The sequence below is a fragment of the Pseudomonas sp. P135 genome, from assembly GCF_020312125.1.
Taxonomy (GTDB): domain Bacteria; phylum Pseudomonadota; class Gammaproteobacteria; order Pseudomonadales; family Pseudomonadaceae; genus Aquipseudomonas; species Aquipseudomonas fragariae.
Genome location: NZ_JAGPYR010000008.1, coordinates 113,069 through 169,379 on the forward strand (window position 1 = coordinate 113,069; position 56,311 = coordinate 169,379).

Here is a 56,311-nt window from a genome sequence, read left to right on the forward strand (position 1 = left end):
TTATTTCCGATATTAGCCATGGATGGAAAACGTGCCATGAGAGAGTGAAGGGCTTAGAAAAAGAAATATCCCACAGGCAAAAGGAGTGTTGAGTGAGGAAATGGCCGGAATGTCTGAAGGCCACGTGCTGAAAGGCGCGTAGACCCTTCAAAGATGGCCTTTCGCCCGTCTCAGCGTTGCGTTTGTGACCCTACAGTCCCTGTTGCAGCACAGGGTCATCCGGGTTCTGCTGCTCGAGCTCGGCCAGCAGAATCTGCACGTTTTGCAACTGGCCGTTCTCTTTCCAGTACTGGATCAGCAGCACCCTGGCCTTGCGATTGGCGGGCTGGTTCTGAACGATCTGGGTCAACTGGCGCTGTGCCGCTTCGAGCTCGTTCAACGAGTGCAGGGCCACCGCCAGGTCATAGCGATAGTCATTGTTATCGGGTGCCAGTTCCGTGGCCTTGGCCAGGCTGAGCACGGCGAATTCGGCCTGGCCGTGGTTCAGCAGCCACATGCCCAGCGCATGCTGGAGCAGGGACGAGCCAGGATTGTGCTCCAGCAACTGTGCGAAAAGGCCGCGCGCCTGCTCGGCCTGGCCCTTGCGGTCCAGTAATTCGATGTGCGCCAGCGCTGCTTCGATATTGCCCGGGTCCAGCGCGGTGGCCCGCCGTAGTGCCGCGAGCGCGGGTTCCAGGTCGCCGGTCTGCAGATACAGCCTGGCCAGTTGCAACTGGTTTTGGGCGTTTTGCGGCTGGCTCTTGAGTGATTCCTGAAACGCCTCGGCACTTTGCTGCAGAACGGCAAAGTACAGGCCCAGCTCATCGGGGGAGAGGCCAAGCAGGGCGCCGGTGGCGCGAAACCTGACGGATTGTTCGGCGTCATCCAGCAGCGGTCCGAGCAACAGACTGCGCTGGCTGTTGGAGACCAGCCTGACGCTGACATCGATGGCCGCCTCGCGCACTTGAGCGGACGGGTTACTCAAGGCCGCATCGAGCAACTTGAGGGCCTGGGGGCTGGGGTAGTCGCTCAGTTCGGCGAGCAGGCTGATGCGTTGTGCGTCAGACAGGTCAGTCCGCGCCAGTTGTTGGTACAGCACGCGCGCGGCACCGGGTTTGCCGTCATGTGCCTGCTCCAGCGCCTGGGCATAGGTATGACTGAGCTTGGCCGGGGCCGTCTGGACGGGCATGCGCCACCACCAGAAAACCAGCGAAAGCACCAGCAGCGCTGCAGCCGCTGCGCCGATCAGCCAGCGACGTCGAGAAGTGGGTTGAGGCGATAACCCCGTGGTAGAAAGTCTGGGCATATCGATTTCCAATGCTTGACGGGTTGCAGCTTCGGGGAGTGGCTGGCAGCTGTCAAACGGCAATCATGATGCAGCCGGATTTCAGGCAAAAAAAGCCCCGCGGCCTGATCGGACGCGGGGCGGGTTTACCGGCTTTTCAGGTTCAGGCCTGAGGTTGCCAGCCGCCACCCAGTGCCTTGTAGATGGCCACAATGCCACGGTACAGCTCGATTTCTGCCTGCGCCTGAGCGTCCTCGGCCGCCAGACGCTCGCGCTCGGCATCCAGCAGGACCAGAAAGTCCGCCGTGCCTTCGCGATACTGCACCGAGGCCAGTCTGGCCGCCGAGCGACTCGCATCGCTCTGGCGCATCAGTGAGACCAGCCGCTGCTGGCGTTTGTCGTAGTCGCTGAACGCGTTCTCCGACTCTTCCAGCGCGAGCAGCACCTGCTGCTCATAGTTGGCCAGTGCGCCTTCTGCGTCGGCGTCGGCACTGCGAATCTGCGCCCGGACACTGCCCAGATCGAAGGCCGCCCAGGTGATGCTGGGGCCCAGCGACCAGGCTCTGGCCGCTGACGAACCGATCTGCGAGCCGCGTCCGGCGGTAAAGCCCAGAAACCCGCTCAGGCTGACCCTTGGGAACAGATCGGCAGTCGCGACGCCGATACGGGCGGTCGAGGCAGCGAGTTGTCGCTCGGCTGCGCGGATGTCGGGCCGATTGCGCAACACTTGCGTCGGGTCGCCAATCGGCAAGGCCTTGGCGATGGCCGGCAGCTTGCTCGGGCTCAAGTCGGCGCTGAGGTTTTCCGGACGCTCGCCCAGTAACGTGGCGATGCGATTGCGTTGGCGAGCCTGCTCGGCCTGCAACTGCGGAACGGTCGCCTCGACGGCGGCCAGTCGTGCCTCGGCACGCACCACATCCAGCTCGTTGCCCACGCCCGCATCGCGCAATTGCGTGGTCACGTCCTGAGAACTTTGCTGATTTTTCAGGTTGTCGCGGGCAATGGCTTCACGCAGTTGTGCGCCGCGCAGTTGACCGTAGGCGTCGACCACCTCGGCAATCAGCGTGACCTGCAGCTGATAGAGGTTGGCCTCTGCAGCGTCCTGATCGGCATCGCTGGCTTCCAGCTGGCGCTGTATACGTCCGAACAGGTCCACTTCCCAGGCCATGTCCAGGCCCAGGTCATAGCGCTCGCTGTTGACCCGGCGCTCGGTGATGCCGGGTTGCTGACCCTTGCCGATGTCGCTGCTGGCGCGGCTGGTCACCACTGGCATCACATCGTTGGCGACGTCATCGCGAATGGCGCGCGCCGACTTGAGCCGGGCGAAGGCGACGCGCAGATCGCGGTTGCCGTCCAGTGACCTGGCCACCAGTTTATTGAGGGTCGGGTCCTCGAACTGCTGCCACCACACCCTGTCCACTTTGCTGCGGTCATAGTTGCCTTGGGCGGCGGACGCCAGTTTCGCTGGCGCCGTGACCGGTGCCTGGTAGTCCGGGCCTACGGCGCAGGCCGCCAGTGCCATGACCAGCAGGCTCGGGATGAAGACTTTGTACGCACTCATCAATGCATCTCCGCAGGCAGGTTTTGCTGGCTGTTTACCCTGGCGGCCTTGCGGGCCTCCTGGCGTTCGACGTAATTACGGATAAGCACGTAGAACACCGGCGTCAGCAGCAGGCCGAAGAAGGTGACCCCCAGCATCCCGGAGAACACCGCGACACCCATGGCATGGCGCATCTCGGCACCTGCACCGCTGGACAGCACCAGCGGCACGACACCCATGATGAAGGCGAACGAGGTCATCAGGATCGGACGCAGACGCAGGCGGCAGGCTTCCAGTACCGCATCCAGCGGGCTCATCCCTTCGGCCTGTTTGTCCTTGGCGAACTCGACGATCAGAATCGCGTTCTTGCACGCCAGGCCTACCAGCACGATCAGGCCGATCTGAGTGAAGATGTTGTTGTCGCTGCCAGCGATCATTACCCCGGCAATCGCCGAGAGCAGGGTCATCGGTACGATCAGGATCACCGCCAGCGGCAGGCTCCAGCTTTCGTATTGGGCTGCCAGCACCAGAAACGCCAGCAGCACACAGAGCGGGAACACGAACAGCGCGGTATTGCCCGAAAGGATCTGCTGATAGGTCAGGTCGGTCCATTCGTAGATCATGCCGGTGGGCAGTTCCTCGCGAAGCAGTTTCTCGACTGCTGCCTGAGCCTGGCCAGAGCTGTAGCCCGGTGCCGCTGCACCGTTGATTTCAGCAGTGATGAAGCCGTTGTAGTGCATGACGCGGTCAGGGCCTGCGGTATCGCTGACCTTGACGAAGGTCGCCAGCGGGATCATCTCGCCCAGGTTATTGCGCACCTTGAGCTGACCGATCTGATCGGCATCCTGACGGAACTGCTGTTCAGCCTGGACATTGACCTGATAGGTGCGGCCGAAGCGGTTGAAGTCGTTGGCGTACAGCGAACCCAGATACACCTGCAGGGTGTCGAAAATATCGCTGACTGCCACGCCGTGGGTCTTGGCTTTCTCGCGGTCAATCGCGGCATCGACTTGCGGTACGTTCACCGTGTAGCTGGTAAACAGTCCGGCCAGTTCCGGCACGCTGCGGCTTTTGGCGATGATGTTCTGGGTTTCCTTGTACAGCTCGTCATAGCCGAGGTTGCCACGGTCCTCGATTTGCAGACGGAAGCCGCCGATGGTGCCCAGGCCTTGTACCGGTGGTGGCGGGAAGATCGCCATGTAGGCTTCCTGAATCGAGGCGAACTGACCGTTCAGTGCACCGGCAATCGCGTTGGCCGAGAGGCTCGGGTCCTTGCGTTCGTCGAACGGTTTGAGGGTCACGAACACCACGCCGTTATTCGGGCTGTTTGTGAAGCCGTTGATCGACAGCCCCGGGAAGGCAATCGCATCCTGCACGCCAGGCTGCTTGAGGGCCAGCTCCGACATGCGCTTGATGACATCCTCGGTGCGGTCCAGGCTTGCGGCGTCCGGCAACTGGGCAAATGCGACCAGGTATTGCTTGTCCTGGCTCGGTACGAAACCGGTTGGTGTGCTGGCAAAGCCCATCCAGGTCAAAACCATCAGGCCCGCGTAGACCAGCAAGGCAATACCGCTGCTGCGAATGACCCTGGCGACCGTGCCGACATAGCCGTGGCTGGCTTTCTCGAAAAAGCGGTTGAACGGACGGAACAGCCAGCTGCCGAGCATTTTGTCGAGGAACCGCGAGAAGCGATCCTTGGGCGCGTCATGACCTTTGAGCAATACCGCCGCCAGTGCAGGCGACAGGGTCAGCGAGTTGAAGGCGGAAATGACCGTCGAGATGGCGATGGTCAGCGCGAACTGCTTATAGAACTGCCCGCTGAGCCCGGAGATAAACGCCGCAGGCACGAACACGGCGCACAGCACCAGCGCCGTCGCGATGATCGGCCCCGTCACTTCGGCCATGGCCTTGTGCGTGGCGGCGACCGGTTCCAGGCCCAGCTCGATGTTCCGTTCGACGTTCTCCACCACCACGATGGCATCGTCGACCACGATACCGATCGCCAGTACCAGGCCGAACAAGGACAGCGCGTTCAGCGAGAAACCGAACATATGCATGACCGCAAAGGTGCCGATCAACGAGACCGGTACGGCCACCAGCGGGATGATCGACGCGCGCCAGGTCTGCAGGAACAGGATGACGACCAGCACTACCAGAATCAGGGCTTCGAACAGCGTGTGAATCACCGCCTCGATGGAGCCACGGACGAAGATCGTCGGGTCATAGACGATGCTGTAGTCCATGCCTTCCGGGAAGCTTTGCTTGAGCTCGGCCATCCGTGCCCGTACATCGTTGGAGATGTCGATGGCGTTGGAGCCGGGACGCTGGAAGATCGGGATCGCGACCGCAGGCTGGTTGTTGAGCAGCGAGCGCAACGCGTACTGGCTGGAACCCAGCTCGATGCGGGCAATGTCCTTGAGGCGAGTGATTTCGCCATCGGCACCGGCGCGCACGACCACGTTTTCGAACTCTTCCTCACTGACCAGACGGCCCTGAGTGTTGATCGACATCTGAAAGCTGGTGGCATTCGGGGAGGGCGGGGAGCCCAGCTGGCCTGCGGCTACCTGACGGTTCTGCTCGCGAATCGCATTGACCACATCAGTGGCGGTCAGGTTGCGTGAGGCGGTCTTGTTCGGATCGAGCCAGACCCGCAGTGAATAGTCGCCCATGCCGAACAGTTGCACGTCACCGACGCCGCCCAGTCGCGCCAGCTCATCCTTGATGTTGAGCACGGCGTAGTTGGACAGGTACAGCATGTCGTAGCGTTTGTCCGGCGAGGTCAAGTGCACAACCATGGTCAGGTCGGGGGAGGCCTTGTCCACGGTGATGCCGATGCGTGTCACTTCTTCAGGCAGCTTCGGCTCGCTGCGGGTCACGCGGTTCTGCACCTGCACCTGCGCGTTGTCCAGGTCAGTACCCAGTGCGAAGGTGATGGTGAGGGTCAGCTTGCCATCAGCGGTGGCCTGCGAGGACATGTAGAGCATGCCTTCGACACCGGTAATCGCCTGTTCCAGTGGCGAGGCCACGGTTTCGCCGATCACCTTGGGGTTGGCGCCGGGGAAGTTGGCGCGCACCACCACGGTTGGCGGCACGACTTCCGGGTATTCACTGATCGGTAGCTGGAACAGCGAGATGGCACCGGCGATCAGGATCAGCAGCGACAGCACTGCGGCGAAGATCGGCCGTGAAATAAAGAATTTGGAGAAGTTCATCGGACGAGTCCCTTAGCCGCGCGGCGCGGCAGCGCTGGCGATTTTGACGGCCGCTTTGGGCGCCACTTGTGGCAGGTTGCTGGCTTCGAGGGCCTGGCGTTGTTTGAGCAGTGCGGCGAGGGTGTCGGCGCTGGCCATCGGAGTGACTTCAGGGTCCACAGGCTGGCCGGGACGAACGCGCTGCAAGCCTTTGACGACGATGGTGTCATCCTTGGCCAGGCCATTGCGCACAATGCGCAGGCCTTCGATTTTCGGCCCCAGCTCGACAGCCCGGTAAGCGGGCTTGTTGTCCTTGTCCATGACCAGCACAAACTTCTTGCCCAGGTCGGTGCCCACTGCTTCGTCATTGATCAGCACGGCCGAGTAAGTGCCGCTGCCCACCAGTTTCAGGCGTGCATACAGGCCGGGGGTAAACGCACCGTCGGCGTTATCGAACACGGCGCGGCCACGAATGGTGCCGGTCCTCGGGTTGACCTGGTTGTCGACAAAGTTCATCTGGCCCAGGTGCGGGTTGCCAGGTTCGTTGGACAGCCCCAGGTACACCGGCGTGGTCTGACCGCGCTGACCTTTGCGGGCCAGTTCGGTGTATTTGAGGAACACGCGCTCGTCTGCGTCGAAGTAGGCGTAGACCTTGTCGGTGGAAACCACGCTGGTCAGGGCGGTGACATCGGCGGTAACAATGTTGCCGGCGGTGATTTCGGCACGGCTCACGCGGCCTGAAATCGGCGCGGTAACACGGGTGAAACTGAGGTTCAGTCGAGCCAGGTCCAGTTGCGCCTGGATGGCCGCGACACCGGCCTTGGCTTCCTGCGCCGAGGTGGTACGCGATTCGGCCAGCTCGGCGGAAATCGCATTGTTGCTGCGCAGGCGCTCACCGCGCTGCGCTTCGCTGTCACTGCGCGAAGCGACTGCGCGGGCCTGTTGCAACTGGGCTTCGAGACGGCGGACTTCCGACTGGAAAGGGCGAGGGTCGATCTGGAACAGCAGATCGCCTTTCTTGACCAGCGCGCCGTCGATGAAGGCTACCTGATCGATCTGGCCGGAGACCCTTGGACGCACTTCGACCGTTTCAGGTGCTTCGAGACGACCGGTGAATTCATCCCACTCGTTGACTGGCTGCTCCAGTACCTTGGCCACACTGACCTTGGCCGCGCCAGGCGCACTGGTGGCTTCCGGCGCACGGCCGCAGGCACTGATGACGATCAAGGCGAGGGCGGTGAGAGGGTAGCGCAGATGGCTGATTGTCTGGTGCATGGGAAGTTCCGCCAATAGTGAAGAATGGGGCGGATTCTGTTGCGCACGGGGTGTTATTAACGAATCGAATAAACCGAAGGTTACTATCACCGACAATGATGAGTACCTATAGGTCTGTGAAACGCCCTGGCCGAGTGACCCTGAAGGTGGACTTTGGCCAGGTATTTGGGGTTGAAAGTGCTGCCCTGACGGGGCGCCGAAAAAAGCCCATGTCATATTGCTATCTCATCGATCAATCTTTGCAATCGCCGCGCCTGTAAAGTTGTTCAGCGGACAGTCGATCCTTGGGTATCACGATAAATCCCCAGGAAAAATTTATGAAGTCGACATGGCTGGACAATTTGAAGGTCAGCAAAAAGCTGAGTGTAGGCTTCGGTCTGATACTGCTGGGCGTACTGACGGTCACCGCGATCGGTTACCTCAGTACCAACCTGCTGATCGAACGGCTGGGCAAGGCAGCCAAGGTTTCTGAGGTGAAGGCCGATGCGCTGAGCCTCAGGATCGCTGCGCAGACCTACACCGCCAAGCCTGACGCGAGCAATTCGCAGGGCTACACGTCGGCTCTGGACAACCTGGGCAAGACCATCGAGGACGGCCTGAAGATTCTGACCGTTCCGGTCAACGCCGATATGCTCAGAGGGATTCGCGACCAGGCGGGTGTCTTGAAGCAAACGTTCAGCCAGTTGGTCGATAACAATCGGCAAATTGATCAGGCCATGCAGCCGCTCATCACCATTTCCGAACAGGTCAGCGGAAGTTTCGAAACACTGCTGCAAAAGACCTTTGACGACGTTTCCCGCTCGCTGGACCAGAGCGGCATCGATCAGGTGAAGATTGCCGGCGACCTGCGCAATGGCATGACCAACTTTCGCCTGGTGTTTCGCCGTTATATCAGTATCCCGACTGCTGAAAACAGGCAGATTACTTTCGACGCTGCCGACTCGCTGATCGCTCAGGTGGGCAGCGCGCGCAATCAATTGCCGAACAAGGCCGGCCCGGCGGTGGATGAGGCGCTCGCGGCGCTGCAACAGTACAAGTCGTTGATGGTCTCCATCTCGCAACTGATGCAACAGAACGATCAGATTCGCGACAGCCTTCGCCAGCAGTCAATGGACATCGTCACCAGTGCGGAAAAGCTGATGGCGGGTCAGGTGGTCAGTGCCAATAAAGAAAAAGACAGCGCAGTAACCCAGTTGCTCACGGTGGCGGTGATCGTATTGCTGCTGGGTATCTTCGCGGCGATCCTGATTACCCGTCAGATCACCCGTCCGCTCGATTCGACTGTGATCGCGGCGCGTCGGATTGCCGACGGCGATCTGACCAACGACCTCAGCACCAGTCGCCAGGATGAGCTGGGCCTGCTGCAAAACACCATGCAACATATGACCGTATCGCTGCGGACCCTGATTGGTGGTATCAGCAATGGTGTGACACAGATTGCCACGGCAGCCGAGGAGCTTTCAGCCGTCAGTGAGCAGACCAGCGCGGGTGTCACTCAGCAGAAACTGGAAGTCGATCAGGTGGCGACCGCCATGAACCAGATGGCGTCCACCGTCCAGGAAGTGGCGCAGAACACTGAAGATGCATCGCAGGCCGCCAGACAGGCCAGTGATCGTGCCGCCCATGGCAGCAGCGTGGTGCAACACGCCACGCGTGAAATCAGCCAGCTCGCCGGTGAAGTGGGACAACTGGGCGAGGCCATGCAGCGCCTGATTCAGGACAGTGACAAGATCGGCGGCGTCATCGATGTGATCAAGGCGGTGGCAGAACAAACCAACCTGCTGGCCCTCAATGCGGCGATCGAAGCTGCACGTGCAGGTGAGCAGGGCCGTGGCTTTGCCGTGGTGGCCGATGAGGTGCGCTCGCTGGCTCAACGTACACAGTCATCCACGACTGAAATCGAGGCGCTGATAAAATCCTTGCAGGATGGCACCGGCGCAGCGTCGGAGCTGATGAATGCCAGCCGTCAACGCACTGAAGGCACCGTGGCGCTGGCGCGACAGGCCGAAGACTCGCTACTTGAAATCACTCATTCGATCGTGACCATCGAACAGATGAGTCAACAGATTTCTGCCGCCGCTGAAGAGCAGAGCGCCGTGACCGACGAAATCAATCGCAGTGTCATCAGCGTACGCGATATTGCCGATCAGTCGGCCACGGCCACTGAGCAGAGCGCGGCGTCTACCGTGGAACTGGCGCGCCTGGGCAGCAACCTGCAGGACATGGTTGCGCGCTTCCGGATCTGATGGTCGCCACTTTCAAATCGTTGCGAAGTTCAAACGTCTCACCCTGCAAAAACAGCGGCGCTGGCAATCAGCGCTGCTCCACCCGCTGCAGAAACCTTCGGGTCCGCTCGTTTTGCGGATTCAGCAGAATTTCGCTCGGGGTGCCGTCCGCCACGATGCGGCCGCCCTCCATGAACAGCACCCGGTCAGCGATGTCCTGAGCGAATTTCATCTCGTGGGTCACCAGTAGCATGGTCATCTGAAACTCGTGGGCAATCGAGCGAATCACCGCCAGGACCTCGCCGACCAGCTCGGGGTCGAGCGCTGACGTGACCTCATCGAACAACATGACCTGCGGACGCATGGCCAGCGCCCTGGCAATCGCTACACGTTGTTGCTGACCACCGGAAAGCTGGCTCGGATAGGCATCGGCCTTGTGCGCAAGCCCGACCAGCCCGAGGTATTGGTGCGCGCGCTCAAGGGCCTCTTCGCGAGGCAGTCTGAGTACCCGTAACGGCGCTTCGGTGACATTTTCCTGCACGGTGAGGTGGGGGAACAGGTTGAATTGCTGGAACACCATGCCTACCCGATGTTCTACCGGAGCCTTGCGCGCGCCAGGCCAGCGCCATCCGGATGTGCGCGCGGGCACTGCTCGGCCTGCGACTTCTATGCTGCCTTGCTGGTAGTTTTCCAGCCCCTTGATAAGGCGCAATACTGTTGATTTGCCCGAGCCACTGGGGCCGATCAAGGCCACTTTCTGACCTTGAGGAATGCTCAGGTCCAAGTGGTCGATAATCCGGTTGTGGCCGAAGTCCTTGACCACGTGTTTCAGCTGTATCTGCGCGGTGGTGACGGGCGGGATTGCGGTGTGTGCGAGATCAGACATGGCTGCGTCTTTCCAGGTATTTGAACAGCAACGAGGTCGGCACGCTGATTGCCAGAAACATCAGCGCCATCACCGTGTACGGTTCGTTGTAACGATAGGTCATGCCGGCGATCTGCTTGGCGGCCTGAAACAGTTCAGGGATGGTAATCACCGCCAGAAGCGGGGTTTCCTTGAACATGCCGATCAGGTAATTGCCGAGCACCGGCAGCATGGGTTTCAACGCCTGCGGCAGGATGATGCGCCGCCAGGTGTCGCTACGATTGAAGTCCAGGGCGCGTGCGGCTTCCCATTGTCCGGCCGGGATGTCGTCAATGGCTCCGCGATACGCTTCGGCAATGTAAGCCGCGTAATAGCAGCCAAGGCCGATCACACCGGTGGTGACCGCCGGAAAGGTAATGCCCGCCAGCGGCAGGGCGAAGAACAGTACATACAACTGGACCATCAGCGGCGTATTGCGGAAAAAGCTCAGGTAGCCTTTGCTCAGGCGATGCACGATGGTTATCTGCGAGCGTAGTGTCAGGGCCAGGACCAGACCGAGCAACACCGCGAGCAGGAACCCCAGCACCACGACCTGCACAGTCACCAGCAAACCCTGAAACAGCTCCGGCAGAATCGACCAGGCGAATGCGATATCAAATTCCATCGTTCATCCCCTGGCCTTGCGCCACGCGGTGGCGTGCTGCTCATAGCGTCGGATCAGCCAGCTCAGTGGCCAGGCCATCACGAAATAGCACACCAGCACGATGCTCCAGATCAGCGTCTGCTGGCCCAGCGTGGTGATCAATTGACTGCCGGTGAAGGTCAGGTCGGTGAGGGTGATGAGCGAAACCAGCGATGTGGTTTTCAGCAGTTCGACCAATTGATTGCCCATCGGCGGGATCATGAACGGCAGGGCCTGCGGCAGAATGATTCGCCGAAACGCGTTTATCGGCCCGAAGTCCAGCGCACGCAACGCATCGCGTTGGCCCTGGCTGACGTTGATCAGTGCCGAGCGAATGATCTCCGCGCCATACGCCGAAAACGTCAGGCCCAGCCCCAGCACGCCGGTGGTCATGGGGGACAGGCGAATGCCGAACAGCGGCAGGATGAAGAACAGGTAAAACAGCAGCACCAATGCCGAGATACCGCGCAGCACCTCGATATACACAGTAGCGAACCAGCGTAGCGCCCTGAACGGCGACAGGCGCATCAGGGCGATTACAAACGAGAGCACCAGCACCAGCAGTTCGGCAAGCACGGTGATCTGCAGGGTGATCCAGGCGCCGTGGGCCAGTTGTCTGGCAATGAAGCCTGCGGTTTCCAGTGTTGCGGCATCAACAGGCATGGCCGTACTCGTGTGGATCAGGGCCGTTTACTGCGCGCCCTCGCGGGGCGAGGCAGGTCATGGGTTGCAGCGTTGGGCTGCAGTGATGGCCGGGTCAGCCAGTTCGTTTTCGGTGTAGCCGTACTTCTGCAGGATGTTCAGCAGATCGCCCGACGCCCGGAGTTTCGCCAGTTGTTCGTTGAAAGCCTGTTCAAAAGCCGGGTCGTTTTTTGGCAGGCCGTAGGCGTGGTAATTCCAGCCCGGTTTGCCACTGGCGTCCGGGATCTGCTCGAAAGGCAAGGCGCGCTCGATGTCCGGACTGTTGGCTTTCTTGATCAGACTGATGACTTCGGCGTCGGGAAAATACACCACGTCCACGCGACCCGCCTGCAAGGCGGCCAATGCCTCGGTGTCCTTGTCGAACAACACCACGTTGCCGTTGGCGATACCGCTGTCTTTGGCTTCCTGGACCTGATTGCTGCCAGGTTGAGTGGCCAGGCGCACCTTGGCGTTGCTGGCGACGTCCTTGAGGCTGTGCAGGTTCAGCGGGTTGCCGGTTTTGACAATGAACGCACCACCGGATCGCGTCACCGGGTTGGAGAACGCGATGACCTTGCAACGATTCGGATTGATGAACAGCCCCGCACCAATCAAGTCGAAACGACCTGCCGCCAGACCCGGCACCAGCGAACCGAAGTCAGTGATAGGCGTCTCGATCTGCTTGATGCCCAGCGGTTCGAGAATCGCCCGCAGTATCTCGACGTTGGCCCCGGTGGCTTTGCCATCGGGGCCGATGTAGGCATAGGGCTGTTCATTGGCGATGCCAGCGGTCAGGCCGTCAGTGCGACCTTTTTCCAGCAGTCCGGCCAGGGCAGGGAATGAGATGACGGCATTCAACAGCAGCGCTGAACCCATCAGGGCTGGGAACGACAGGGTTTTTATGCCTTTCATTGCAGGTGCTCGACGTAGGGAGGGATAGGGCTTCTTGCTGATACGGCCTGAGCATGCGGGTCAGGTGCGCAAGGTAGCCTGGTCTTGCCTGCATCCTGCTTCGGCAACGTTTGGTGCATAAGGTGCAACTCTATAGCTATTAAAAAAATAATTTAAATATCAATAAAGAATATGCATATATACAGTCGCCGACGTTATGGACTCCAAACGTCGGGCGGCCAATTTCTACAAGACCCGGTATTTGTCAGTACGTCCCTGTTTGTAACTCCAGACGCCGACCAGGTATCGCGGCAATCAACTCCTGGGTGTAGGACGCTTCAGGTCTGGCAAAAACATCCTCGGCCAGACCCTGCTCGACAGTCTTGCCATGCTTGAGCACCAGTACCTGGTGGGCAACGCTGGCGACCACTGCAAGGTCGTGGGACACCAGCACGTAGGCAATGCCCGATTCGGCTTGCAGTTCGACCAGCAGGTCGAGAATCTGCGCCTGCACTGACACGTCCAGTGCCGAGACCGGCTCATCGAGCAGCAGCAGATCGGGCTGCAGGGCCAGTGCTCTGGCAATGGCGACCCGCTGACGCTGTCCACCGGAAAGCTCGCGCGGCAGGCGGTCCAGATAGGCCACGGGCAACTGCACTCGCTCTATCAATCGGCGTGCCGCCTGCTCCAGTTCGCGGCCTTTGAGCAGACCGAACGAAACCAGTGGCTCGACGATGCTTTCGAATAACGTGAAGCGTGGGTCAAGGGCTGCGAACGGGTTTTGCTGCACCAGCTGAATACGCCGTCGCAGCGGCCTGAATTCGCGCCAGCCCAGGTCGGTGACATCCTGGTCGTCCAGTAAAACTCGTCCGTGAGTGGGCTTTTCCAGGCCCAGCGCAATGCGCAGCGCAGTACTTTTACCCGAGCCGGACTCGCCGACGATGGCCAGGGTCTGGCCGGCATACACCTTGAAGTTGACGTCCTGCAGCGCCTGGAAGTCTGTGTCTTCGCCTTTTACGTAGGGCAGGCGATAGGTCTTGCCGATGTTGTTCAAGGTCAGCAGTGGCCTGGCGCTGCTCGCTACCGGGCGCGGTATTGCCGGGCTCTTGCGTTGCCCGAACGCGGGTGCTGCTGCGATCAGCGCACGTGTGTAGGCATGGCGAGGCGCGATGAGTATCTGTTGCGGAGGGCCTTGTTCGACCAGCTCGCCCTTGTTCATCACCAGCACTCGATCGGCCCGGTCGGCCGCCACGCCCAGATCGTGGGTGATGATCAGCAGGGAAATACCACGCTCGGCCACCAGACGTTGCAGATGATCGAGGATCCTGCGCTGTACCGTCACGTCCAGAGCGCTGGTGGGTTCGTCGGCGATGATCAGGCGAGGATTGCCGGCCAGGGCGATGGCGATCAACACGCGCTGGCGCATGCCGCCGGACAGCTCGTGCGGGTACTGACGAGCGCGCAATACCGGTTTGTCCAGACCGACCTGCTGCAGCAATTCCAGCACATCGGCATCCACTGCCGGATAACGTCGACCGTGAGCCAGAAGCAGTGCTTCGGCGATTTGCCGACCGATGCGCAGGGTCGGGTTGAGGCTGACCATCGGGTCCTGCGGCACCAGACCAATGGTGCCGCCGCGAATTCGCCGTTTCTCGCGTTCGCCAGCATGGCCAAGATCGTGTCCATCGACGTGTAGCTCACCGCCGGTGATGGCGGCGTTGTCCGGTAGCAGGCCGAGTATGGCGTTGGCCATCGTCGACTTGCCGGACCCGGATTCGCCGACAATCGCCACGGTTTCACCTCGGGCGACCTGGAAGGATACGTTGCGCACGGCCTGGTTGATCTGGCCATCGAAGCGGTAGGCGACACTCAGATGACGAATGTCGATCAGTTGAGCGGTGTCGTTCATCGTTGAGTCTCCTCCAGCGTGCGGGCGATGTGGTTGAAGCTGAACACCACGCCGACCACGAACAGCCCCGGCAACAGCGACACCCAGGGTGCAGTCATCAGAAAATGACGACCGTTGGCAATCAGCGTGCCCCATTCGGCGGCCGGTGGTTCGGCGCCGAAACCCAGAAAACTCAGCCCGGCAGTGGCCAGAATCGCCGCGCCGAAGTCCAGCGTGGCCAACACCGCCACCGGGCCCCAGGCGTTCGGCAGGATGTGGCGTAGCAGGGTTCGCGTCCAGCTTGCACCGCCCAGACGCGCGGCTTCGACGTACGGCAGGGTTTTGACCCGCAGCACTTCGGCGCGGGTGGTGCGCGCGAAGCCGGGGATGATCCCCACACCGACCGCAATGGCCACCGGCAGGGTGCCGAAACCGATAGCAGTGACAATCGCCAGCGCCAGTAACAGACCGGGCAGGGCCAGCAATACATCGATCAGGCGCATGATCACCGCATCGATGCGCCCGCCTGCGAAACCGGAAATCACCCCCAGACTCAGGCCGCCGGCCATGGCGATGCCGACAGCCAGCAATGCCGCCTGTACCGAGAGGCTGGAGCCATGCACCACGCGGGTATAAAGATCACGGCCCAACTCGTCGGTGCCGAACCAGTGCGCGGCATTGGGCGCGGTGAGCTTGTCGGCAGGCGAGGTGGCATAAGGTGCGTAGCTGCTCAGCAGGTTGGGTGCCAGCGCGGCCAGCAGCGCAAAGGCGACGATTGCCACGGCCAGCAGAAAACCAGGGCGCCGCAACAGGGGGCGCGTCGCTTCCACGATCCGGCTCAGGCTGCTGCGCCGTCGCCACTGCAGGGCAGGTGCGGTTTTACCCGCAATGGTTTCACTGGAAACGACCAGGCGAGCCAGGCGCGCAAGGCGGTTGTCGAAGATAGTCATGGCTTCAGGAGACCTTTGGCGTATGGGCGATGCGCGGATCCAGCGCGGGATACAGCAGGTCAACGATCAGATTGACCACGACGAACGCAGCTGCGGAGACCGCAACGATGGCAAGTACCACCGGGATGTCCTGGCGCAGCACGGCTTCCTGGGCAAGTCGACCGACCCCGGAGCGGGCGAAAATGGTTTCCACCAGCACCGCGCCGGATACCGTGTTACCCACCTGCAGGCCGATCAGTGTCAGCAGCGGCAGGGCAGCGTTCTTGAACGCATGGCGGGCCTGAACCTGCGCGCGGGTAAGGCCCTTGGCGTAGGCGGTTATGATGTAGGGCTCTTTCCAGACGCCCTGAAAGCCGCGTTGCAGGACCTGGGCATACACCGCAGCGCTGGGGATCGCCAGCGTGACGGCGGGCAGTATCAGGCTTGAGAAACCCTGATTGCCGGTCGCCGGGAACCAGCCAAGGGTGAACGCGAACAGTTGAATGAACAGCAGGCCCAGCCAGAAGACCGGCACCGAGAAGCCCAGCGACGGCAGGCGTGACAAGGCGACTTTCAAGGGCTGCCAGCGTACGTAGGCAGTGAGATACGCCAGACCTGTCCCGCCGATCAGTGACAGAACAATGGCCAGCCCCGCGAGGCTCAGGGTTTGCGGCAGACGTTCGATCAGCAACTCCGATACCGGGCGATTGAGCGTCAGCGAGTTGCCGAAGTCACCGTGTATGGCTCCCCACAGCAAATCGACGTATTGCTCGAAGATGCCCCGATCCAGCCCGTAATAGAGCTTGGCCTTGGCGAGGTCCTGCGCGGACAGTGAGTCGATTTCGACACCCGAGGCGCTGAGCATGATCGACAGGGTGTCGCCGGGCAGCAGGTACAGAATGAAATAGGTGACGCTGTAGGCACCCCAAAGTACCAGCAGCGCTTGCGCGATGCGACTGAGGATATAGCGGCTCATGGCGTTGCCAACTCGATGTCGTTGAACAGCGCAAAGCCTTCCGCCGTCCAGTGGAAGTTGCGTACGTTTTTCGCCGTGGCGGCTTGCCAGACCCGCTCGTAGACCGGGAACGCCGAGCCTTCGTCGATCAGCAAGTCCTGCAACTCGCCATAGGCCCGGGCACGCTGCTCGCTTTGCGTGGCGGTCAGTCCGGCGTCGAACAGCGCAAGGGCTCTGGGCAGTGTTTCCGGCGCGTAAAGGTTGGTCGCCAGAGTCGAGCTGTTGGCGCTGCGCGGGTCGACGATGGTCTGCAGGATGATCGGGTCGGCGCGGGTCATGTAGTTGTACGTCAGGTCATAATTGCCTGCCGCATTGGCAGCGGCCCATTCGGCGGTGGTCACCACGTTGAGCTTGAGCTCGATGCCCACCTTGCGCAGTTGATCCTGGATCAGTACATCGCCAGCGGTTTCGGCGGGTGACAGGTTGTAGGCCAGCTTCAGGCGTTTGCCCTCCTTGTAGCGATAGCCGTCGGCATTTTTCTGCCAGCCAGCCTGGTCGAGCAAGCGCTCGGCACCCTGAGGATCATAGGCAAGCTTGTCGGCCTGGTTTTTGTAAAACGGTGTAGTGATGTCGAAGACACCGGAGACCACCGGGAACTGCGGGTTGTAGACCGTCGCTGCATAGGTCTTGCGGTCGATTGCCTTTTGCAAAGCCTGGCGCACGTTACGGTCGGCAAGAATGCGATTGCCGCGTGTGTTGGGGTACAGGTTCAGTGCCGGTCCTGGCAGCGACCGGCTTTGAATGGTCGCGCCCCTGGACTTGAACAGGTTGAGATCCACCTCGGAGAACGGGTTGCGCGGCCAGAGAATATCGACCTGCCCCTGAACGAACTGGCCGTTACGTACGCTTTCTTCCGGCACGTAGCTGACCTCGACTGCGTCCAGATGCGCTTCGCCCTTGTTCTGCGCATTGGCCGATTGCCAGGCATAGCCCTTGCGTTTGATCAGGCGCAAACCGCTTTCCGGGGTATAGCGCTCCAGCACGAATGGCCCGGTGCCGATGATTGCACCCAGCGAGCGCTGCTTGACGCTGAGCGCGTAGGACTCTGGAGCCAGGATGGCGAGATTGGTGGTGGAGGTGGCTTGCAGAAAGCCCGCATTGGGTTGGGCCAGCACCAGTTTGATGGTGAACTCGTCCAGCACCTCGGCATGGTCGTAACCTTTGAGGTAAGTGGCGCCGAAGGTGGCTGGCAATTGTGCGGCGAACGACTTGTCCGCGTCGTAGGCCGTCTTCACCGCTTGAGCGTCGAAACGTGTGCCGTTGCTGAAGGTCACGTCCTTGCGCAAGTGAAAGGTGTACTCCAGCGCGTTGTCACTGATTTCCCAGCGCTCCGCCAGCCAGGGAATGATCTTGCCGGTCTGCGGGTCCTGATCGGTCAGGGACTCGGCAATATTGCGCAGCACCACCCGATGCTCCAGCCAGTAAACCTGAAAGGGGTCAAGGCTGACCAGCGTGGTGTTGTCTCTGAAGAACGCCACCTTGAGGGTTGTGGCTGCCTGGTTGTCCTGGCCGGAAGGTGAGCAGCCAAGCAGGGTTATGGCTGTGACGGCGGTAAACAGCAGGCGCGAGAGGAGCGGGCGCCGGGTCATCGCATTGTGCTCCGAGTCACGAATCCATTTGAGAAAGTCGAAGGTGGTGTACGGCGCATGGAAGGTCCTCTTCAAGTCGGGCACAGTGCTTCAGCACTGATTTCTTAAGACCGTATTCTTATGATTATGCGCTGTAAAAGTCTTTTTTGTTCTAAGCTAATATAGGTTTTTATGATTTATAAAGTTAGTAATTATGCTCTATTGGTATTTTATGGTGCATGGCCAATTTCTGTAACGGGTCTGCAGCGCGCCCCGGAAACGACAAAGCCCTCGAGTCAGGAGGGCTTTGTGAGTGCTGTATGGTTCAGTGCATGCGTTCCGGATAAGCCATCACCACGCTTGGTAAGGTGGGTGATGCCCGCCAGGGATTATCTCAGCTCGCCTGAAGAACGCCATTTTGCTTCGCTACGTGTGCTGCCAAGGCATCCATCAGTGCCGGGGAAAGACAGTCGTAGGTTGGCAAACCCATCGTGTTGAAACGTTCGCGAATGCCGTCCATTTCAGCTGGCGGCGTACCCGTTTCAATGACCGACGAGACGAACGCGGCAAAACCGGGCGCTGCCCAGCCTGTCTGAGGAGACAGTTCGGTGTGCACGAAATCCAGACCGTGGAACGCGTGGTTCTGGTTTTCGATGCGACCATACATGTGGGCACCACATTCTTTGCAGGCGTGACGCTGGATGGTAGCGCTTGCATCAATGATGGTCAGTTTGGCTGCGTTGACGGTAACGCTGACTTTGTCGCGATTGACTACCGCGATGACGGCAAACCTGGCGCCCGCTGGTTTCCAGCATTTACTGCAACCGCAGGCGTGGTTATGCAGTGTTTGAGCATCGACTTTGACCTCAACCTTGTCGGTCGGGCAAAGGCACTGCAGAGTGCCGCCTGCAAAGTCGGTAGCAGCGGATTTGATGCCGTTATCCAGCGCAGGGTGAAGTTTTACATCGCTCACAGTGTACCTCCAGCTATAGGGGTGACTTGGAACAGGTTCCATGGCAACTGCCCCGGAACAGTGGACGACATCAGTATTTGATGACGGTGCGGATCGACTTGCCTTCGTGCATCAAGTCAAACGCTTCATTGATGCGATCCAGGCCCATGGTGTGAGTGACAAAAGGTGCCAGCTCGATCTCGCCTTTCATCGCGTCTTCAACCATCTTCGGCAGTTGGCTACGGCCTTTTACGCCGCCAAACGCCGAGCCTTTCCAGGTACGGCCGGTGACCAGCTGGAAGGGACGGGTCGAGATTTCCTGACCGGCACCGGCAACACCAATGACGATCGATTGGCCCCAGCCGCGGTGGGCACATTCGAGCGCAGCGCGCATCACATGCACGTTACCGATACATTCGAAGGAGTGGTCGACACCCCAGCCAGTCATCTCAATGATCACCTGCTGGATCGGCTGTTCGTGATCTTTTGGATTCACACAGTCGGTAGCGCCAAACGAACGGGCCAGTTCGAACTTGGCAGGGTTGGTGTCGATAGCGATGATGCGTCCTGCCTTGGCCTGACGCGCACCCTGAATCGCCGCCAGACCGATGCCGCCCAGGCCAAATACCGCGACTGTGTCGCCAGGCTGGACTTTGGCCGTGTTGTGCACCGCGCCAATGCCGGTAGTCACGCCGCAGCCGAGCAGGCAGACGTGCTCGGGGTTGGCGTCTGGATTGATCTTCGCGACAGAAACTTCAGCGACAACAGTGTACTCGCTGAAGGTCGAGCAACCCATGTAGTGGTACAGGGGTTGGCCGTTGTAGGAGAAGCGTGAAGTGCCGTCCGGCATCACGCCTTTGCCCTGAGTGGCGCGCACAGCGGTGCACAGGTTGGTTTTGCCCGATTTACAGAACAGGCACTCGCCGCATTCGGCGGTGTACAGCGGAATGACGTGGTCACCGACTTTCACGCTGGTCACGCCTTCGCCTACTTCGATGACGATGCCGGCGCCTTCATGGCCCAGTACTACCGGGAACAGGCCTTCCGGATCATCGCCCGAAAGTGTGAAAGCATCCGTATGGCATACACCGGTATCAGTGATCTTGATCAGCACTTCGCCCTTGCGTGGCGGCTCGACGTCGATCTCGACGATCTGGAGCGGCTTGCCAGGTTCAAATGCAACTGCAGCACGAGACTTCATGTGATTTTCTCCAATTGATGATGCTCGACCCTTGGATCGTTGTCTTTGGGCCGAGCATCGATAGGTGCCTGTCACTGCGTTCTGGAAGATTTCACAGCAAACGCGCCATCACCCAGCAGAGCGAGGACCAGCGCTGTGACGGACAGATAGATCGGATATTCCCAGCCACCGTTAGCGTTGGTGAAGCTCCAGCCGTTGCCGAAATGCACGGTGGCGGCGACAAACAGTTGAACAACAGCGATTGCAGCAACCCAGCGGGCGTAGACCCCCAGTACCAGCATCAAACCGCCGATCACTTCGAAGGCCATAACCGGATAGGCAAGGAAGCCTGGAAAGCCAATGGATTCGAAAAAGCCAGCAGTACCTGCCGGAGTAAAGACCAATACTTTGGTCAGGCCGTGGGCGATGAACATGAGGCCCAATGCCAGGCGCAGTACAAAAGCAGCGTAAGGCGCGGTGCGTGAATCGATCATGGAAAATTCCTTGTGTTAAATAAGCAGTGGGGTTCAGTTGGAAAGCGAAAGTGTCCGGTCCAGCCATTGCGAGAAGTCAGCCAGTTCCTGCGGAATGATCTCGTGGGCCATGTCGTAAAAATGAGTCTGGTGCTGCACACCGATCCGGCTGAGCCAGGCGTCAGCTTCATGTGCCCAGTCAATCGGCAGTACGTTGTCCTGCTGGCCGTGAGCGATGAAGGCTGAGACGCCTTGCAACTGATCACGTGGCGCAATCTTTGGCTCGATTTCTCGCAGCATCCGCCCGCTCAGCAGCGCAAAACCTGCTACCAGCTCAGGTTGTGTGACGCCGACGCTTGAGCTCATGATGCCGCCCTGGCTGAACCCGGCGATCACAGTGGGCAGCGGGGGAAGCGCCTGAATAAACCGGATCAATAACTGGCGGCTGGACTCAGCCTGCTCCTGGTTAAAAGAAGGCCCATCGCTGGTGAAGTTGACCTGGTACCAGGCGAAGCCTTGAGGACCCAGTTGCAGCGGGCCGCGGAGCAACAGGATTTCGATCTCTTCGGGCAGCGACGCGGCCAGACTGGCGAGATTGGCTTCGTTCGATCCTACTCCGTGAAGCAGTAGCAACCGTGCCTTTGGGTTGACAGTGCTACATGCCTTACGGAAAAAAATACCCGACTCGGACTCGCGTGCGGGTTCAGAGAAGTTGATGTTTTGCATGAGGTTATTTCACACCTTGAACGGTTTGAGCTGACTCGAATCGTTCGCTATCAATTGAGGTAAACAGGTAGCTGTCCATCGCCAGAACGCCGTGGGTAATACCGCCGTCCATTACCTGTGTCTGATAACCGTGACCAGCTGCCCCGAGCGCAATAAACAGCGGCAGGAAATGCTCATCGGTCGGATGTGCACGTTCGGCTGAAGGTGCGTACTGCTTGTAGTCGAGCAACTGATCAATGTTTCCTGCCTGCAGGGTCAGGGCGGTCCATGCTGCGAACTGTTTGACGTAGTCGGCGCCGTGGCTTGTTGCGCCGCGGAACTCGTACAGGTTGTGGGTGAGGCTGCCTGACGCCACGATCAATACGTTCATCTCACGCAGTGGCTTGAGTGCTGCGCCGAGCTGCCAGGCGCTGCGTGTATCAAGCGTGGCGGGCATGGACACCTGAACGACCGGTATGTCTGCGTCGGGTGCCAGATACATAAGTGGTATCCAGGCACCGTGATCCAGGCCGCGGGCGGAATCGAGCCGCGATTGCCAGCCCGCCGTCTGCAGCAGCTCAACAATATGACTCGCTAACGCTGGTGCGCCCGGAGCCGGGTAGGACAACGTATACAAAGCGCCCGGAAAACCGCCAAAGTCATGAATGGTTTCAGGTGCTGTGCTTGACGTAACCCTGACTTCGCCACGGGTCATCCAGTGCGGCGAGACAACCACGATGGCATCAGGTTTTGGCAGCTCACGACCGAGCCTGGCCAGTCTCGGGCCTGCCAGGCCGGGCTCGATGGCGAACGTGGGAGCACCATGAGACACAAACAGCAGGGGGAATGAAGTGTTCATGGTGACTGCTCCTGATTGATGATGTATTGCTTACTTGCTCAGCCAGACCGGAGCGACCGAAGTGCCCAGACCCGCGCCGTAGCCGAGGTAGATGTTGAAACCCGCCAGTGGCTCCAGATAGCGAGCGTTAACCAGGCCGCCAGCGTCCACGGTGTTCCAGCCCAGGCTGCGAGCCAGCGCGATAGCGGTTTGCTTGGCGCGCTCACTGTCGCTGGCGACAAATACGCTGCCGGTCTGGTCGTTGGCGAACTTCGGACCATCGGCGAGCACTTGAGCGAACAGGGTGTTGAACGCTTTCACAACGTTGGCTTGCGGCACAGCCCTGGCGATTTCTTCCGAGGCGCTGGTGACGTGGCCGACGGTCAATGACATGTAGTCGGCGCTCAGCGGGTTGGTGATATCGATCACCACTTTACCGGTCAGGTCACCCAGGCTTTGCAGTGCAGCGGTCGCATCGGCATAGGCGGTGGCCACCACGATTACTTGGCTGTCACCCAACGCTTCGGACGCTACATAAGCGCTGACATTCGCGTGCTGGTCGGCCAGGGCCTGCGCCTTGCTGATGTCACGGCCAGTGATGCGGACGCTGTGCCCTGCGGCAGAAAGCTGTTTCGCAAAGGCTGAGCCCATGTTGCCGGTACCGATTACTGTGATTTTCATGACTGCCTCTCTCTGAGTTGAGTTGCGTTTCGATGGGCCCAGTTTATAGATTGCCAGGCAGGGATAAATCGGGCTGAATGTGATGAATAGTTCCACTAAGTGAGACAATCATGGATCGTGCACTGGAAATGCAGGTCTTCTGCACCGTTGTTGATAAGGGCAGTTTTGTCGGGGCAGCCGAGCCACTCGGCATGTCCAAGGCAGCCATCTCGCGTTACGTGAGCACGCTGGAGGAGCGTCTCGGCGCGCGGTTGTTGCACCGCACGACTCGGCGGCTTTCCTTGACGGATGAGGGGCGTCAGTTCTATCACCAGGCCCGTGAGGTGCTGGCCATGATGGATGAGGCAGAGAAGGCTGTATCGTCTGCTTCGCCAGAGGCCAGCGGAGTGCTTCGAGTCAACGCCCCGGTCAGTTTTGGCGTGCTGCACCTGGCTCCGATCTGGGCCGATTTCATGAGCGCCTACCCCAAGGTCGAGCTGGAAATCAGCTTGAGCGATCGTCTGGTGGATCTGGTTGACGAAGGTATTGATGCAGCGGTGCGTATCGCACGCATGGATAATTCGTCGTTGGTGGGCAGACGCCTGGCCAGTACCCGGATGTGCCTGTGTGCGTCGCCTGCGTATCTGGCCAGCCACGCACCCATTGAAAAACTATCGGATGTGGCAGAGCACGGGGTAGTGGCCTACAGCAACTTTGCCAGCGGTACTGAATGGCAATTCGAGGGGCCCGAAGGCAGTGAAAGCGTGCACACGCGCTCGGTGGTTCGATGTAATAACGGGGATACCTGCCGCGCCATCACATTGGCCGGTGGTGGCATTTCGTTGCAGCCGAGTTTTATGGTGGCGCAGGATCTACGCCGAGGCGATCTGGTCGAAATACTTCCCGAGTATCAATCGGTCGAGTTGGGGATCTACGTGGTGTATCCAACCCGTAAACATTTACCCGCGAAGGTAAGATCGCTGATCAACTTTCTGGTTGAGCGATTCGCCCATCCAGTATGGGAGCAGTGACAGACCTTTGGAAAAAACCGGCTGATATAAGGGGCAGTGAAGGTATCAGCCGGATAAAAGGAGCGCTTTATCAGGAACGTCCGTACACACAGAAACCCGGAAGTGCGGCCACCCACCGAATCGCCGTTACTGCAAAAAGCTGCGCAGGTCTGCCGCAAATTTCACTGGATTCTTGAACGCCAGGAAGTGATCGCCTTGCTCGGCTTTGGTGTACACATGAAGTACCGAGTCCCGGATAACCGAGCTCATCCAGTGCTGACTCTCCAGCCAGTCGCTGTACTCACCGGTGAAGATTGCGGTCGGCACATTGATCTTTGACCGAATGACGTCTCGCCAGTCGTTGGTTGTGTGATCGAAAAGCACCTGACTGGTAAATGCCATGTCATCTTTAACCACCTCTTGCACGAGGCTGATGACGTTATGGAAGTAGGGCGAGTCCATCGCCATCGCTCGCTCGACAACCCGGCTTGCGGAAACCAGCCTGTTGGTGGCGATGCCTTGCGCATAGGATGCAATCATTCGCTCGGGCGACGTGGTGAACGCCCCGGCCTCGAGCCGTTCTTGCTCCGTCCAGTCGGCGTGGCAATAAATCGAGGGTGCCTGGTCAATGATGCTCAGGGTGCGAATGCCTTGCGTGCCAAACAGATCGATGTAGGCCCACATCACCGATGCGCCCATGGACCAGCCGCAGTAGTCGGCCTGCGAAACGCCCAAATGGCCGGCGAACTCCTTCACGTCCATGGCGTACCGTGAAATGCGATTACCGAAGTCGACCCGCTCGGAAAGGCCCTGATTTCTCACGTCCAGCACATACACATGGTAGTGCTCGCTCAGGATGTGCATCAGGTGAAAGTACATTGCGCCGTTGGCCGACCAGCCGGGGATGAAGATCAACGGTTGCCCGGCGCCGGCTTCCCAATAGCCGAGATTAACGCCGTCGCTGGTGGTGAAGCTGCTTATCTTCAGATCAGTAAAGTCGGAGGTACGAAAGGGCTGACCAATGATCTCATGAGGAAAGTAGAAATCTTCATCAAGCAATGCGTTGAGCGATATGGCTTTTAATGGGTATTTCAAGAAGGAACACCTGCAATTAAAAAGGGTGATGGACAGGTCCTGGCATCGCCCCAGGCCTTTGGCAGGCCGTACGGGTTGATCGTTGCCCACGCAGACCAGGCACGATCATTCAGCGTGCCGCGACCGTTGAAAGGAGGAGGTGGGTCGATGGCGGTACAGCCATCGATCCATGCTTCAGGAAGCAGGCATACGTCGGTATCAGCCTTTGATCCAGTTCCCATCCGACTGGGCATCAACGGCGATATCGAAGGTCTGAATGTAGCCTGACAACATCCGATAAAAACCAATGACGAGAATGGCATCGCTCAGCTCCTGGAGCGAGAAGTGCTGCAAGGTATGCTTGAACAGCACACCCGGGGCCTTGCCTTTGTCGATAATGGCCTGGCCAAACCGAAGCAGGACGCGCTCGTCCTCTTTGAACGCTGTGGCATCCTCCAGGCAGCCTTCTGCGATGGCGACGAACTGATCAGGACGAACCCCCGCAACTTGAGCGATGGAAACATGCTGCTCCCACTCATAGGCGACGTTCTCATGCGCAGCCAGCAGCAATACCATCATCTCCTTATGATAGTCGGAGAGGGTGAGGTCCCTGAATATTGCGTTGGTCAGGTCGATGACAGGAATAAATGCTCCGGGGCTGTAACCCAGCATTCGAAAGAAGTTGACCTTCGTTGGAAGCTTCTCGAATTTTTCCCGTACCTGATCAGGCAGTTTTGTAAAATCGGGATACTCGATTTCAACTTTGGAACTGATGTTGTCATGCGGGCCGGTCGGGTTGGCCATGGGACGCTCCTTCAGAGTGATCTGGTCGTCGTGATGTCGGGTTTGACAGGGTTGTTTAAGCGATGCGTCGTCCGCACTTTGTGTGCTAGATAAACTCAAGCACTTCGCGAACGGCTTTACGCGGCTTTTGCGGCCAGTTGCTCTCGCCTGGATAACCGACGGTCACCAGCATCACGGGGATTTCAGTAGCTGAAAGATTGAATGCTTCTGCAACCGCCGCTGGGTCAAAGCCGATCATGGGGGTTGAATCAAGGCCTTGGCCTTTAGCTGCAAGCATCAGCGTCATGGCGGCCAGCGAGCCTGAACGGATGGCTTCATCGCGCTGCAGTTGTGGATTTTCAGCGTACATACCCTGAACGGCGCCCACCCACATGTCATAAATGGCCTTGTCGATGACCCCGGCATCCATCGAAGGCTTCAGCGACGTTGCAATCGTTTGATGCGGATTCAGGGTGCCACACACAATAAATGTCACGGCTGAATCCACCACCTTCTTTTGTCCATAGGCCAAGGGCAGCAAACGTGCTTTTGCTTCTTCACTGCGTATGGCTACGAAACGCCAGTTTTGAAGGTTGAAGGCGGACGGCGCATGGGTGGCCAGATCAATCAGATCAGTGATCGCTTGATCTGAGAGTTTGCGCTCAGTGTCGTAGTTGTTGGCGGAAATTCGGGACTTGATGAGGTCAGCGATAATAGACATGGTGCTCTCTGTGCCGTAAGGGGGAAACAAGTGCAGCCCCGGTTTTTTGCAGTCGAGTCTGCGCAGATCAAATCGGTTAGCGGCTGAAGCCGTCGAACGGCGTCATGTACACAGCACCGAACGGATCCAGGCGTTTACGGATCTCGGCATCTGGTGTGCCGTACACAACCAGACTGGTGATGGTGCACAGTTCGAGGAAGCGCTTGCCGAATGGGGCGAAGGTGATGTCTACGTGGCTGACAACGGATTCGACGTTATAGCGCTCAAGGATATGCGCAACGCTTTGATCTTCATTCACGCTGTACTCGTAAACCAGGGTGCCGGGCTCTTTCCGGGTGGCGGCAACGACCTGGGCGATCAGCGCTTTGAACTCGGCAAAGTCGCCGGGTTTGATTGCAAGCGAGAATAAGCAGGAAATATGTGGATGCATGGTGATCTCTTCCACGGTCGGCCCCCAAGGGGGGCAGGTGAGGATGCAACGCTGATCCAGTCGTTGCATTTATGCAGTGTGCAGGTTCAGGGCGTGGCGGGAGTTTCACCGAACAATTTGCCCGCACCTGCCCAATCCGACGGTGCTACGTCTTCGAAAATGACGTAGATGTATTCGGCGGGAGTCCCCGTGTTTTTGACGATGCTTTCGGTGATTTCAGCAGCTACGGCGGCTTTCTGAGCATGCTCTTTACCTTCGAACCAGCTGACGCGTACGACGGGCATGATGTATTCCTGTTTGGGATTGAAAACTCGGTCTGATGTGATCAGCCAGAGACATACCTCCATGCTAGGGTAGAAGTGTCTGGCGATAAACTGCCTGAAACTCTAAAGTGGGTAGAGTTATTGTCTACTTTTCAGGGCGGTTATGATTCCCATAGACTCGTTCCAAGGCGTCATCACCTTTGTGGTGGCAGCGCGTTCGAATAGCTTTACCGAGGCAGCCGGGCGACTGGGTATATCGAAATCGGCCGTCGGCAAATCCATAGCCCGCCTGGAAGGGCGACTGGGCGTCCAGCTGTTCCATCGCTCTACCCGTCGAATATCTCTGACTGCTGATGGCGATGCCTATTTCATCGCCTGCTCGAACGCGCTCGAAGAAATCGGTGCGGCTGAAAGCGGATTGGCTCCGGGAACCCGCGAACCGTCCGGAAGATTGCGCATCGATATACCCGTGGCATTCGGGCGTCGGGTTGTCGCCCCGTTGTTATTTGAAATCGCTAACAAGTATCCCGCGCTGCAGTTGAATATGACTTTTTCTGACCACTTGGTCGATCCGATTGAAGAGGGGATCGACCTGCTGGTTCGTTTTGGAGAACTCAAGGATACCAGCGGCCTTGTTGCTCGCCGGCTTGCGCGACAACGCTGGGCTATTTGCGCCGCGCCGAGTTATCTGGCCCGTTTTGGCGTACCTGACACCCTGGAAGATCTGAATCGTCACCATTGCATCGTCGGCCATCGACGGGGCCAACCACTCTCCTGGCGAGTCAATGAAGGTCAGGAAACCGTTCGCTACGCGCCACCTTCCGCACATCAGATCGGCGATGGCGAGGCCATGATCCTGGCAGCCGTCGCCGGCGTCGGCCTGTGCCAGATGCCGCGCTGCCTGTTCAAGGACGACATTGACGCGGGCCGACTGGTTGAGGTGCTGGCAGGCTATGAACCAGAACCAGTAGAAGTACATGCCGTATGGCCCAGGGTTTCTCACTTGCGGCCCAAGGTGAGGTATGTGGTTGATGAGCTGGTGCGGTTGTGTGAGCACTGGCAGTAGCGTCTTCGCGAAGACATTCCAGCCAGGCAGACGCCCTGCATCACCTCGGGCCAATCCGGTTTTGAAGAACACACTACCGCCAATTCATGGAGCCCCACACATACTGATTGGGCAAGTGTTCATTCCACTTGATACTGGCACGTGACGCGTATGGGGCGCCCAGGCAGGCACCTTTTTCGCGCTATGCTTATGCTAAAAAGGTATTAATTTTATGTAAAACAGAAGGTTAAGCTATATATCAATACGTAAGTTCAAGGCCCCGCCTGATGTGTTTTCTGTCCGTTTATCCCGATGTGGAAGGCCAGCAATGACCTTCGATTACGCATTTGCCATTTCCACGCTGCCTGCTTTCCTCAAAGCTATCGGTGTCACCCTCCAGGTGGGGCTGATTGCAATTCTGACCTCACTGACGGTGGCGGTTGTCAACGCGGCGATTGCTACATTCAAGGTGCCGGTCCTGCACCGGCTGGTGCCGGTTTATGTTGAGCTGGCACGCAACACGCCGTTGCTGATTCAACTGTTCTTCATCTATTTCGCCTTGCCGACGCTGGGGATTCGCGTGTCGGGTTTCGCGTCGGCAGTGATTGCCATGACCTTTCTCGGCGGTGCTTACCTGACCGAGATTCTGCGCGCCGGCATAGAGGCCGTGCCCAAGACACAGATCGAGTCGGGGTTGTCCATCGGCCTGTCCCGCTGGCAGTTACTGCGCCACGTGATTCTGCCGCAGGCGGGCATCCTCAGCCTGCCGGCACTGTTCGCCAATTTCGTCTTTCTGCTCAAGGAAACCACTGTGGTCTCGGCTGTCGCGGTGCCGGAAATTCTCTACACCACCAAGAGCTACATTGCCCTGTATTACAAAACCTACGAGATGCTCGCGGTGATGACCGGTCTGTGTGTGTTGCTGTTCCTGCCGTTGTCTTTGTTGCTCGGTCTTCTGGAAAGGAGGCTCCAGCATGGCCAGTTCGGGTCTTGAGTTGTTGTGGGTGTCTGCGCCGCAGTTGATCACGGGGGCAGGGCGCACATTAGGGATTTCACTGTTGGCAATTGTCTTCAGCAGTATTGGCGGCGTGGGTTACGGCGTGCTGCGCAGCCTTGGCAAACGCTGGCTGGAGGTGCCGTTGCGGATCTATCTGGAGCTGTTCCGAGCGATTCCGGTACTGGTCTGGCTGTACTTGTTCTTCTTCGGGTTGCCGATTTTCCTTGGCGTGAGTATTCCAGCGTTCTGGTGCGCAGTGCTGGTGCTTTCTTTGTGGGGGGCCAGCGAGGTCGGTGAGGTGGTGCGCGGCGGGTTGCGTTCGATTCCTCGCGGGCAACGCGAAGCAGGCCTGGCAATCGGTCTTGGTCTCGGCCAGTTGTATGGTCGCGTGCTACTGCCACAGGCACTCAAGCGACTGACGCCGCCGGTGATCAATGTCTATACGCGGCTGATCAAGACCAGCTCGCTCGCCGTCCTGATCGGAGTCGTGGACGTGACCAAGGTCGGCCAGCAGATCATCGAGCGCACGTACGAATCGGTGCTGATCTACGGCTTTCTGTTTCTATTCTTTTTTATCGTCTGTTATCCGCTGTCGGCCGCCTCGCGTGTGCTTGAACGGCGCTGGAATCACGCATGAGCACATTGATCGAACTGTCCGGCTTCAGCAAAAACTTTGGTGACACCCCGGTGCTCCGAGACATCGACCTGAGCGTGAAAGAGGGCGAAGTCGTGGTGATTCTCGGCCCCAGCGGGTGTGGCAAGAGCACCTTGCTGCGCTGCCTCAACGGCCTCGAACTCGGTCATGCCGGCAGCCTGCACTTTGCCGGCAAGGCGCTGCCCGCCAACGCCGACTGGCGGCTGGTCAGGCAACAAATCGGCATGGTTTTTCAGAGCTATCACCTGTTTCCGCACATGACCGTACTCGACAACATTCTGCTCGGCCCGTTGCGCGTGCAAAAACGTAGTGCAGTCGAGGCTCGTCAGCAGGCCGAGGCGTTACTGCAGCGGGTGGGCCTGGCGGACAAGCGTGACGCCTATCCGCGCGAGCTGTCCGGCGGCCAGCAGCAGCGTATCGCTATCGTGCGCGCGCTGTGCATGAACCCAAAAGTCATGCTGTTCGATGAAGTGACCGCAGCCCTCGATCCGGAAATGGTCAAGGAAGTGCTGGAAGTGATCCTCGACCTCGCCCAAGGCGGCATGACCATGCTCATCGTCACTCATGAAATGGCCTTCGCCCGAGCGGTGGCCGACCGAATCCTGTTCATGGACCGCGGCCGGATCGCGGAACAGAACGACCCCGAAACTTTCTTCAGCGCCCCGCAGACCGCACGCGCGCAGCAGTTCCTGGAGAGGTTCTCCTACGTGGAAAACATGCCAAAAAGGAAAGCATCGTGAGCTTCAAGACTGCCCTCGTATTATCGTTGATTGCCTTCACCCTGCTGGCCGGTTGCGACAAGCCTGCCGAACAGAAGCCCGTGGCCAAGGCTGCCCCTTCACCGTCCAGCAGCTACCTGGAAACCATCAAGGCCCGTGACAAGCTGATTGTCGGCGTGTTCAGCGATAAACCGCCTTTTGGCTTCGTCAACGAGCAGGGCCAGTACGTCGGTTTCGACACTGACCTGGGCAAGCGTTTCGCCAAGGACCTGCTGGGCGACGAGAAGAAGGTCGAGTTCGTGGTGGTCGAACCCGCCAGCCGCATACCGTTTCTGCAGAGTGACAAGGTAGATTTGATTCTGGCCAACATGACCGTCACGCCGGAACGTCGGGAGGCGGTGGATTTCACCCATCCGAATCTGCGTGTTGCAGTCCAGGCGCTGGTGCCGGAAGCCAGCCCGGTCCAGACCCTGGACGATCTGGCGAGCAAGACCACCATCGTCACCACCGGCACCACCGCTGATATCTGGCTGACGAAAAATCACCCTGACTGGAAAGTGCTGAAGTTCGAGAAAAACTCCGAGTCGCTGCAGGCGCTGGCCAATGGTCGTGGCGATGCCTATGCGCAGGACAATCTGGTGCTGTTCAGCTGGGCGAAGAAAAACCCCGGCTACCGCGTGCTGGAGCAGAAACTCGGTGACGAAGCGCCAATCGCCCCTGCAGTCAAAAAAGGCAATATCGAGCTGCGCGACTGGGTCAATACCGAACTGGCCAGACTGGGCGAAGAGAAATACCTGCTCAAGCTCTACGACCAGTATGTACGCCCGGAACTGGCCGAGGGCACAGACCCCAACGCGGTCATCGTCGAAGGCGGAAGCTGGAAGCCTTGATGGCAGAGGCCTGACGGTATTGACTGAATGGCGAACCGGCTCAATGCCGGTTCGTTTTACTGCATGAGCGGCAATCGCACTGGTTACGCCGAACAAGCTTACGATTCAAGCTGAAACCGCAGGGCTGGCCAGCATGACCGGGCCCAGCCAACTTCCTTCCTTCGTCGTACACCGCAACCTGTCGAACACACCCGCATAAATAAGGCACTGATGGCTTGTCAAGTCGTGCCTGTGCTCAGTCGATAAAGGCGCTAAGGTTTCCTTAAAAAAAGGATAACTATCATTTAGCCATCTGCTGGGTCGATTCCATGAGTTGCAGGTGGCTGCTGACAGATGCCGTGCGACCGCGCGCGCGATAAACCGGCAGCCATGGCGACGTCACTGGCGCTTGGTCGAAGACAATCTACGCTTGAGGTCGCAGAGACGCGCCAGGGCAGGCGGACGGTGTCCTCTGGTCACCTCCCGGTATTCAGGATTGAAAACGAGTGTCTGATCGATGAAGAAAAGCTCTCTCACGTGGCTCGTTGGCTGGATGGCTGTGGTGCTGTTGGCCGGGCTCAGCGTCAGCTTTATCGCCAGCCATGAACAGCGCAGGTCGATTGATGCACGCATAGGCCAGGCTCTCAAAGAGGCCGGAGAGGGGATCGGCGATAACTTACAGGCACGGCTCAGGGTCTATGAGTACCGCCTTCGAGGTCTGCGCGGTGCCGTTCACATGCTGGACCTCCAGCATATCAACAGCAGCCAGATGGGCCGTTACAGCAAAGGGCGCAATATCGAGAAGGAATACCCGGGCGCGCGCGGATTCGGTTTTATCCGCCGCGTTGCGGCCAGCGATGAGGCCGAATTCGTAAGGCGTGTCAGGGAGGATGGCAGGCCGGACTTCAGTCTCAGTCGATTGAGTGGACCGGGCACCCGGCAGGGAGACCGTTTCATCATTCAATTCATCGACCCGCTGGACCGCAATGTCCAGGCGCTGGGGCTGGACATTGCCTCGGAGGAGCATCGTCGCGATGCAGCCCTTCAGGCCATGCGCAGCGGCGCTGCAACCCTGTCGGCGCCTATTACCCTGCTGCAGGACAACGATGATCACATGCGCGCGTTTCTATTCCTGTTACCGGTTTACAGCACCCCTGAAATCCCCACCGATATCGCCCAGCGTGAAACGTCCCTGATCGGCTGGACCTATGCACCGTTGGCCATGCGGGAGGTGATGAGCAATCTGGACCCCTTGAACCACAGGCTGCACTTGAAGCTTTATGACGTCAATGAAGGTCGGCAACTGATCTACCAGACCCCGGAAAACGATCATGATCAGGAGGTCTTGCAGACCTATGCTTTCGAGCGGGAGATCTATGGGCGCGTGTGGCGCATGGAGGTAGGTGCTCACCCGGCATTTATCGCGGCCCTCGATCCGGTCCCGGCGGGCAGGGTGTTCCTCATCGGCACGCTGGTCAGCCTGATGTTGACGGTGCTGGTCGGCACGCTGCTACTGTCCCGTCAGCGCAAACAGCAGGTGGTTGCCGGTCAGGCCAGGCTGGCAACCATCGTCGAAAACTCCAGCGACGCGATCATCGGTGAAGCCCTGGACGGTCGGATCATCACCTGGAACCGGGCTGCCGAGCAGATGTTTGGCTACGACGAGCACGAAGTGCTGGGCCGCCCATTGGCGCCACTGCTGGTTCCGCCAGAGCTGGTTCACGAAGACGAACAGCTGTTGGAAAGGGTGGCCCGCGGTGAGCGCGGGCCGACGCTGGAAACCCGGCGGCTGCACAAGAACGGCCAGTTGATCGATGTGACCATTACCTGCAGTTTCATCCGCGAGACTGACGGCACCCTACTCGGCGCGGCGAAAATGATGCACGACATCACCGACCGCAAGCGCGTCGAACGCTACCTCATGGAGTTCAACGCACAGCTTGAACAGCAGGTCAGCGAGCGCACTGCAGAGCTGTCCAGAGTGGCGGGTTTGCTGCAGGGTGTGCTGGACGCTTCTTCGGAAGTTTCGATCATCGCTACCGATACACAGGGGCAGATCTTTGTGTTCAATCGGGGCGCTGAATTGCTGCTGGGCTACAGCAATTCGGAAATGCTCAGTGGCAACGGCCCAGGGGTGTTTCATCTTCCTGAAGAAGTGGCCGCACGCTCCGCCGAGCTGAGTCGTGAATACGGCACCCTGATCGAAGGCATTGACGTCTTTTGCTACAAAGCGTCCCGTGAAGGCTCGGAAACCCGGCAATGGACCTACGTGCGCAAGGATGGCACGACGGTGCCTGTGCTGATGATCATCACCCCGATCCGTACCGCCGACGGAGAACTCATCGGTCATCTGGGTATTGCTCAGGACATCACCGAACGGCTGCACCATAGCGCCGAGTTGCACGCGGCCAAGTCCAGCGCCGAGGCCGCCAACGCGGCCAAGAGTCTGTTTCTGGCCAACATGAGCCATGAAATCCGCACGCCCATGAATGCCGTGATCGGCATCTCCCACCTGCTGCACAACACCGCCTTGAACGACCAGCAGCGTCAGCTGCTGACCAAATTGCAGATCGCCGGCCGGACATTGTTGGGGATCATCAACGATATCCTCGACATCGCCAAGATCGAGGCGGGAGAGATGCGCCTGGAACATAACCCCTTCAGTCCCCGGCAATTGCTCGACGAACTGGGCGAGCTGTTCACGCCCCAGGCACAGGAAAAAGGCCTGCGCTTTTCTGTCAACGTCGTGGCATCGCTGCCTGGCCAGTTGATAGGTGACGCATTGCGGGTCAACCAGATCCTCATGAATCTGGTCGGCAATGCGCTCAAGTTCACCAGTGTCGGCGGAGTCGATGTGACGGTGAGTCGTGAAGACGATCACGCCGACACCTGCTGCTTGCGCTTCTCTGTGCAGGACACCGGCTGCGGCATACCGGGCGATGTGCTCGGCCAGTTGTTTTCGCCGTTCACACAGGCGGATGCGTCTACCACACGGCGGTTTGGCGGTACCGGACTGGGGTTGTCGGTCGTGCGCGGGCTTGCCGAGCAGATGGGCGGCCGGATAGGGGTGGAGAGCGAACTCGGCACAGGCAGCGAGTTCTGGGTGGAGTTGCCGTTCCAGGTCAGCCAGAGCGACCTGGAGCCGTCCGGCCCGGGAAGCAGTCTGGAGGTCATGCTGCTCAGCGACGACGCGCAATCGTCCATGGCGTTGCAACGCTTATGCCGCGGCCTGGGCTGGCGTGTGGCGAGTCTGACCGGCGAACATGACCTGCGCACTGCCTTGCAGGAGCGTAATCACGTTAACGCGGCATTGCCGGATGTACTGTTGGTGGACTGGCAGCAGCCGCAGGTTGAGGAGGTGCAGCAGTTGATCGAGGCGACGCCGCTTCCGGTCATTCTGGTGACATCGTCCGAGATCCGGGCAGAACTGCACCCTCTGGTCGACAAGGTATTGCTCAAGCCGCTGGACAGCTCGGCCTTGTTCAACGCGGTCAACGCTTGTATCGCCAGGTATCAGGGCAGCACCGAAAGGGTTATCCAGGCCACGCGGATGGATACCTCCATGACGCTCTGGTTGAGTGGATTGCACCTGCTGCTGGTGGACGACAGCGAGATCAACCTGGAGGTTGCCAGCCTGTTGTTGCAGCAGCAGGGCGCTGTGGTCCAGACCTGCAGCAATGGTCTGCTGGCCCTTGAACGACTGCGGCAGACGCCGGATTTCTTCGATGCTGTGCTGATGGATGTGCAGATGCCGGAAATGGATGGCTATGAGGCGACGCGGCGCTTGCGCAGCGAACTGGGCCTGACACGCTTGCCCGTGCTGGCGTTGACCGCAGGCGCCCTGGCAGAAGAGCGGCGGCAGGCCGAGCTGGCGGGTATGGACGATTTCCTCACCAAGCCTCTGGACCCCGCAGCCCTGATTCGGGCGGTACGGCGTGCCGTCGAGCGTGTCCGAGGTGCTCCGCTGGCGGTCGGCACCTTGCTGCAGGAAGCATCGACAGGCTCTGCATGGCCGGTTATCGAAGGTATCGACACCCAGGAGGTCGCCGCTCGGCTAGGCAATGATGTGCCCTTGTTTCTCTCGTCCCTGCGGCGCTTTTTCAGTGAATTTGCCGCGTTCGGCGAGAGCGAGAGCGTTCTGGCACGGGCGCGACAAAACCCCGATCAAACAATGGCTGATCTGCACAAATTGCGCGGTTCTGCACTGCTGCTTGGCGCCACGCAAGTGGGCCTGCATGCCGGGCAGGCGGAAACCCTGCTGCGCAACGCTGCGGACCCGGAGCAAGCGTTGCGAGCCCTGAGTGCCGCTTTCCGGTCATTGCAGGAGCGCACGCCGGTACTTGAGGAAAGGCCGCTGGCCCCGCGTATCGATGCGGATCCCGATGTTTCCCGACAGGCATTGTCGACCTTGCGTGAACTGCTTGAAAACCATGATATCGCCGCGCTGGACCAGTTTCCGCTGGCTGCTGTGGCGCTTCAGGAGCTGGCCGGACAGGCACTGGTCGAACAGCTCTGGCAGACCATTGAAGGGCTGGAGTTCGAGCAGGCACTGCACCTGCTCGAACGTGCGGAATTATAAAAAGGAGCGTCACCCACCATGCAACCTGTACCTAGCCTGCTGATTGTCGATGATGATATTTCCGCCATTCGCGTATTGAGCAAAATTCTGAACGGTCTGGGGCAGATTCGTTTTGCCACGGGCGGTGCCCAGGCCTTGAAGATGGTCCGGGAAATGCGTCCTGACCTTATCCTTCTCGACGCCGAGATGCCCGGAATGAGCGGTTTTGAAGTCTGTGAGACGCTCAAGGCCGATCAATTGCTGGAAGACGTTCCCGTCATCTTCATCACCAGCCACACCGAAACCCGTATCGAGGAAGCCGGACTGGCGCTGGGGGCGGTGGATTTCATCGGCAAGCCTATTCAGCCTTTGATCGTCACGGCGCGAGTAAAGACCCACCTGCGCCTGAAAATGGCGATGGACCAGCTCAACCTGCTGGCCCAGACCGATGGGCTGACGGGGCTGGCCAATCGGCGTTTCCTCGACGAGAGTATCGCGCGCGAATGGCTGCGCATGCGGCGCAACCAAGGTGCGTTTTCGCTGCTGTTGCTCGACATCGATTTCTTCAAACGTTACAACGATCACTATGGCCATTTGCAAGGCGATGAGTGCCTGATTGCCATCGCCCACGCCTTGAAAAAGTGCGTGCACAGGTCGACCGATCTGGTGGCTCGTTATGGGGGCGAGGAGTTTGCCGTGCTGTTGCCGGATACCGGGGCAGAGGGCGCCTGTCGTCTGGCGGATGAAATCGTGCAGCACATTCAAGGCCTCAACAAGCCCCATGAAACCAGTGACTTCGGCCGGGTGACCGTGTCGGTGGGGGTAGCAAGTCTGGAGGCTGGTGCGCTGCCCGTCCCGAGCCCGGGCGCTGCAATCGGCCTTGCGCCTGACTCGATCGCCATAGCGTTGCTGGCGGAAGCCGACCGGGCCTTGTACCGGGCCAAGCATGAGGGGCGAAACTGCAGCCGGTTTGAGCCGATACAGGTTGCGCCTTGAGTCTGCGGTCCATGTTTTAAAATCACAGCGTCAGCGAAGCGTCAGGGACACTGACACCTTGCTTCAAACCGCATTCTTGTTGAGCTCTGCTTCAAGACGGTCAACGAACAGGCGTACCCGGTGAGGTACGCGCTGGCGGGTTGGCAATACGGCCGTCACCGACAGCTGCTCGGGGATGACATCCTCGAAGTGTATCTGTTGAAGACTGCCTTCACGGATTTCCTGCTGAACGTCCCAATAAGTCAGCATGGCCAGCCCCAGGCCCTGTTTGCACGCCGTGCGCACCGCTTCGACGCTGTTGGCCGAGAATGCCCCCTGAGCGCGGATGGCCACCGGTTCTCCCTCTCTGATGAACGGCCAGTAAGGCATCGCATGCAAGGTGATGCACGGGTGTTGACGGAGTTCGTCCAGCAACGATGGCTGGCCGCGCCGCGCCAGGTAGTCGGGGCTTGCACACACGACCCGAGGGTTGGGCGCCAGCGATCTGGCCACCAGAGCAGAGTCACGTATCGTAGCGATTCGGATGGCGACATCGATGCCCAGCCCGGCAATGTCCACGATGCTGTCCGACAGCGTCAGGTCGATGCTCAGTGCCGGATTGTCCTGCATCAAGGCTGGCAGCAGCGGCATGATGACGGTCTGACCAAACACGCTGGGTGCTGTGACTCGCAGTACGCCACTGGCTGTACCGGCATCGGCTTTCAGCGTCGCGCGGGCGGTTTCGCTGGCGTGCAGCATGGTTTTGGCGTGCGGCAGAAACACTTCGCCCTCCGGCGTCAGTGATGCCGAGCGGGTTGTGCGGTGCACCAGCCTGACGCCCAGGTCGTTTTCCAGCGCAGCCAGACGCCTGGAGATGGCCATCGGCGACAACCCGAGTCGACGCGCCGCTTCCGACAGACTCCTGCTGGAAGCAATGGCGGCGAACACTTCTATATCAGATATTTGCATGGATTCTATCCATTTTCGTTAAAGCGCCTTATCTGCACGGCCGGGTTCCAATGGGCTGCGCCAGCCCTTACCGTTACTGCAGGTTCTGTCAATGACTGCGGGCAATCCGCAGCCGGTCTGCACAGTGAGGATTTGAAGCATGAGCGAGACACACAAACACGTTACAGCCCCGTTCGACAGAGGTCATCTGAAACTGAAGAACAGGTTTGCGGTGGCGCCCATGACACGCGTGAGCGCGGACGAGCAGGGCAGTGCAACGCAGGCCATGACGCGCTATTACGAGCGGTTCGCCAAGGGCGGTTTTGGCCTGATCATCACCGAGGGCAACTACACCGATCGCCGTTTTTCCCAGGGCTACCGCTTCCAGCCCGGGCTCACTGATGACGAGCAGGCGCAGGCATGGCGTGCCACGACCGATGCTGTGCACCGGCATGGCAGTGTCATGATTGCGCAGCTCATGCACGCCGGCGCACTCAGCCAGGCCAATCGCTTCGTCAGCGAGTCGGCGGGCCCTTCGGCCATTCGTCCCAAGGGCGAACAGATGGCGTTCTATTACGGCGCGGGCAGCTACCGGGTTCCGCGAGCGATGAGTGACAAGGATATTGCCGAGGCCATTGACGGGTTCGCCCGCGCGGCGCAACTGGCTATCGGCACTGCAGGCTTTGACGGTGTCGAGATACATGGTGCGAACGGCTACCTGCTGGATCAGTTTCTGACCGACTACAGCAATCAGCGCACCGATCAGTGGGGCGGTGAGGTCGGACAGCGCCTGCGACTGACGCTCGAGGTCATCGCCGCAGTGAAAAAAGTCGCCGGGCAGGCACCGGTGGGCGTGCGTCTTTCACAAGGCAAGGTCAACGACTTTCAGCACAAATGGGCGGGGGGCGAGAGCGATGCCGAAATCATTTTCGATGCGCTGGCCGATGCCGGCGTCGATTACATCCATGTGACCGAACATGAAGCATGGCAGCCGGCTTTTACCCAGGGTGAAGCCAGCCTGGTCGAACTGGCCCGTCGCTACGCGCCGGATGTTGCGCTGATCGCCAATGGCGGCCTGCACGATCCGCAAAAAGCCGACCAGGTGCTTCGCCAGGGTGCGGACATCATCGCAGTGGGCAAGGGTGCGCTGGCCAATCCGGACCTGCCAGAGTTGTTGCGTCAGGGCGCGCCACTGCGCGACTTCGATCCAGCCATTCTCGGGCCGATTGCCAACATCAAGGACAGTGAGCTGGTCTAGTCGTTTGTGACGAACATCAGCGCTGGCTGAGCGTGCGCAATGCCTCGTTGATAGGTGTTGCGCCCTTAGTCAGTTCGATGATCTGGCGGGATATCCCGGGTCGATCGACCAGTGCAGCCAGGAACGCGGCTACGTCATCGCGCGGTACTTCGCCATATGCGATAGCCGGACCTGCGCAGACTTCACCGGTCCCCGGGTTGTCGACCAGGGTGCCTGGCCTGAGAATCACCCAGTCCAGTGCGGAAGAGGCCAGATACACATCGGCTTGTTTTTTCACCCGCATGTAATTCTCGAAGCCAGCGGAGGTGTCCGTGCCGCGTGCTGCTTCAGGAAATGCCGACACCAACAGGAAGCGATTGACCCCGGCAAGCACGGCTGCATCAACAGCGGTTTCCAGGCCCTTGCCATCAATGGCATTGGTCAGCTCAATGCCCGCGCCGCCAGCCCCGGCGGTGAAAACCACGACATCGCTGCCTGTCATCGCAGCGGCCAATCGCGAAGCGTCCAGATCGGTGAGGTTGCCGAGCAATGGTATGGCGCCAGTCGCTTTGATTGCCGCTGACTGTTGTTCTTTACGGTGCAGTGCGATCACTTCATGAGCGCCGCCGCCAAGGTTTTTCAGAAGGCGCTGGCCGACCTTTCCGGCTGCGCCGATGACAAAAACTTTTGACATGAAATCTTCCTCTGGTTGGCCGTGCGCCGACGCTCAGCAATATCGGCGCATTCCAGCCACGTTAACCTTCGAATTGATGGTAGACCTTGGCAATCACTTTCCAGCTGTCGTCGATTTTGATCAGCGTCAGGTAGTCGTTGTAGTCCGCACCAATAGCATCCTTTTCCATATCGACCCGGACCACTGCCGTGGTGGGCGTAATGGCAAGGACGTCCAGGCGCGTTGTGATGTCTGGAGCGGTACCATTGGTTTCGACGAAGGTGTACAGGTTACTGATCGGTCCACCCAGCAGTTGACCATTGGTGAAACCATACATCACCGCATCTTTATGAAAGGCTTCCTCGATAGTGGCAACGCTGCCTGTACGCAAGCCTTCTACGTACTTGCCGGCCGTTGCGATAACTGCGTTGTAATCGGTGGTCGGGACGGCTTTGATGTTCTTGCTCATGGGGTGTTACTCCTGGATTGGGAACTGACCACTGCGCGGCTGATATCTTCAGGCGCAATGGCCATCTCGTTAAGCGCTTTGGCTGTTGCTGCGCCGGTGACGATTACGGTTTTCTTGTCGAGATAATTCATGTGGTGTTTTTCCTTTGTCGCGGTATTTCCGGGATCCTGGGAATTGATGAAGGGGAGGAGGCCGGCAGTGGCTTAGTACTTGCCCATTGGCCAGTCGATATAGCCTTTGGCACCGCCGCCGTAGTACGACTCACGTGGTGCAATGGTCAGCTCGGCACCATGGCGCAGGCGGGCGACGAGGTCGGGGTTGGATATGAACAAGCGGCCGAAAGCCACGGCGTCGATCTTGCCCTGCGCCCGACGCTCGATCGCCATCTTCAGGTCATAGTTGTTATTGCCAATGAACGGACCGTTGAACCCGGCGCTCAGGGCATCCATGTCGACACCCTCCGGCACTTCACGGGAGGTGGCAGTGGCGCCTTCGACAAAGTGCAGATAGGCCAGATTGAATGTGTTCAGTTGCTGGATCAGGTAGCCATGAAGGCCCATGACGTTGCTGTCGGGCGCCGTATTACCGGCGTCGGGGGTCACGGGCGACAAGCGAATACCCACGCGGTCACTGCCCCAGATATCCACGATGGCCTGGGTGACTTCCAGCGTCAGGCGAGCGCGGTTTTCTATCGAACCGCCATACTGGTCGGTGCGCTGATTGGTCGAATCGCGCAGAAACTGGTCCAGCAGGTAACTGTTGGCCGAATGGACTTCAACGCCATCAAAACCGGCCCTTTTGGCGTTCTCTGCGGCGTGTTTGTATTGCTCGATGACGCCGGGGATTCGCCGGTTTCCAGTGCGCGCGGCATGGAGACAGGTACAAAACCGTCGGCGGTGTAGGTATTGCCCTCGGCCTTGATGGCGGAGGGCGCTACCGGTGCCTCGCCGTTGGGTTGCAGGTCGACACTGGAAAATCGCCCCACGTGCCATAGCTGGCTGACAATCTTGCCTCCTGCTGCATGCACAGCGTCGGTCACCAGGCGCCAACCTGCGACCTGTTGCTCACTCCAGATTCCCGGGGTCGCGGCATAGCCTCGACCCTGAGCGGAAATGTTTGTCGCCTCGGCGACGATCAGCCCTGCCGTAGCGCGTTGTGCGTAGTAAGTTGCGTGCAGTTCATTGGGAACACCATCCTCGCCATAGCGGCTGCGTGTTACCGGTGCCATCACAATACGGTTCGCCAGCTCCATGGAGCCCAGGGTGACGGGGGAAAACAGGTCGGTAGTTGTACGGGGATCATGCATCAAATACTCCATATAGTAGACCAGTCGTCTACTTAAAAAGACAAAAAAAATGCCCGCTACCGCAGCAGGCGTTTGGTCATGGTCAGTGCTTTTTCGAAAGATTCGGTGGACTTGTTCACCTTCGCCAGAAGGGAAGCGCCAAGCCAGAGCTGATAGAGGGATTCTGCGAATCCTTCATGATCGCCCTCGGGATGAATGCTGTCGTCGGCGACACCCATGTCGACACAGGCAGTGATGCGTTTGATGATTTTTGCTGTGCCGACCTCGAGCACGCCACGCATGTCTTCAGACAAATCGCAGACTTCCGCCCCCAGCTTGACGACCAGGCACTTGCCTTCGGGAAAGTCGGTGCCCTGGGTTTCTATCCAATAGTTGAAGTAGGCCAGTAACCGCTCGGCGCCGCTTCCGGGGCGTGCCATGAGGGCGTCGACTCGACCCAGGTACTCGGAAAAATACTCTTCCAGCAGCGCCTGACCGAATTCTTCCTTCGATTTGAAGTAGTAATAGAACGAACCTTTGGGTACACCAGCCGTGCTTAACACCTCTGCGAGGCCGACGGCGGTATAGCCTTTGTTCGTCATGAGCGAGCGGGCCACATCAATGATGTGCTGTCGCATGTCCTGAGCTGGTTTCTTCATAATGCCGAGCATCCTAAACGTAAACCGACCAGTCGTCTAGTAAGTTCTTCTGGATATGCTTGCGCAAAAAAACCTCAGCAAATGTATACCGCATAGGCTTTGACTCTATCCCCCCTGGGGGGATACAGTGCCGGTCTGAATTATCCAGACTGGAACTCAAGCCATGAGTGACCACGACCATCCCCACGGCCATACGCACCAGTCCCACGAAGCTGTCATCAAGCGCCTGAAACGGGCCGACGGTCATTTGCGCAGCATCATCACCATGATCGAAGAAGGGCGCGAGTGTGTGGACATCGCCCAGCAGCTGCACGCGGTCGAGAAAGCGGTGTGCCAGGCCAAGCGCACGTTGATTCAGGATCATATCGATCACTGCCTCGAAGACACGCTAGGTTCACTCGCCAAGGGTGAGCGGGCACCGCTGGAAGCCTTCAAGCAAATCACCAAATACCTTTAGGTCTCGCATGCCGAATTTCGTCGAGCTGTTGCAGCAAGGTGGTTCGCATGCCTGGCTGTATTTCCCCAGTGCCATTCTGCTGGGCGCGTTGCACGGGCTGGAGCCCGGGCATTCGAAAACCATGATGGCGGCGTTCATCGTGGCCATTCGTGGCTCCTTGAAACAGGCCGTGATGCTCGGCGTCGCCGCTACCGTCTCGCACACCGCCGTTGTCTGGCTGGTGGCCATCGGCGGGATGTATCTGGGGCAGGGGCTGGATGCTGAAACCACGGAGCCTTATTTTCAGCTCGCGTCGTCTGCCGTGATCATCGCCATCGCGCTGTGGATGCTGTGGCGCACCTGGCGTGGCGAGCAGCTGTATAAGTTCGAAAGTGCCCGGCTCAGTCACGGGCATACAGGCCATGGCCATGAGCACGACATTGACTTCAAAGAGCATGAGCACGGTCACAGCCATGACCACAGCGATCTGGGCGGCTTGAGCCTGAGCGCCGAGGGCTACCAGGATGCCCATGAAAAGGCCCATGCCGACGACATCCGCAAGCGCTTCACCCATCGAGAGGTCAGCAATGGCCAGATCCTGATGTTCGGCTTGACCGGGGGGCTTATCCCTTGCCCAGCAGCCATCACCGTGCTGCTGCTGTGCCTGCAGGTGCAGCAGGTCACGCTGGGCGCGATGATGGTGATCTGTTTCAGCGTGGGACTTGCCATCACGTTGGTCACCGTTGGTGCGGCCGCCGCCATCGGTGCGCGAAGAGTCTCGAATCGTTTCCCCTGGCTCAGTGCCGCCGCTCGACGCGCCCCTTACCTGTCCAGCGTCCTGATTATTTGTGTCGGGATGTATGTAGGAATCAACGGCTGGATCGGCCTGTACTCGTGAGCTGGCCTGATGCTTGGGCGTGGCGGCTGTCACAAAAATAATTTGTGTTTCTTGAAAATATATATTGATTTTTATTGGTATCGCCCGGCTTTAGCATGAGTGGAACTTGAACAAGTCGCCGGGCAGTGATCAAGCCGCCCGGCTTCACACGCCACCAAGAGCTGCAATCGGAGTCCTGATGAGTCTTTCTCCTTTCCACCTTGCAATTCCGGTTTATGACCTGGCCGCGACACGTACCTTTTACGGTGAAGTGTTTGGTCTTTCCGAAGGGCGCTCCAGCGCCCAATGGGTCGACTTCGATTTCTACGGGCATCAGTTGGTGATCCATGAACACCCTAAAACCGCCTCTCAAGAGAGCGTGCACAGCAACCCGGTAGACGGCCACGACGTGCCGGTTCCGCACTTCGGCATCATTCTGGAATGGGCCCAGTGGGAAGCTTTGGCCGAGCGCTTGAAATCCTTCGGTACCGAGTTCGTCATCGAACCCTACATTCGCTTCAAGGGGCAGGTGGGTGAGCAGGCCACCATGTTCCTTTTCGATCCCTGCGGTAATGCGCTTGAGTTCAAGGCGTTCAAGGACATGAGTCAGCTGTTCGCAAAATAGTAAAAGGCCTGGCGCGCACCACGTTGCGCCAGGCCTGCTTGAGCAGGCGCAGCGCTAACGAGTCAGAGCGTGGTCGTTAATCAGTTGCACCAGCGCGCTCACCGGTTCGGTCAGGCTGCGGCGAGCGCGATGTACCAGCCCGATATCGCGATGGAACGTATGCGCTTTCAAGTCGACAGAGCGCACACCGGCGTGCCATGTCTGCAGGGTTGCCGTTTCCGGAACCAACGCTACGCCAACACCATTGGCGACCAGTTTGATGATCGCATCCAGTTCATCGAGCTCGCAGACTTCGCGCAGCGAGACATGGGTCTGGCGCAGGAACCGGTCAACCTGTCGGCCACCGAACGACGATCGATCGTAACGAATGAATGGATGAGCCGAAACCAGCTCGGCCCAGTCATCCCCCGGCATGTCGGCAGGCACGATAAGGCGATAGGGCTCACGGACCAGCGTCGTCCAGCGCAGGTCGCTTTGCAGCGAGAAGGGCGGGCGGATGATCGCTGCCATGTCGATCTCGCCAGCGTCCACCTGATTGACCAGGTCCATGGACAGGCCGGGGATGACACGCGTCCTGCATGCGGGGAATTGCTGATGAAACCGAGCGAGCGCTTCCGGCAGAAAGGAGCGTTGCACAGAGGCAATTGCGCCGATGGTCACCAGTACGCTGGCGGGTAGCCCGACCGTAGTAGTGCCCAGGCTGCTGAACTGGCGCACCAGGTCCTGACCTTGCAGCAACACCTGCTGCCCCATGCGGTTGAGCTGGGCTGAACGTCCTTTTCGGTCGAACAGTTCGACGCCCAGTTCTGCTTCAAGGCGCTGCATCTGCGCACTGACAGCGGCCTGGGTGAGCCCGATCTTGCTGCCGGCCGCAGCAAACGTGCCTTCTCTCGCCACGGCAATAAACGTTTTCAGTTCTTTGATCATCGGCAAAGAATAATTGTATTTTTACTGAAAGCACATTTGTTTATTTTGTTGTTGCTGCCTATCCCATGTCCTCGGCCACACCTTGATCCTCACCGAGAAACCCGCCGCTCTGGTGCTGCCACAGCCGCGCATAGGTGCCGTTTTTGCCCAGCAGTTCGGCGTGGGTGCCTTGTTCGATGATGCGGCCGTCATCCATGACAATCAGCCGGTCCATGGCGGCAATCGTGGACAGGCGGTGAGCGATGGCAATCACCGTTTTGCCCTGCATCATATCATCGAGGCTTTCCTGGATCGCCACCTCGACTTCCGAGTCCAGCGCGCTGGTGGCTTCGTCGAGCAGCAGGATCGGGGCGTTCTTGAGCATCACCCGGGCGATGGCAACGCGTTGGCGCTGGCCGCCCGACAGCTTGATACCGCGCTCACCGACCAGCGTGTCGTAGCCACTATGGCCTTGCTTGTCACTCAGTTGGCTGATGAACCCATCGGCTTGTGCACTGGCTGCGGCGCTGCGGATTTGCTCATCAGTCGCGTCGGGGCGTCCGTAGGCGATGTTGTCGCGAATGGAGCGGTGCAGCAACGAGGTGTCCTGCGTGACCATGCCGATGGCACTGCGCAAGCTGTCTTGAGTGACGTGCGCAATGTCCTGCCCATCAATGCTGATTGACCCCTTGTCCACATCATAAAAGCGCAGCAGCAGGTTGATGAGGGTGGATTTGCCAGCGCCGGAGCGACCCACCAGGCCGATTTTTTCACCTGGACGAATGCTCAGGCTCAGGGCATCGAGCACCTGGCGTTCGCCGTTGTAATTGAAGCTCACGTTATCGAAGGTGACCGCGCCACCGCGGGTGACCAGAGCCTTCGCATCCGGCGCATCCTCAACCTTGGGACCGCGGGTCAAGGTTTCCATGCCGTCCTGGACGGTGCCGATGTTCTCGAACAACGAGGTCATCTGCCACATGATCCAGTGCGACATGCCATTGATGCGCAACGCCATAGCGGTGATCGCCGCGACCGCACCGGTGCCGATCTGGCCCTGGTGCCACAGCCACAGGGCGTAACCGCCTGCACCCATGATCAGCGCGACCACCAGTGCCTGATTGACGATCTCGAACTGGCTGACCAGACGCATCTGGGCCAGGCCCGTGAGCTTGAAGTCCTCCATCGCTGCGCGCGCGAAATGCGCTTCACGCTTGGAGTGGGAGAACAGCTTTACCGTGGTGATGTTGGTGTACGCGTCCGAGACACGTCCGGTCATCGACGAGCGTGCGTTGGCCTGCTCCTGGCCGACCTTGCCCAAGCGTGGCACGAAGTACAGCATGGCCAGGCCGAACAGCATCAGCCAGCCAAGGAAAGGCAGCATCAGTTTCAGGTCGAAGCCGCCGGCCAGGGCGATGATCGCGATGAAGTAGACGCCGATACCGAGGACGATTTCGACGATGGTGAACAGCACCTCGCGCACTGACAGCGCTGTCTGCATCACCTTGGTGGTGACGCGGCCGGAGAACTCATCGGAGAAGAAAGACAGGCTTTGCCGCAACATCAATCGATGGAAGTCCCAACGCAGCCGCAGGGGCAGGTTGATCGCCAATACCTGGTGCTGCACCATTGTGCGCAACGCCACCAGCACGATGCTGCTCAGCAATACCAGGCCAATGCCCCACAGCACGCTACTTTCCTGCGCGGCCGTGTCGCCGCCAGCCTTCCAGGTGGACAGCAGATCCACGACCTGCCCGAGGAAGGAAAACAGCCAGGCTTCGTAAATCGACACACCGGCGCACAGCAGCGCAAACGCAAGGATGTAACCGCGTGCCCCTCGCGTGCAGGCCCACAGAAACCGTGCCAGACCGTCAGGTGGCGGCGGCACCTCGTCAGGCGGGAACGGGTCAAGCCATTTTTCAAACGCGCGAAGCATGGTGTTCTCCAAAAAAATCAGTGCAAAGAGTCTGGCGTCGTCGACGCCTCCCGAACCTCTTCCAGATTGAGCTTCAGGGTCAATGTTTGTCGGCGCCATTGCCCAGGCTGTCCCACAGCCTCATCACCTCGGTCACTGCAGCGTCCAGTGTGGCATGTGGGACACCGTCGCGCGCCAGTGTAGACAAGCCCAGAAGAAAACTGTCAAACACGGCCGCGAGCGTTTCCGGTATTACCGTTGCAGGCAACTCGCCTGCCGCAACGGCGCGCTGAATACAGGCCACGATACCGCTGCGGTTCAGATCCCTGGCGCGCGCAAGAGGTTCGGAAATGGCCTTGCTCTCGTCCGAGCAGGCGCTCATCAGCCCTAACGCCACCAGGCACCCTGTCGGATGCCCTGGCTCGCACTGCATTTTCGCTGAGCGACGGAGGGTGAGTTCAATCGCGTCTCGGGGCGGCAGGTTCGTATCGAACAGGCTGTCGGTGACCCGGCCGTAGGTGTCGAGGTAACGCTCCATCACTTCATTGAACAGGGCCTGTTTAGAGCCAAACGCTGCGTAGAAGCTCGGTGCCGTGATGCCGCCACCGATGGTTGCCTTGAGCTGGCTGAGGGAAGTTGCGTCGTAGCCGTGCTCCCAAAACAGATGCAGCGCCTGAGTGATCGCTACATCACGGTCAAATGTACGCGGACGCCCCAGCTGTGCCATATCGAGTCTCCTTCGGAATTAATTAAATACTAATCGATACATAAGTCATTGACCACCTGACTTCATCTGCCTATATTTGTACCGATCAGTATATTAGTGAGGGTTTTTCAATGACTACAGATGAGAAGCAGGGCGAAACACTCCCTCTGGGGGCGTTGCTGGCGCTGGCAATGACGGGGTTCATCTGCATCGTCACCGAGACCTTGCCTGCGGGTTTGTTGCCGCAGATCGCCGATGGGCTGGACGTGTCCGCATCGTTTGCCGGGCAGATGGTGACTGTTTATGCGCTGGGTTCATTGCTGGCCGCCATTCCACTGACGATCGCGACGCAAAGCTGGCGGCGCAGAACGGTCTTGCTGGTGACGATTATCGGCTTTCTGGTTTTCAACAGCGTCACCGCGTTGTCGTCCAGTTACGGACTGACCCTGATCGCAAGGTTTTTCGCCGGCGTCTCGGCGGGTCTGGCCTGGAGCCTCATTGCCGGTTACGCACGGCGCATGGTGGTCCCGCAACTGCAAGGCCGCGCACTGGCCGTGGCGATGGTCGGCACGCCCATTGCCTTGTCACTGGGCGTGCCTCTGGGCACCTGGCTCGGCGGGTTCATGGGCTGGCGCATGGCGTTTGGCTTGATGTCCGGGATGACCGTGCTGTTGATCATCTGGGTGCTGGTCAAGGTGCCGGACTATCCGGGCAAGTCTTCCTCACAGCGCATGGCGTTGCGTCAGGTCTTTTTCACGCCCGGCGTACGCTCGGTGCTGGGCGTGGTCTTCACCTGGATGCTGGCGCATAACCTGCTTTACACCTACGTTGCTCCCTTCGTTTCCGCGGCGGGGCTGGCGAATGATGTGGACCTGGTATTGCTGGCATTCGGTGTCGCCGCGCTGGCAGGCATCTGGGTAACGGGACGGCTGGTTGATCGCCATCTGCGCAAGACAGTACTTGCCAGTCTGGCAACCTTCGCAGCCGTGTCAGTGTTCTTCGGCGTGTTTTCCGGCTCTGCACCGGCCATTTACATCGGCGCTTTTATCTGGGGGCTGACCTTCGGTGGCGCCGCCACGTTGCTGCAAACTGCGCTCGCCGATGCGGCAGGCGAGGGCGCAGACGTGGCGCTTTCGATGAACGTCGTGGTCTGGAACAGCGCCATCGCAGGCGGCGGGTTACTGGGTGGCGTGTTGCTTGGCCAATGGGGAGCAGGTTCCTTTCCCTGGGTCTTGTTGATGCTGTTATTGCTGAGCCTGTTGATCGCACTGCGCGCAGGTGCTCATGGTTTTGCACGGGGCAGCCGGCTGGACCGGGAACATGTTTTGGCTGGGTGATCTGATCAAGACCCGGAATATGGACGTCAAGCTGCTTGCTGATGCAGGGGGTTAATTCTATAATTTTGTGAATTAAATGGCTGAATCGAGCTTTATACACATTATGTTGGATTTAAGCTTCAGCAAGCCTAGTGAGATCGTCAAGCGCCTTTGCGAGCGCCTGCGCACAGAGCGACTGGCGCTGAATATGACACAAGCCGACCTCGCCGGGCGTGCCGGCATCGGCACAAACACGGTCTCCAACCTCGAAGCCGGACGCAATGTCGGATTCGAGAACGTCGTTCGGGTGGCTATGGCTCTTGGCCGGACGAAGGAACTCGAAGGCCTGTTTCTGCCAAAGCTGGACAGCATCGAAGACATTCGGCGCTACGAAAACAGCGCCAATCGTCTCCGTACAAAGAGGAAGTCCGGCGATGCTTGAGCAGGTTAACGTCTTCTACGAGGGCTGGGGTGAGCGATGGCAGTGGGGCACGCTGGTCTCGACGACCGCTTTGACCGGTCGCCCGCTGATCGTGTTCGAATACAGCAATGAAGCCAGACAAAGGGGCCTGGAATTGTCCTCCTATACGCTGCCCCTGGAGGGGGACAGGTTGCGTCGAGACTTCCCGGACCATCAGCTGTACTTGCCAGGGCCTGTTTACGACTCGTTGCCGGATGGATGGGGCATGTTGTTGATGGACCGTCTTTTCAGGCGCCGCGGGCTCACCACCGCGCGCATCGGCCCTCTGGAGCGGCTGGCCTATATCGGTAGCAGTGCAATGGGCGCCATGTCGTTTGAGCCCGTGGCGCCCGAAGGGCAGGAATCTGACGTCCACATCCCGCTGGAACAGCTCGCCGCCGACGTGAAGCAAGTACTGCATGGAAACGGTGGCGAGTTCCTGCAGGCATTGCTGCTGGTGGGTGGCTCGCCTCAAGGTGCAAGGCCCAAGGCTCTCGTCTATCGCGATCCTGAAACTGGCGGGTTTACCACTGCGGCTACGCCGGGCTTTGAAGCATGGTTGATCAAGTTTCCGGCCAAAGAAGAGCATGCAGAAGTGTGCGCCATCGAAATGGTCTACGCCGAGTGCCTGCGCATGTGCGGTATCGAGACCCCTGACACCCAGTACTTCAATCTGCCTGATGGCCTGGCAGCGTTTGCCAGTAAGCGATTTGACCGCCGCGAGGGTCTACGTATACCCATGCAAAGCCTGGCCGCCTTTACGGGGGCAAATTACCAGTCTCCGGGTGTGTTGGACTACGTCAACTTTTTGCGGGCAACACAGATGTGTACCAACGATGTACGAGAGATGGCACGCGCGTTCGAACGTGCCGTTTTTAACGTGGCGTTCAACAACCGAGACGATCATCCCAAGAACTTCGCCTACATCATGTCGCAGGACGGGCAGTGGAAACTGTCGCCGGCTTACGACGTAACCTTCTGCGAGGGGCCAAGCGGATACCATCAGATGGACGTGATGGGAGAGGCGCTGGAGATTTCCCGTGCGCAAATGCTTCGGCTTGCCGAGGAAGCCGAGATGTCCCCGGACGCTGCAACCGGAGTGATTGACGGCATGTGTGATGTAGCGAGCCGGTTTACAGCCATCGCCGAGAACCTGTGCCCGCAGGTTATTACTCGAGACACCCTGCGCATGATCCAAAGCCGCATTGATCAGAACGTAGCCCGGTTACACCACAGTCAGGCCGACGGCGGTCACGGGCGATTCTCATAAACGATGCTGCCGTATGCTTCGAGCGCTCAGGGCCGTGCGCAAGACTTTGAGCATCCGCAAAGTTGCCCTGTCATTACCTTCATCACGGTGTAGCGCGGCTCAAGCCAGCCTAAAAATCGGCCCCCACCAGCGCATCTACCTCCTCACGGCCAGGCGCCGTTGCCGGCCCCCGGCGGGTGACCGCGATTGCTGCTGCCGCATTGGCGCGCAGCGCTGCGCGGTCGACGCTGCTGCCCCTGGCCAACTCGGCCAGCAGCACACCGGCATGAGCGTCGCCGGCTCCATTGGAGTCGATTGCCGTGACGGCAAAGCCGGGTATGAGCCGCGTCTGTCCAGCATGGTGGATCCAGCAGCCTGCGGGGCCATCACGAATCACTATGAGCGCATCTTCGCGCAGAGTGGAAGCCAGGCTGTGGAGCGCGTCGGCGGGCGTCTGGGTTTGCGTGAAGCGCAGGGCTTCTTCGCGGTTGCTGGACCATAAGCTGATCAGGGGAAGTACGGCGCGCATCTCGACGCCATAAAGCGCATCAACCAATGGGCCTGGGTCGAATACCACGGCAGTGCCGCTGGGCAATCCGCCCAGCCAGGCGAGCAGGGCTGTAACCTTGTTTTTGTGGGCCAGGCTGTAGCCGCTGACAAATACATAATCTTCGGCGCTGACCTGCACGCCATGCAGATCCTCGGCAGACAAGCCACCTTCAGCGCCCACATAGGAGATGAACGAGCGCTCGGCCGAGGCTTCTACCAGGGCAACGGCCAGGCCGGTGTCCTCACCGGAAACGGGCATCGTAGAAATTTCCACACCTTCGTCGCGCATGGCCTGGCGAGCAATGTCGCCGAAGCGGCCCTGGCCATGGCGACCCAGGTAAACGGTGCGCAAGCCATTGCGGCACGCAGCGGCCATGACATTGAAACCGCCTCCGGCCTCGAACGTAGCGCTGGTAGCCAACACGTCTCCGCCCGACGGCGGCAGGCGGTCGATGGCCATCACCAAGTCAACCACGACCTGGCCGGTGTAGAACAATTTAGCGGGCATGGGCAGCCTCTTCGGTAACGACACGGCGATCACGCGCCCCGCCGAGCAGCGCATACAGGCCACCGGCGACAATGAAGGTCACGATCCAGCCCAGGCCGTTATGACCCAGCCAGGAATCGGCGAGGAAGCCTTTGAACAGCACATGCTCCGGGGTGGTGGCCACGGTGGTGAAGCTGAAGCCAAGCACGATTGCTAATGCCCACGAGCCCAGCGCGCGCCATTCGACGCCGCCGCGATACCAGTAAGCGCTGCGTGGGGTCTGGTCCAGCAGGTCTTTTGGGGAGTAGATGTGGCGGTGCAGCAGGTCGACGACAAAGATGCCGACCCACGCGGTAATGGGCACTGCCAACATCGAGATGAACGTAATGAAGGGGCCGTAGAAGCTGTCGGCGATCAACATGAAATAGATCGAACCGGCAAAGATCGCGATGATATCGACGATGACTGCGTGTACTCGCTTGACCTTCAGGCCGAGGGTCAGGGTGGTCAGGCCGGCCGAGTAGACCGACAGGTTGTTGGACAACAGCAGGCCGCCGAACGCAGTGATCAGGTAGGGCACGGCCATCCAGGTGGGCAACATTTCGCGAATGGCGATGATCGGGTCGGTGGCTGACGCCAGATGATCGTTGCCCACCGACAACAGGCCGCCAAGAGTGATCAGCAAGACCAAGGGGATCCCTGCGCCAAACGCCGCCGATGCCACCAGGCGAGTGGCCTTGACGCTGGCGTGCTGATAGCGGGACATGTCGGCGCCCGCATTGGCCCAACCGATACCGGTGCCTGCGGCCATGGTGCCAACGCCAATAATCATGGCACTCAGTGGCGCTGCTGGCGCGTCGAAGACCAGGCTCCAATCGATGTGGGTGAGTAGAAAGCCACCGACCACCAGGTTCAGCGCGCCAAACAGGTAAGTCGCCCATTTCTGGATGACCAGCAAGGTGGCATGGCCCAGGCCCGAGACGGTCAGGGTCAGCAGCACGAACAAGGCAATGAACACCAGGGTCAGGCCAGGCGAGTTTTTCGCCTCCACGGGGGTGCCGAAAAGGATCGCGAACAGTGACAGCAGGACGAACGCGGCGGTGGTGGTGTTGACCGTTTCCCAGCCCAGACGCGACATCAGCGAAACCAGCGTAGGCCCGATATTGCCTCGTACCCCGAAGATGGCCCGGGACAGCGTCAGGCTCGGTGCCCGCCCGCGGCGCCCGGCAATGGAGATCACGCCCACCACGGCGAAAGAGCCGGCGGCACCGAGGATGGCGACGATAATTGCCTGCCAGATGGCCAGCCCCTGGAACGCCACCAGGGTGGCACCGAGCGGCAAGCCGAGGATGCTGATATTGGCGGCGAACCAGACCCAGAACAACTGCAGCGGGTGGCCGTTGCATTCGTTTTCAGGAACCGGCTCGATACCGCGGGTTTCCAGCTGACCCGCACCTTGAGAGGGGGACGATGTAGTCATTTGCGTTGCTCCTATTGCCTTTTATTGTGGTTGTGGCAGTACGTCAGCAGGTGCAATCCAGTGCAAATTGGCTTTCCGAAATCGGGTTAGCCCGATCGCCGCCCGGAAGGCTGAGGGCGAAAGTGATCTCGTTAACAGTGGACGAGCACAGCCCGGTCCATCATCCGGCGCGCAGGGCCAGCAGTTGTTCGACCAAAGGCGCGAGGTCGAGCGCGTTGACCGCATCGATTTGCTCGATCAGCGCCGCCGGCCAGGCGTGCATGCCGTTGCAGGCGCCCAGCATGGCACCGAGAATGGCGGCAATCGTGTCGGTGTCACCGCCCAGGCTGGCCGCCATGCACACTGCATCGAACGGACTGAGCTGGCTGCTCGCCACGCGGTGGGCGAGGGTGAAGGCAGCGACCACTGATTCCTGTGAGGCGACCGAGGTACCAATCACATCGTGCACCCGGTCGGCCAGCTGTTCGTCTGTGCAGTCAGCGCACAGTGCCTTGGCCCATTGAATGCGCGCGGCGATACGCCCACCCGCAACCCAATGGCCATGGCGTTCGGCACTCAGGGCTACCTCGGCGCCTGTCTCCAGCGCTTCGGCCAGGGGCGCGCCATTGATCCCGGCGGACACCACGGCCGCGACCGCCGCCGCGCTGGAGATGCCCAGCGTGGTGTTATGGGTGACCTGACAGGCTTGCACCACCAGCGCCATGAAGGCCTCGCGGTTGCTCACGTCGGCCGCGATGCCTACCGGGGTGATACGCATTGCCGCGCCATTGGTGGTGCCGAAGCGGCCAGCCTCTTCAGGGCTGTGGCCGTCAAGGATCATTTCAATCGCGCGCTTGGTCGAAGGCCCCAGCAGGTCGTAGGAGCCCTTGGCTTTCATCGCGGCTTCCCACTCGATCAGGCTGTGGGCCAATGCTGTCGGGTCAATGCTGCCGCCGCCGGCCACCAGCAACTGTGCCACCAGGATGGCCTGCTCGGTGTCATCGGTGATGGCGCCGGCCGGCATGTTGGGTGCGATCGGCTGGTCGGCATCGGCGCCGATCAGCGTAGTGATACGGCCATAGCGTTGCAGGATCAACGCGCGCGGCAGCGACTGCGTCGGCATGCCCAAGGCGTCGCCCAGGGCCAGGCCATAAAAGGCGCCCAGGCCTCGGTCTTGCAGAAATGTCGCGCTCATGTGGACGATCCGAAGGCGAGATGAAGGCGAAAATGCACAGGGTCCAACAGGCTCTCTACGTGCTCCATAAAACGTTCACGGCGGTCAAAGGTCGTGCGCACGGCCTTGAGAAACACCGTGCCGGGCTCGCGTGCCAGCAGCGCGGCGTCATCACGGTTCAAGGGGCCTGCGCCGATCCACTGGTCACCCTTGTCGCCAATGAAGCCGTGCGCGGCCATGGTCACCGTCAGTGACTGTTCCAGCAGGCCGTTTTGCGGCAGGTTTTCCAAGCCATCGACCGCCGGAATCAAGGCGCGCTCCAGGGAAACGATACTGCCGTCGGCGGCGATACGTCGGCGGTCCAGAGCCACCAGACTGGAAGTGCCCAGGCGCACTTCCATGTCGGGGCGTTGCACCGCCACCAGGCGCAGGATTTCCGTACGCACGCCAGCACCCGTATCGGCCAGGGCCTGGGCCCAGCCGGCACGCTGGTCCAGGCTGAAGCCGTCGTAGGTGACGATCGAGCCCACGCCGGTCTGCGTGGCAATGAAGTTACGCCGCTTGAGCTCGGACAACGCCTCGCGCAGCGTGCCGCGGCTGACGTTGAATTCCTGGGCCAGGAGATTTTCCCCGGGAAGCAGAGCACCGGAGCTCATCTGGCCGCTTTCGATACGGCGGATCAGCTCATTGATCACTTGGGTTTTCTTGTCGAATCGAACCTGTCTAGTCATGTACATTTTATAGTGGCATGTTGGATCGGAATGCAAGCTGTTTTTGCGTGGCAAGAGGAGTTCTACCCACAACTCACCGTGCCCCAGGAACTGTTCGAGATAGACCGCCGCAGCATCACCTATGCAGTGGACACCGCGTTCATTGAGCTGATGTATGGCATAGCCAACAAGAAGCTGGTGTACGTGATCGGGGAGATCGAACAGCAGACCGAACGCCCGCTCAGCACGCTGGCCCTGGCCGAAGCGATCAACGTCACTCGGCGCCAGCTGGAACGCTTGTTTCGCCTGCACCTGAACGACACTCCGAGCACTTCTATCTGGGCCTGCACCTGGAGAAAGCCCGGCAACTGCTGCGGCAAAGCGGTCTGAATGTGCTGGAAGTGAGCATCGCCTGCGGGAGGGGATTTGAGCTTTAGTATTGGACGTGGGCGGGCGTACGTGATCGGTATGCTAATCGACTCATTATTGAGTCTCTGATTAATTCAGAAAAACTGTATATTGCAGATTATATAAATCAAAGTCTGTTTGTTTTTCGATGGAATAATTTAACGCAAAAAAAAGAAATTATAATAAAAAGTAGTGTGGCTACAAACCTAGCCGAAAAGACGCTAAGATCAAAAAAATAATTAAGTAGAAGCAATATCCATACTGAATGAAAAGCCGCGCACGCAATCGCAAATGAATAAACTCTTGCGTTTGAAAAAAATCGTCCAGCTTTTTGTCGGTTCACTGTGTTTGTATTCCGTCTACTGTGATGGCGTCGGCGGCCCTATCTATGAATAATACAGCTCAAATAGCTTCGGAGTGGCTCTATCCGCATATTTGCTGATCTGGAAATCGCCAAGGGATACCGCTCCAGCAGCCGCTCCCCCATTGGAGCTGGCAGTCTGACTGATGGACTGCGTGTCGCCCCAACCTTTGTGTCTATCGTCAAGAGACTAGCCCTCAACACCATCAACATTCATAAACGCATCAAAAGGCATAGAACTCCCTGTTCTTCAAAAAACAAAATTGAAAAATAAGCTACATGTTAGTATCACTGCAGGATTCGTACTATCGCAGAATCCTACAATCACCTTCATTGCCCTATCTATCCCTCAGCGTAACATCCCACGGTCAGGTGCAAAACCATCCAAAGCATGCCCTCAGATGTGCCCCCCAACGAAGCAATCCTCTGAAAGTGAATAGACTTCCATGACCTATGAAAAGCCAAAAATAACCAGCTAAACAGC

At 59.3% G+C, this 56,311-nt stretch carries 51 protein-coding genes and 4 pseudogenes; 18 read left to right on the plus strand and 37 right to left on the minus strand.

Annotation, left to right across the window (positions count from 1 at the left end):
- Positions 1 to 190: 190 nt before the first annotated feature.
- The 4 genes from KBY08_RS14575 to mexE all read right to left on the minus strand — a co-directional run bounded on the left by KBY08_RS14575 (position 191) and on the right by mexE (position 7,270).
- The gene (locus tag KBY08_RS14575) at positions 191 to 1,285 is read right to left on the minus strand and encodes a tetratricopeptide repeat protein (protein WP_111522321.1); all 1,095 of its coding nucleotides are present in this window, start codon (positions 1,283 to 1,285) and stop codon (positions 191 to 193) included.
- 142 nt (positions 1,286 to 1,427) lie between these two features.
- Positions 1,428 to 2,825 (minus strand): efflux transporter outer membrane subunit, encoded by a 1,398-nt coding sequence (locus KBY08_RS14580; protein ID WP_111522301.1) that lies wholly within the window; start codon positions 2,823 to 2,825, stop codon positions 1,428 to 1,430.
- Positions 2,825 to 6,016, minus strand: a complete 3,192-nt coding sequence (locus KBY08_RS14585) for an efflux RND transporter permease subunit (RefSeq protein ID WP_011268123.1) — start codon at positions 6,014 to 6,016, stop codon at positions 2,825 to 2,827. The genes KBY08_RS14580 and KBY08_RS14585 overlap by 1 nt, the downstream gene beginning before the upstream one ends.
- A gap of 12 nt (positions 6,017 to 6,028) precedes the next feature.
- The gene (gene mexE / locus KBY08_RS14590; RefSeq protein WP_111522300.1) at positions 6,029 to 7,270 is read right to left on the minus strand and encodes a multidrug efflux RND transporter periplasmic adaptor subunit MexE; all 1,242 of its coding nucleotides are present in this window, start codon (positions 7,268 to 7,270) and stop codon (positions 6,029 to 6,031) included.
- Between the two features lie 317 nt (positions 7,271 to 7,587).
- On the opposite strand from mexE, the pseudogene KBY08_RS26795 reads away from it, so the two are divergent.
- Positions 7,588 to 8,610, plus strand: a pseudogene (locus KBY08_RS26795) (methyl-accepting chemotaxis protein); the annotation flags it as partial.
- A gap of 201 nt (positions 8,611 to 8,811) precedes the next feature.
- The gene (locus tag KBY08_RS26800) at positions 8,812 to 9,516 is read left to right on the plus strand and encodes a methyl-accepting chemotaxis protein (protein ID WP_370661153.1); all 705 of its coding nucleotides are present in this window, start codon (positions 8,812 to 8,814) and stop codon (positions 9,514 to 9,516) included.
- Positions 9,517 to 9,583: 67 nt separating this feature from the next.
- Here the strand turns inward: KBY08_RS26800 and KBY08_RS14600 are convergent, their stop codons facing one another.
- From KBY08_RS14600 to KBY08_RS14665, 14 genes are all read right to left on the minus strand, one after another.
- Positions 9,584 to 10,381, minus strand: coding sequence for an amino acid ABC transporter ATP-binding protein (locus tag KBY08_RS14600; RefSeq protein WP_003400736.1), 798 nt, complete (start codon positions 10,379 to 10,381; stop codon positions 9,584 to 9,586).
- Positions 10,374 to 11,024 carry an ectoine/hydroxyectoine ABC transporter permease subunit EhuD gene (gene ehuD / locus KBY08_RS14605; protein ID WP_003400737.1) on the minus strand — a complete coding sequence of 217 codons (651 nt, stop codon included), beginning with the start codon at positions 11,022 to 11,024 and terminating at the stop codon, positions 10,374 to 10,376. Before ehuD ends, KBY08_RS14600 begins: the two co-directional genes overlap by 8 nt.
- 3 nt (positions 11,025 to 11,027) lie before the next feature.
- On the minus strand, positions 11,028 to 11,705 hold the full coding sequence (gene ehuC / locus KBY08_RS14610) for an ectoine/hydroxyectoine ABC transporter permease subunit EhuC (RefSeq protein WP_111522299.1): 678 nt from the start codon (positions 11,703 to 11,705) through the stop codon (positions 11,028 to 11,030).
- A 57-nt stretch (positions 11,706 to 11,762) separates the two neighbouring features.
- A complete protein-coding gene (gene ehuB, locus KBY08_RS14615) occupies positions 11,763 to 12,635 on the minus strand; it encodes an ectoine/hydroxyectoine ABC transporter substrate-binding protein EhuB (protein ID WP_111522298.1) in 873 nt (290 codons plus the stop codon).
- Positions 12,636 to 12,879: 244 nt separating this feature from the next.
- Positions 12,880 to 14,523 carry a dipeptide ABC transporter ATP-binding protein gene (locus tag KBY08_RS14620; RefSeq protein ID WP_058821894.1) on the minus strand — a complete coding sequence of 548 codons (1,644 nt, stop codon included), beginning with the start codon at positions 14,521 to 14,523 and terminating at the stop codon, positions 12,880 to 12,882.
- A complete protein-coding gene (locus tag KBY08_RS14625) occupies positions 14,520 to 15,452 on the minus strand; it encodes an ABC transporter permease (RefSeq protein WP_003400747.1) in 933 nt (310 codons plus the stop codon). Before KBY08_RS14625 ends, KBY08_RS14620 begins: the two co-directional genes overlap by 4 nt.
- A 4-nt stretch (positions 15,453 to 15,456) precedes the next feature.
- Complete coding sequence (locus tag KBY08_RS14630; protein ID WP_003400748.1) at positions 15,457 to 16,407, minus strand: ABC transporter permease; 951 nt, start codon at positions 16,405 to 16,407, stop codon at positions 15,457 to 15,459.
- Positions 16,404 to 18,035 (minus strand): ABC transporter substrate-binding protein, encoded by a 1,632-nt coding sequence (locus KBY08_RS14635; RefSeq protein WP_104652743.1) that lies wholly within the window; start codon positions 18,033 to 18,035, stop codon positions 16,404 to 16,406. Before KBY08_RS14635 ends, KBY08_RS14630 begins: the two co-directional genes overlap by 4 nt.
- Before the next feature lie 373 nt (positions 18,036 to 18,408).
- Positions 18,409 to 18,987 (minus strand): S-(hydroxymethyl)glutathione synthase, encoded by a 579-nt coding sequence (gfa, locus tag KBY08_RS14640; RefSeq protein ID WP_003400750.1) that lies wholly within the window; start codon positions 18,985 to 18,987, stop codon positions 18,409 to 18,411.
- Between the two features lie 70 nt (positions 18,988 to 19,057).
- Positions 19,058 to 20,167 (minus strand): S-(hydroxymethyl)glutathione dehydrogenase/class III alcohol dehydrogenase, encoded by a 1,110-nt coding sequence (locus tag KBY08_RS14645; protein WP_060406574.1) that lies wholly within the window; start codon positions 20,165 to 20,167, stop codon positions 19,058 to 19,060.
- A gap of 71 nt (positions 20,168 to 20,238) precedes the next feature.
- Positions 20,239 to 20,640, minus strand: a complete 402-nt coding sequence (locus KBY08_RS14650; RefSeq protein WP_003400759.1) for a DoxX family protein — start codon at positions 20,638 to 20,640, stop codon at positions 20,239 to 20,241.
- Between the two features lie 33 nt (positions 20,641 to 20,673).
- Positions 20,674 to 21,345, minus strand: coding sequence for a phospholipase/carboxylesterase (locus KBY08_RS14655; RefSeq protein ID WP_003400760.1), 672 nt, complete (start codon positions 21,343 to 21,345; stop codon positions 20,674 to 20,676).
- Between the two features lie 4 nt (positions 21,346 to 21,349).
- Positions 21,350 to 22,183: a DODA-type extradiol aromatic ring-opening family dioxygenase gene (locus tag KBY08_RS14660; protein WP_024651131.1), complete on the minus strand. Its 834-nt coding sequence runs from the start codon at positions 22,181 to 22,183 to the stop codon at positions 21,350 to 21,352.
- A gap of 30 nt (positions 22,184 to 22,213) precedes the next feature.
- Positions 22,214 to 22,843 carry an NADPH-dependent F420 reductase gene (locus KBY08_RS14665; RefSeq protein ID WP_024651130.1) on the minus strand — a complete coding sequence of 210 codons (630 nt, stop codon included), beginning with the start codon at positions 22,841 to 22,843 and terminating at the stop codon, positions 22,214 to 22,216.
- 110 nt (positions 22,844 to 22,953) lie between these two features.
- Between KBY08_RS14665 and KBY08_RS14670 the strand changes: the two genes are divergently transcribed.
- Complete coding sequence (locus KBY08_RS14670) at positions 22,954 to 23,853, plus strand: LysR family transcriptional regulator (protein ID WP_024639538.1); 900 nt, start codon at positions 22,954 to 22,956, stop codon at positions 23,851 to 23,853.
- A 126-nt stretch (positions 23,854 to 23,979) separates the two neighbouring features.
- Here the strand turns inward: KBY08_RS14670 and KBY08_RS14675 are convergent, their stop codons facing one another.
- The 5 genes from KBY08_RS14675 to KBY08_RS14695 all read right to left on the minus strand — a co-directional run bounded on the left by KBY08_RS14675 (position 23,980) and on the right by KBY08_RS14695 (position 27,124).
- Positions 23,980 to 24,927, minus strand: coding sequence for an alpha/beta fold hydrolase (locus KBY08_RS14675; RefSeq protein WP_024639537.1), 948 nt, complete (start codon positions 24,925 to 24,927; stop codon positions 23,980 to 23,982).
- A gap of 198 nt (positions 24,928 to 25,125) precedes the next feature.
- Entirely contained in the window at positions 25,126 to 25,710 is a 585-nt protein-coding gene (locus KBY08_RS14680) for a carboxymuconolactone decarboxylase family protein (protein ID WP_011268111.1), read from the minus strand.
- An 85-nt stretch (positions 25,711 to 25,795) separates the two neighbouring features.
- Positions 25,796 to 26,410 carry a nitroreductase family protein gene (locus KBY08_RS14685; RefSeq protein WP_024641488.1) on the minus strand — a complete coding sequence of 205 codons (615 nt, stop codon included), beginning with the start codon at positions 26,408 to 26,410 and terminating at the stop codon, positions 25,796 to 25,798.
- A gap of 76 nt (positions 26,411 to 26,486) precedes the next feature.
- Entirely contained in the window at positions 26,487 to 26,840 is a 354-nt protein-coding gene (locus KBY08_RS14690) for a putative quinol monooxygenase (RefSeq protein WP_003400769.1), read from the minus strand.
- An 86-nt stretch (positions 26,841 to 26,926) separates the two neighbouring features.
- Positions 26,927 to 27,124, minus strand: coding sequence for a tautomerase family protein (locus KBY08_RS14695; RefSeq protein WP_003400770.1), 198 nt, complete (start codon positions 27,122 to 27,124; stop codon positions 26,927 to 26,929).
- A gap of 142 nt (positions 27,125 to 27,266) precedes the next feature.
- Here KBY08_RS14695 and KBY08_RS14700 point away from each other — a divergent pair, with 142 nt between their 5' ends.
- From KBY08_RS14700 to KBY08_RS14730, 7 genes are all read left to right on the plus strand, one after another.
- Positions 27,267 to 28,169 (plus strand): LysR family transcriptional regulator, encoded by a 903-nt coding sequence (locus tag KBY08_RS14700; RefSeq protein ID WP_024651127.1) that lies wholly within the window; start codon positions 27,267 to 27,269, stop codon positions 28,167 to 28,169.
- Positions 28,170 to 28,476: 307 nt separating this feature from the next.
- Positions 28,477 to 29,142 (plus strand): amino acid ABC transporter permease, encoded by a 666-nt coding sequence (locus KBY08_RS14705; RefSeq protein WP_011268107.1) that lies wholly within the window; start codon positions 28,477 to 28,479, stop codon positions 29,140 to 29,142.
- A complete protein-coding gene (locus KBY08_RS14710) occupies positions 29,123 to 29,782 on the plus strand; it encodes an amino acid ABC transporter permease (protein ID WP_011268106.1) in 660 nt (219 codons plus the stop codon). The genes KBY08_RS14705 and KBY08_RS14710 overlap by 20 nt, the downstream gene beginning before the upstream one ends.
- On the plus strand, positions 29,779 to 30,540 hold the full coding sequence (locus tag KBY08_RS14715; protein ID WP_011268105.1) for an amino acid ABC transporter ATP-binding protein: 762 nt from the start codon (positions 29,779 to 29,781) through the stop codon (positions 30,538 to 30,540). Before KBY08_RS14710 ends, KBY08_RS14715 begins: the two co-directional genes overlap by 4 nt.
- Positions 30,537 to 31,409, plus strand: a complete 873-nt coding sequence (locus tag KBY08_RS14720; RefSeq protein ID WP_024641487.1) for a transporter substrate-binding domain-containing protein — start codon at positions 30,537 to 30,539, stop codon at positions 31,407 to 31,409. The genes KBY08_RS14715 and KBY08_RS14720 overlap by 4 nt, the downstream gene beginning before the upstream one ends.
- Before the next feature lie 496 nt (positions 31,410 to 31,905).
- On the plus strand, positions 31,906 to 35,967 hold the full coding sequence (locus tag KBY08_RS14725; protein ID WP_111522297.1) for a CHASE domain-containing protein: 4,062 nt from the start codon (positions 31,906 to 31,908) through the stop codon (positions 35,965 to 35,967).
- Between the two features lie 18 nt (positions 35,968 to 35,985).
- Positions 35,986 to 36,942, plus strand: a complete 957-nt coding sequence (locus KBY08_RS14730; RefSeq protein ID WP_011268102.1) for a diguanylate cyclase — start codon at positions 35,986 to 35,988, stop codon at positions 36,940 to 36,942.
- Positions 36,943 to 37,005: 63 nt separating this feature from the next.
- Here the strand turns inward: KBY08_RS14730 and KBY08_RS14735 are convergent, their stop codons facing one another.
- On the minus strand, positions 37,006 to 37,890 hold the full coding sequence (locus tag KBY08_RS14735; protein WP_011268101.1) for a LysR family transcriptional regulator: 885 nt from the start codon (positions 37,888 to 37,890) through the stop codon (positions 37,006 to 37,008).
- A 139-nt stretch (positions 37,891 to 38,029) separates the two neighbouring features.
- Here KBY08_RS14735 and KBY08_RS14740 point away from each other — a divergent pair, with 139 nt between their 5' ends.
- Positions 38,030 to 39,127: an NADH:flavin oxidoreductase gene (locus KBY08_RS14740; protein ID WP_111522296.1), complete on the plus strand. Its 1,098-nt coding sequence runs from the start codon at positions 38,030 to 38,032 to the stop codon at positions 39,125 to 39,127.
- A 16-nt stretch (positions 39,128 to 39,143) separates the two neighbouring features.
- On the opposite strand, the gene KBY08_RS14745 is transcribed toward KBY08_RS14740, so the two are convergent.
- The 5 genes and pseudogenes from KBY08_RS14745 to KBY08_RS14760 all read right to left on the minus strand — a co-directional run bounded on the left by KBY08_RS14745 (position 39,144) and on the right by KBY08_RS14760 (position 42,192).
- On the minus strand, positions 39,144 to 39,800 hold the full coding sequence (locus tag KBY08_RS14745; RefSeq protein WP_060401070.1) for an NAD(P)H-binding protein: 657 nt from the start codon (positions 39,798 to 39,800) through the stop codon (positions 39,144 to 39,146).
- Between the two features lie 61 nt (positions 39,801 to 39,861).
- Positions 39,862 to 40,248 (minus strand): nuclear transport factor 2 family protein, encoded by a 387-nt coding sequence (locus KBY08_RS14750; protein ID WP_003400789.1) that lies wholly within the window; start codon positions 40,246 to 40,248, stop codon positions 39,862 to 39,864.
- Complete coding sequence (locus KBY08_RS26410) at positions 40,245 to 40,379, minus strand: hypothetical protein (RefSeq protein ID WP_003400790.1); 135 nt, start codon at positions 40,377 to 40,379, stop codon at positions 40,245 to 40,247. Before KBY08_RS26410 ends, KBY08_RS14750 begins: the two co-directional genes overlap by 4 nt.
- A 72-nt stretch (positions 40,380 to 40,451) precedes the next feature.
- A pseudogene (locus tag KBY08_RS14755) lies at positions 40,452 to 41,554 on the minus strand (alkene reductase).
- Positions 41,555 to 41,610: 56 nt separating this feature from the next.
- Entirely contained in the window at positions 41,611 to 42,192 is a 582-nt protein-coding gene (locus KBY08_RS14760; RefSeq protein ID WP_011268097.1) for a TetR/AcrR family transcriptional regulator, read from the minus strand.
- Positions 42,193 to 42,355: 163 nt separating this feature from the next.
- Between KBY08_RS14760 and KBY08_RS14765 the strand changes: the two genes are divergently transcribed.
- The 3 genes from KBY08_RS14765 to KBY08_RS14775 all read left to right on the plus strand — a co-directional run bounded on the left by KBY08_RS14765 (position 42,356) and on the right by KBY08_RS14775 (position 44,130).
- Positions 42,356 to 42,649 carry a metal-sensing transcriptional repressor gene (locus tag KBY08_RS14765; protein ID WP_011268096.1) on the plus strand — a complete coding sequence of 98 codons (294 nt, stop codon included), beginning with the start codon at positions 42,356 to 42,358 and terminating at the stop codon, positions 42,647 to 42,649.
- A 7-nt stretch (positions 42,650 to 42,656) separates the two neighbouring features.
- Positions 42,657 to 43,526, plus strand: coding sequence for a nickel/cobalt efflux protein RcnA (locus KBY08_RS14770; RefSeq protein ID WP_096134904.1), 870 nt, complete (start codon positions 42,657 to 42,659; stop codon positions 43,524 to 43,526).
- Between the two features lie 178 nt (positions 43,527 to 43,704).
- Positions 43,705 to 44,130 (plus strand): VOC family protein, encoded by a 426-nt coding sequence (locus tag KBY08_RS14775; RefSeq protein ID WP_024660034.1) that lies wholly within the window; start codon positions 43,705 to 43,707, stop codon positions 44,128 to 44,130.
- Between the two features lie 54 nt (positions 44,131 to 44,184).
- On the opposite strand, the gene KBY08_RS14780 is transcribed toward KBY08_RS14775, so the two are convergent.
- From KBY08_RS14780 to KBY08_RS14790, 3 genes are all read right to left on the minus strand, one after another.
- Complete coding sequence (locus tag KBY08_RS14780; protein ID WP_032657361.1) at positions 44,185 to 45,057, minus strand: LysR family transcriptional regulator; 873 nt, start codon at positions 45,055 to 45,057, stop codon at positions 44,185 to 44,187.
- Between the two features lie 58 nt (positions 45,058 to 45,115).
- Positions 45,116 to 46,969: an ABC transporter ATP-binding protein gene (locus KBY08_RS14785; protein ID WP_053275460.1), complete on the minus strand. Its 1,854-nt coding sequence runs from the start codon at positions 46,967 to 46,969 to the stop codon at positions 45,116 to 45,118.
- 79 nt (positions 46,970 to 47,048) lie between these two features.
- On the minus strand, positions 47,049 to 47,675 hold the full coding sequence (locus KBY08_RS14790) for a TetR/AcrR family transcriptional regulator (protein WP_111522294.1): 627 nt from the start codon (positions 47,673 to 47,675) through the stop codon (positions 47,049 to 47,051).
- A 110-nt stretch (positions 47,676 to 47,785) separates the two neighbouring features.
- Between KBY08_RS14790 and KBY08_RS14795 the strand changes: the two genes are divergently transcribed.
- The 3 genes from KBY08_RS14795 (at position 47,786) to KBY08_RS14805 (ending at position 50,700) form a co-directional block, all read left to right on the plus strand.
- A complete protein-coding gene (locus KBY08_RS14795; protein ID WP_111522293.1) occupies positions 47,786 to 48,991 on the plus strand; it encodes an MFS transporter in 1,206 nt (401 codons plus the stop codon).
- 103 nt (positions 48,992 to 49,094) lie between these two features.
- Positions 49,095 to 49,412 (plus strand): helix-turn-helix domain-containing protein, encoded by a 318-nt coding sequence (locus KBY08_RS14800; RefSeq protein WP_003400813.1) that lies wholly within the window; start codon positions 49,095 to 49,097, stop codon positions 49,410 to 49,412.
- A complete protein-coding gene (locus KBY08_RS14805) occupies positions 49,405 to 50,700 on the plus strand; it encodes a type II toxin-antitoxin system HipA family toxin (protein WP_103359540.1) in 1,296 nt (431 codons plus the stop codon). Before KBY08_RS14800 ends, KBY08_RS14805 begins: the two co-directional genes overlap by 8 nt.
- A gap of 109 nt (positions 50,701 to 50,809) precedes the next feature.
- Here the strand turns inward: KBY08_RS14805 and KBY08_RS14810 are convergent, their stop codons facing one another.
- The 4 genes from KBY08_RS14810 to KBY08_RS14825 form a co-directional block, all read right to left on the minus strand.
- Positions 50,810 to 51,736, minus strand: coding sequence for a PfkB family carbohydrate kinase (locus KBY08_RS14810; protein WP_111522292.1), 927 nt, complete (start codon positions 51,734 to 51,736; stop codon positions 50,810 to 50,812).
- Positions 51,726 to 53,195, minus strand: coding sequence for a purine-cytosine permease family protein (locus KBY08_RS14815; protein WP_096126506.1), 1,470 nt, complete (start codon positions 53,193 to 53,195; stop codon positions 51,726 to 51,728). Before KBY08_RS14815 ends, KBY08_RS14810 begins: the two co-directional genes overlap by 11 nt.
- A 160-nt stretch (positions 53,196 to 53,355) precedes the next feature.
- Positions 53,356 to 54,369, minus strand: coding sequence for an ADP-ribosylglycohydrolase family protein (locus KBY08_RS14820; protein ID WP_003400821.1), 1,014 nt, complete (start codon positions 54,367 to 54,369; stop codon positions 53,356 to 53,358).
- On the minus strand, positions 54,366 to 55,085 hold the full coding sequence (locus tag KBY08_RS14825) for a GntR family transcriptional regulator (RefSeq protein WP_011268086.1): 720 nt from the start codon (positions 55,083 to 55,085) through the stop codon (positions 54,366 to 54,368). The genes KBY08_RS14820 and KBY08_RS14825 overlap by 4 nt, the downstream gene beginning before the upstream one ends.
- Here KBY08_RS14825 and KBY08_RS14830 point away from each other — a divergent pair.
- A pseudogene (locus KBY08_RS14830) lies at positions 54,996 to 55,477 on the plus strand (helix-turn-helix domain-containing protein); the annotation flags it as partial. The gene KBY08_RS14825 and the pseudogene KBY08_RS14830 sit on opposite strands and share 90 nt — an antisense overlap.
- A gap of 387 nt (positions 55,478 to 55,864) precedes the next feature.
- On the opposite strand, the pseudogene KBY08_RS14835 reads toward KBY08_RS14830, so the two are convergent.
- Positions 55,865 to 56,062, minus strand: a pseudogene (locus tag KBY08_RS14835) (type VI secretion system tube protein Hcp); the annotation flags it as partial.
- Positions 56,063 to 56,311: the final 249 nt, after the last annotated feature.

Coding starts and splice junctions, on each gene's coding strand:
- KBY08_RS14780 (WP_032657361.1), bottom strand. CDS start 45,057: ATGATCAAAGAACTGAAAACGTTTATTGCCGTGGCGAGAGAAGGCACG.
- KBY08_RS14825 (WP_011268086.1), bottom strand. CDS start 55,085: ATGTACATGACTAGACAGGTTCGATTCGACAAGAAAACCCAAGTGATC.
- KBY08_RS14800 (WP_003400813.1), top strand. CDS start 49,095: ATGTTGGATTTAAGCTTCAGCAAGCCTAGTGAGATCGTCAAGCGCCTT.
- KBY08_RS14725 (WP_111522297.1), top strand. CDS start 31,906: ATGAAGAAAAGCTCTCTCACGTGGCTCGTTGGCTGGATGGCTGTGGTG.
- KBY08_RS26410 (WP_003400790.1), bottom strand. CDS start 40,379: ATGAATTATCTCGACAAGAAAACCGTAATCGTCACCGGCGCAGCAACA.
- KBY08_RS14710 (WP_011268106.1), top strand. CDS start 29,123: ATGGCCAGTTCGGGTCTTGAGTTGTTGTGGGTGTCTGCGCCGCAGTTG.
- KBY08_RS14635 (WP_104652743.1), bottom strand. CDS start 18,035: ATGACCCGGCGCCCGCTCCTCTCGCGCCTGCTGTTTACCGCCGTCACA.
- KBY08_RS14630 (WP_003400748.1), bottom strand. CDS start 16,407: ATGAGCCGCTATATCCTCAGTCGCATCGCGCAAGCGCTGCTGGTACTT.
- KBY08_RS14790 (WP_111522294.1), bottom strand. CDS start 47,675: ATGGCACAGCTGGGGCGTCCGCGTACATTTGACCGTGATGTAGCGATC.
- KBY08_RS14625 (WP_003400747.1), bottom strand. CDS start 15,452: ATGACTATCTTCGACAACCGCCTTGCGCGCCTGGCTCGCCTGGTCGTT.
- KBY08_RS14585 (WP_011268123.1), bottom strand. CDS start 6,016: ATGAACTTCTCCAAATTCTTTATTTCACGGCCGATCTTCGCCGCAGTG.
- KBY08_RS14770 (WP_096134904.1), top strand. CDS start 42,657: ATGCCGAATTTCGTCGAGCTGTTGCAGCAAGGTGGTTCGCATGCCTGG.
- KBY08_RS14765 (WP_011268096.1), top strand. CDS start 42,356: ATGAGTGACCACGACCATCCCCACGGCCATACGCACCAGTCCCACGAA.
- KBY08_RS14580 (WP_111522301.1), bottom strand. CDS start 2,825: ATGAGTGCGTACAAAGTCTTCATCCCGAGCCTGCTGGTCATGGCACTG.
- KBY08_RS26800 (WP_370661153.1), top strand. CDS start 8,812: ATGGCGTCCACCGTCCAGGAAGTGGCGCAGAACACTGAAGATGCATCG.
- KBY08_RS14740 (WP_111522296.1), top strand. CDS start 38,030: ATGAGCGAGACACACAAACACGTTACAGCCCCGTTCGACAGAGGTCAT.
- KBY08_RS14730 (WP_011268102.1), top strand. CDS start 35,986: ATGCAACCTGTACCTAGCCTGCTGATTGTCGATGATGATATTTCCGCC.
- ehuD (WP_003400737.1), bottom strand. CDS start 11,024: ATGGAATTTGATATCGCATTCGCCTGGTCGATTCTGCCGGAGCTGTTT.
- KBY08_RS14700 (WP_024651127.1), top strand. CDS start 27,267: ATGATTCCCATAGACTCGTTCCAAGGCGTCATCACCTTTGTGGTGGCA.
- KBY08_RS14760 (WP_011268097.1), bottom strand. CDS start 42,192: ATGAAGAAACCAGCTCAGGACATGCGACAGCACATCATTGATGTGGCC.
- KBY08_RS14815 (WP_096126506.1), bottom strand. CDS start 53,195: ATGACTACATCGTCCCCCTCTCAAGGTGCGGGTCAGCTGGAAACCCGC.
- KBY08_RS14650 (WP_003400759.1), bottom strand. CDS start 20,640: ATGATCGATTCACGCACCGCGCCTTACGCTGCTTTTGTACTGCGCCTG.
- ehuB (WP_111522298.1), bottom strand. CDS start 12,635: ATGAAAGGCATAAAAACCCTGTCGTTCCCAGCCCTGATGGGTTCAGCG.
- KBY08_RS14750 (WP_003400789.1), bottom strand. CDS start 40,248: ATGAGCAAGAACATCAAAGCCGTCCCGACCACCGATTACAACGCAGTT.
- KBY08_RS14795 (WP_111522293.1), top strand. CDS start 47,786: ATGACTACAGATGAGAAGCAGGGCGAAACACTCCCTCTGGGGGCGTTG.
- ehuC (WP_111522299.1), bottom strand. CDS start 11,705: ATGCCTGTTGATGCCGCAACACTGGAAACCGCAGGCTTCATTGCCAGA.
- KBY08_RS14655 (WP_003400760.1), bottom strand. CDS start 21,345: ATGCAAAACATCAACTTCTCTGAACCCGCACGCGAGTCCGAGTCGGGT.
- KBY08_RS14695 (WP_003400770.1), bottom strand. CDS start 27,124: ATGCCCGTCGTACGCGTCAGCTGGTTCGAAGGTAAAGAGCATGCTCAG.
- KBY08_RS14690 (WP_003400769.1), bottom strand. CDS start 26,840: ATGCATCCACATATTTCCTGCTTATTCTCGCTTGCAATCAAACCCGGC.
- KBY08_RS14820 (WP_003400821.1), bottom strand. CDS start 54,369: ATGAGCGCGACATTTCTGCAAGACCGAGGCCTGGGCGCCTTTTATGGC.
- KBY08_RS14660 (WP_024651131.1), bottom strand. CDS start 22,183: ATGAACACTTCATTCCCCCTGCTGTTTGTGTCTCATGGTGCTCCCACG.
- KBY08_RS14665 (WP_024651130.1), bottom strand. CDS start 22,843: ATGAAAATCACAGTAATCGGTACCGGCAACATGGGCTCAGCCTTTGCG.
- KBY08_RS14680 (WP_011268111.1), bottom strand. CDS start 25,710: ATGGCCAACCCGACCGGCCCGCATGACAACATCAGTTCCAAAGTTGAA.
- KBY08_RS14705 (WP_011268107.1), top strand. CDS start 28,477: ATGACCTTCGATTACGCATTTGCCATTTCCACGCTGCCTGCTTTCCTC.
- KBY08_RS14810 (WP_111522292.1), bottom strand. CDS start 51,736: ATGCCCGCTAAATTGTTCTACACCGGCCAGGTCGTGGTTGACTTGGTG.
- KBY08_RS14575 (WP_111522321.1), bottom strand. CDS start 1,285: ATGCCCAGACTTTCTACCACGGGGTTATCGCCTCAACCCACTTCTCGA.
- KBY08_RS14620 (WP_058821894.1), bottom strand. CDS start 14,523: ATGAACGACACCGCTCAACTGATCGACATTCGTCATCTGAGTGTCGCC.
- mexE (WP_111522300.1), bottom strand. CDS start 7,270: ATGCACCAGACAATCAGCCATCTGCGCTACCCTCTCACCGCCCTCGCC.
- KBY08_RS14645 (WP_060406574.1), bottom strand. CDS start 20,167: ATGAAGTCTCGTGCTGCAGTTGCATTTGAACCTGGCAAGCCGCTCCAG.
- KBY08_RS14735 (WP_011268101.1), bottom strand. CDS start 37,890: ATGCAAATATCTGATATAGAAGTGTTCGCCGCCATTGCTTCCAGCAGG.
- KBY08_RS14805 (WP_103359540.1), top strand. CDS start 49,405: ATGCTTGAGCAGGTTAACGTCTTCTACGAGGGCTGGGGTGAGCGATGG.
- KBY08_RS14600 (WP_003400736.1), bottom strand. CDS start 10,381: ATGTCTGATCTCGCACACACCGCAATCCCGCCCGTCACCACCGCGCAG.
- KBY08_RS14670 (WP_024639538.1), top strand. CDS start 22,954: ATGGATCGTGCACTGGAAATGCAGGTCTTCTGCACCGTTGTTGATAAG.
- KBY08_RS14785 (WP_053275460.1), bottom strand. CDS start 46,969: ATGCTTCGCGCGTTTGAAAAATGGCTTGACCCGTTCCCGCCTGACGAG.
- KBY08_RS14745 (WP_060401070.1), bottom strand. CDS start 39,800: ATGTCAAAAGTTTTTGTCATCGGCGCAGCCGGAAAGGTCGGCCAGCGC.
- KBY08_RS14685 (WP_024641488.1), bottom strand. CDS start 26,410: ATGTCTATTATCGCTGACCTCATCAAGTCCCGAATTTCCGCCAACAAC.
- KBY08_RS14715 (WP_011268105.1), top strand. CDS start 29,779: ATGAGCACATTGATCGAACTGTCCGGCTTCAGCAAAAACTTTGGTGAC.
- KBY08_RS14775 (WP_024660034.1), top strand. CDS start 43,705: ATGAGTCTTTCTCCTTTCCACCTTGCAATTCCGGTTTATGACCTGGCC.